The following is a 57671-nucleotide window of genomic DNA, read 5'->3' as shown; positions in this document are numbered from 1 at the left end:
CTCTTACGAGCCATGAAGACTTCCTTGTGTTCTTGTTCTCTTAATTATGTTCGGAGTATATACCAATTCCCCCGTGAAGACCTCAACGCCTACTCGTTCGATTTGACTCAAGTGTTTCAAAATTAAACTAAACTGTTTGGTGGGCAACCAATAGGTAATAACGATGACAACAATCACCCACACATGCGAGTGTGCCTGTGGCTTAGTCCAACTGCGTTGCACGGCAGAGCCCATTCGCACTTCTATCTGTCACTGCTTCGAATGCCAAAAGCGAACTGGCAGCGTATTCGGCGTTCAAGCTCGATTCAACAAAGACCAAGTCATCCTTGATGGTGAGGTCACCAGTTACATTCGGATTGCCGATTCAGGCAATCAAGTTCAATACGAGTTTTGCCCTGCGTGCGGTACGACCATGCGCTTACTCTTGTCGGACGCACCAGATTACGCTGTGATTCCGATGGGCTTGTTTAACAATAAAGAATTTGCAGAACCAACGGTCTCTATTTACGAACAACGAAAACACGGCTGGGTAAGCTTTGATTGCACCATGGAACACATTGGTTAAGCACAAAACAGCCCCAATCAGAACAATGACACAGTACTCGTCTATTTACTTTCGATACGCTTATTAACTCTCGATACGGACAGAACATTCAACAAAAGTTGAGACTTTATTGAGAATGATCAACCGCGTAATAGCAGAAGTACTTTCGTTCCGCGCCACGAGCGCTATAATCTGCTCCTAACATTTGGTGAGGTTTTATTGTGATTTCCAGACTTCCTCGTTGGGTGGAATATGGCGCGTTTTTGCTTGCTCTTCTCGCAGGCTGCGTCAATGCCGTGGGTCTTCTCGGCTTTCAACATCAAGCGATAACGCATCTTTCCGGAACAGTAACTCAGCTAGGGAACAGCTTACTAACAGGTGTGGACTCAACCATCCACCTGCTCTTTATTGTATTCAGTTTTTTAATTGGCTCTGCGTTTAGCGGATTCTTTATTGAAAGTAGCGCCCTCAAACTTGGCCGCCGTTACGGTGTTGCACTTTGTATTGAAGGCAGCTTGCTACTGTTGAGCTTAGGCTTTTTGGTACAAGGCAATGTATATGGTCAGTACCTCGCCTCTGCTGCATGTGGTTTGCAGAACGCGATGATCACGACCTTCAGTGGCGCTGTGGTACGAACGACGCATATGACCGGCATCATTACCGACCTAGGTATTATGATTGGAGAGAGCTTACGTGGCCGTCAATTTGATCGACGTAAAGCCAAGCTGTTCATCTTTATCTTTTTAGGTTTCTTGTTAGGTGGTACTGCTGGTGCGGCTTTGTTTAACGTTTATGAACTGTATGCGTTGGCCTTCCCTGCGCTTCTGGCATTTGTTATCGCCATCGCATATTGGTGCTACTTGTACCTACTCAATCGTAATCAAACAGCCTAAATGTAATATGACGGTTTAAGCATTCGACTTAAGCCGTCACTCTTATACTCTCCCTGCTACCCCTTCTCCTTTAAACGAATCCCTTCGATAGCTCTAATTCAGCTATTTGTTCTTTAATCCCTTAAAAATTGTGCCACTACTGGGAGAAAACACCGCTTTCGCCTTGAGATCCGAATCACATTTGCTAGGCTTTTTATTGCTTTGGTCACACTGTGCCGTTTAACAAGCTGCTCAGAGGGGCTTGCGTGCTACAATTTTCTAACACGAGCAACAAATTCATATACAAGATTCTAGTTTTGATTCAATTGACCGAAAAAACGGCTGAATAACTAGATGTATTTAATGAATAGTATTGCAAAGGATACAGTTTGCGGGTAATCTCCGTACACTGTGATTAAATACGGATGTTTAGTGAATATTTATGTCATGGAATATGGCGAGTATTGACTAGTAGTAACACGAGACAAAAAATGCATAACAACACCAATGCTGCTGAAGCGCCTAAGGGCAACTTTTGGATGTTCTTCATCCCATCCCTAATCGGTCTTCTACTTTTCATGGCTCCAATCTCTTACGATGGCGGCCTGACAATCCCTGTTGCGGTAATGGCAAAAGTCATTCCTGCGGTTCTTGGCGATACCTTAATTGCGATCGTGACCGCTATTGTTGCTTTCATGGCTATAGCTTCTGTTCTGTGCAAAATTTTCAAGCCAGCAGCAATCCTACGTAATGGTTTCTTGAACGGCCTATTTAATCCTTCTCCACTTTGGCTAATGGTTCGCCTAATCGGTGGCGCAGCTGTGCTGATGACTTTTTTCCAAGTGGGTCCAAAAGCGATTTGGGAAGAAAACACTGGTGGTCTTGTGCTTACTGGTCTTCTACCAACGCTGTTTGCGGTATTTATTTTTGCAGGCCTATTACTGCCTCTACTACTTAACTTCGGTCTACTAGAACTGTTCGGTGCACTTCTAAGTAAAGTAATGCGCCCTGTATTCAACCTTCCTGGCCGTAGTGCTATCGACTGTATGGCTTCTTGGTTGGGCGATGGTAGTGTCGGTATTCTGTTAACCAGTAAGCAGTATGAAAACAACTTCTACACCCAGCGTGAAGCAGCGGTTGTAGGTACGACGTTCTCTGCAGTATCTATTACGTTCAGCTTGGTGGTACTTGCTCAGGTTCAATTGGAGCACCTATTCCTGCCTTTCTACGGCGCAATCTGTTTGGCAGGTGTTATCGCAGCGATCATCATTCCTCGCCTTCCACCATTGAGCTTAAAGAAAGACCGCTACATGGACGGCAGCGAGCCGAAGAAAGACGCAGACGCAGTACCTGCAGGTCACACAACTTTCTCTTGGGGTATGGATCTCGCACTGAAACGTGCTGGTCAAGTAACTTCAGTACGCTCAGTATTTAAAGAAGGCGTACACAACGCAATCGACATGGTCTTTGGCGTACTGCCAGTGGTTATGGGTCTTGGTACTGTTGCGCTGATCATTGCTGAATACACATCGGTATTCGAAATCCTAGGTCAGCCATTTATCCCTTACCTAGAATTGCTACAAATCCCTGAAGCAGCGGCAGCATCTCAAACTATCGTAGTCGGCTTTGCGGACATGTTCATCCCAGCGATCCTAGCGGCATCAATCGACAACGAGATGACTCGCTTCGTGATTGCAGCTATGTCAGTTACTCAGCTTATCTACATGTCAGAAGTGGGCGCACTGCTTCTAGGTAGTAAGATTCCAGTAAACATCGTAGAACTGTTCGTTATCTTCATTCTACGTACGCTGATTACGCTACCAGTTATTGCCGGTATAGCTCATTTGATTTTCTAAAATCATGCATCTTACAAAGGCTCCGCTCTGTCGGGGCCTTTTTTGTATTTGTAACATCAGTTTGTTTTCTTAGCTCAGACTTACCATATTCTTTGGTTCTTCCCTCACTTTCTTTACGTCTCATTTTTGATACATAACTTATAAATATCATTTCAAATTCATCTATTTAAATTAGTTAGACACCCAAGATAAGACTTGTTTCTATAAGGCTCAGTGATACCACTCTTATGTTTTTAACAGTTTGATGGCGAGGTTCAACAAATAAGATCAATCTCACAACTTTATAAAACAACTCGCCTTTTGTTCGCATTTTGATAACCAAAGTCGAAATTAACCTTCAGGTTTCTGATTAATCTGTCGATAACAAAAATAACAAACACAATAGTGTGTTCACTTCTGCCGAATGTACCCAACAAATAAGAGGTACAAGCAGAGTAAACCAGCCGGGAGACTCGAGAGGGAAAAGTATGAAATTCAGACATAAGGTTGTCACCGCCTCTTCTATTTTATTGCTTGTGACTGTGGCGTTGCTGTCGACACAACAAGTTATGACCATCCGTTCACAGATCGAAGAAAACATTGATACCAGCGTGAGTGAGATCCTATCCAGTGTGGGGAACACGGTAGAATCGGAAATGAACGCTAAGAAAGAACTCGCTCAATCCATGACTGAGATTATTGAAATTAACCCAAGCGACCACGATTACGTGAAAGATGTGCTAGAGAAACCAATGCCAAAATCAAGCTTCTTGGCCATAGGTTATGCTTACGACAGCAACGGATTCGTGATTGAAAACGACGACGGTTGGGAAGCCGGCCCTGATTACGATCCTCGTGTTCGCCCTTGGTTTGTATCAGCAAAAGCAGAAAACAAGCTTGTTGTCACCGATCCTTACGTGGATGTTTCTTCTAAGAAAGTGATCATCTCTATCGGTACTCCAGTGCGCGAAGCTGGCCAGTTTCTCGCAGCCATGTTTTACGATATGGAGCTAACCACCCTTTCTGACTTGGTTAACCAAGTAAACCTATTTGATGCGGGTTACCTTTTCCTTGTAACGGCAGATGGCACGACGATCGCGCACCCAGAAGCCAAATACAACGGCGAGAAACTATCAAGTTACCTACCACAAGTAGAGCTAGCACCAGGAGCTCAACACATAGAGATGAACGGCGACAAATTCATGGTCAGCCTAACCCACATTCCAAGTGAAAACTGGTATGTAGGTGCAGTTGTTGATGAGAGCATCGCTTACTCAGCGATCGACACACTGCGCAATAGCGCAATCATCTACTCATTGATTGCCGTTATTGCCTCTATTATCGCGCTGACTATCCTTATCCGTACCTTGATGCGCCCTCTTGATGAGCTAAACACCGCAATCCAAGCTGTAGCATCAGGCAAAGGCGATTTGACGCAGCGCTTGGATACCAATACCGATCAAGAATTCTCTGAACTAGCAAAAGGTTTCAACACCTTTATGGAGAACTTGCAGCACCAAATAATCGAATCGAAGAGCATTTCTGATCAGATCCTAAGTGGTACGCAAATTACCGCTGAAGGCGCTCGTGATTCTGCTTCTGCAATTCAAACTCAGCTGCAAGAGCTTGAACAGTTGGCGACAGCAATGCACGAGATGTCAGTGACTGCGACAGAAGTTGCTAACAACGCACAAGGCGCGGCAAGTGCAGCGAAAGAAGCAGATGATGCAACGGTGCAAGGTTCTTCTATCGTGAATGAATCTACAGAGACGATTAACCTGCTTTCAGACAGCATCGATCAAGCAGTTGAGGAAGTACAAGGTCTTGAATCAGCGACGGCAAACATCGAAACGATTCTAAAAGTAATCAACGACATCGCAGACCAAACCAACCTACTGGCACTGAACGCAGCAATCGAAGCAGCACGTGCAGGTGAATCTGGTCGCGGCTTTGCAGTCGTAGCGGACGAAGTTCGTACTCTGGCGCAGCGAACTCAAGAATCCACGACCGAAATCCGCAGTATGATCGAACAGCTTCAATCTGGAGCCTCTTCTGTGGCTAGCGCTATGCACCAAAGTAAAGGCAGCGCAGTAGAAGCGGTAGAGAAAGCAGAACACGCTAATGACGCCCTGCAACGTATTCGCGATGCAATCCAACGTATTTCTGACATGAATTTGCAGATTGCATCAGCAGCTGAAGAACAAAGCTTGGTAGCGGAAGAAATCAACAACAACACGGTTAACATTAAAGATCTGTCGACCCAAGTTGCTGATTCAGCAAACCGCACCAACGATGCAATGCAAGCCCAACATGGAGATGTTCGTAAACAAGACGAGATTCTAAACCGCTTTACGGTCTAACTTCTCCTCTTTAACCCAGAACAAACTTCATCAAACAACAAGCAAAACAGCGAGCCAAAGTGCTCGCTGTTTTTTTGTTTGCTTACAAGACCACATGTATATAGCGATCTTTCGAGCGCTTGTAATAAAAGTCATCCACTTTTAGGTAGGTAAAATTGCCAATCTGAATATAGGTGCTGCGTGGTGGAATGTGTTTGTAATGGTAGTAGTGATGCTTCGGTCGCTTGTGCTTCACCACCACAACCTTTTTGTGTTTATGCTTATGTTTGTGCTTGTGATGATGTCCGTGTTTGTGGTGATGTTTAGGGTGTGCGATCACTTCAGCACTGAACATCCCCAAAGAAAGCATCATTCCAACGACTGTGAAAGAAAATCGCTTAGACACTCGGTTCCCCTTTACTTTATAACTTGTTAGTCATCATAAAGAGAGAGCTCGCAAACCATGTCAGCCTGTAGCGAGACAGTTTCATCTCAAGGTCAAATATCATCACGATTTATCAGGCAACGGTCAGGCCATACACACCGCTGATGCAGCACTAACAATTCCGTACAAAAAAGCCGCTTGCCCAGTTATAGACAAGCAGCTTTCTAGATTCAATTTGTGTGTTCGTAAAGTCGATTTATACCGCTTGAGCGAACAGCAAGAAACAACCGAATAGGAAGATCATGCTCATACCCATCGCACCGCCACCAGCTTCGTACACACTGTTGTCTTCTACAGGAACACGACGTACTTTCATGGTCATCGATAGTGGAACAAACACCGCTAGGAATACAAGGATGATGCCTGCGTAGCTAAGGATCGCTAAGAAGTGCTCTGGAGCAAATACCGCGCCAAGCAACGGCAGAATGAACGTCGTCACGAATACCACTGGCTTACTTGCTTTTAGAAGGTCTGCATTTTGGTCGTAAAGCGCCATTGCCACACCCAAGAAAGACGTCAGCAGTGCCAAACCAGTAAACATAGACAGAATGAACTCAAGACCTGTGTACTGCTGACCAAGAACAGAGATCAACTCAGACACGTTTGAGAACTGGATAAGTTCGTGTGGTGGCAAGTTACCCACTACTGCAAACAACCACAGTAGGTAACACACAAGAGGGAGCGTCGAGCCAACAATGATCATGTTGCGCAGTTGGGTCTTGCTCGCTTCTTTGTTGTAAGTCACCAAAGAAGGAATCACGACCATGAAGCCAAAGCTTGTGAACAGAACTGAGCTTTGTTTGATCAATGCCATTTTGTCTGCGTTCACGACTTCACTTAGACCTTCAAACGATACGCTTGGCGCAAGAGAGAATAGCGTAAGAACAAGCGCGACAATCATACCGATGAATAAGCCACGGTTTAGCTTATCAACCACACCGGTACCCGCCGATACGATTAGACCAACCAAAACAGTAAAGCCAACTTGGCTAGAAATAGTAGAAAGTGGTAGGCCCATTGACGCCGTCACTTTTTGTACCAAGTCACCAGCACCGATGATGTACGCCATCAAAAGACAAACAAGCAGTGCGTACAAAAGACCGTTAGTAACAAACTGACCGCCTTTACCAAGGGTTTCACGAGCAATCGCGTTCATGCTAACGCCACCACCGGCTTTACAGCTTGCTTCCAATAGAAGAAGCGCAGCGTAAGTGGTACCCGCCCAGATGAACAGCATAAGAAGAGTGCCCCAAAGGAGGCCGAATTGAGCAAGCACCATTGGTATAGCAAGCATACCAGCGCCAAGAGCAGTACCTGCAACGATCAGGGAGCTGCCGACAAGTTTTAGGTTCACGGTTAATACCTCTAAATTTAATCCGTTTTGTTTTGACTTATCGTGCTTTTGGTTCGAAGCACGATCTACGGAAACGCCCTACTTTGCAGCCAATGAATTCGATGCTAAACAGCAATTCAGGATGCAAGAAGCCTAGACTCAAGACGGATCTATCCTGTCTGAGTACATTGGGGATGTAGGGAATCATTTCCGGGCAGAGTTCGATTAACGGAATGTCTCACTTTGGGTTCGAAGCAAAATCAGCGCATCCATTTTCGTCAATCCCATTCTCTGCTGAATGGATTTGGTTCGTAAGGATTGTAAGGCATAAATAGGACGATTGAAAAGCAAAAGCTCCATCTTATAGCCATATATTTTAACAACTATCAGTTGATGCAAAAGATATGTTGTAAAACCGCCGATTATTTAGCCTTTTGTTGTTATAGAGCTTAAGAAGTGAGCTTTGGCACTCAATTTTTGAGGTGTACATGAAAATGTACACTTTGTTGAGAGGTGTTAGAAACCCGGAGCATAGCCTAGATTCATCAATATCGTTATTATTCGCTCCGTACCGACACGTTTCGGTTCACATACCTCTAAACACTGATTTACGGTTCGAAAACTTAGGTAAATGAGTGTTCCGAATGCTGGGTGTGGTTCCCCAGCATTTGAATCCTTCCTTTCATTGATTTCTAGCACTTTGATTTAGCGCAATTGGTATTGCGGGATTTCGTTTGTCTGTAATTTAGTTCAACGTTTTTTTCAATAAGGTTTGCTTCAATCAACCCATATTTCAAAGCATCATAGCTCTTTGTCTAGTGCGTCGATGATGTAAGTTAATGCCGCTATGCCCATGTCTGAAACTAAACGCTCCATCGAACTTAGGTTCTCATAGGTTTGATCCAACTCTGCTTGATCAATATAACCTCGATGTAAAAACAGCTCTTTGTACTTCATTAATCGTTTCTGTGATTCACGAGTTAACCAAGTGACGTCCAACCGAATATCACGACTGCGATTACGAATTTCAGCAAGCAGTTGTTCTAAAACGCGTTGCATTTTGCGAATATCTACCTCGCCAGAAATTGATTTATAAATCTGATATTTTTCCATTTTCTGAAACTAACTGAAATTACGTAAATTTTTTGTGGAACGTCATTCTTATCGCTATATCAATTTGGGTAAATACGAGGTGGCTAAACTGGTCCGGTTATTGCGTGGTTAAGGACAAAACTGTCCTCTAAGGAGTGCCAATGCAAGTAGACCCATTAATTGAAGTCCTTATTAAGCGACGCAAGATGAAAGGCGTCTCACGTGAGCAAATGGCTAAAGTCGCAGGGATGAGCGAAAAGACTTATCAAAGAATTGAGAGAGGCGAGTCAGATTTAAAACTTTCGCAATATCGTTCCATATTACGTGCTCTCAACCTGACCGATTTAGATATTGCCCTTGATGCCAGAGGCGTCGGGAATGTCTCCGCAAATGATGTTGCTTCAGCAGCAAGACTGCTATCACCAGAGGCGCAATCCATGCTGACAAAACTCATATTCTTGGTGCTAGAGCAGAAAACCAACGAAGGTAAAAGCCTCAAATAAACATAAAATCGTGACCTAGACTCCCATCTCAAACAACGTTATGGTGAGCTAAACTTACTGATTACCGCTTCGAGACTCCAAACGGCGGAGGAAAGCATTATGAGAAGCATCTGGGTCATAACAACCGCTATTCTCTGGCTGTGTGCGCCTACAGTCGTGTCTGCGCAAGAGCAAATGAAGCCAGCCGTAAAACCGATCACCCAGCCGGGAGACAAACACGATTTACATTCCGTCAATCGCACTTATAGGCCAATCAAGCCGCCCCACTATAATCGGCCACCTTATTACCGTCCGCCCTACTACAGACTACCCTATTACCACCGACCTCCATATGTCGTTAGGCCACCGCGTTATCATTCGTCGTTTATCTATGTGAGACCGGGTTATTGGTACCCACCCTATCGTGGACGATATTACTATTATCATAGCGATCTCGTTGGCATAGCGACCTTCGCCGTTTTCGCTGGCGTCACCTATGCCATCGTTCATGATTCCTATTACCGTCGTGATGGTGTCCGCTATGTGTATGTTCGTTATCCACCAAGCGGTAACTACACCATTTTACGTGATGACCGTGTAGGGACTGCTTCGGCGGTAAATGATGCTTCAGATTCGAAACAAACTATCGCGCCATCAATAAGATCAAACACCGCAAGAGTGCATCAAAAACCACCAGCGCCGAAACCAGAGCCAAGCCCTTACAAACTCGGTGAAATCGTAGACTCCTTGCCTCACACTAAAGAAACTGTGGTCGTCAACGGACAGAGCTATTTCAAATACAAGAATACTTGGTTTGCACCACTTAGGGCCGAACGCAAGTTTGTTGTGGTGGAGTCACCACTGTAGTCCGGTAGTGGGTTATCCTGAACGAACAAAACCCGCAGATTGCGGGTTTATGTTTCTTAGTCGATATTCATTTGGAGCACTAGCTTCTCAATAGAGTGCTTCGAACTCAGGGATCCTCGCCTTACCTCTCAGAAGTAAGAAGTTCAAGAATCGGCTCGTCGACGTAGTGAGTATCTTCTCTTCTTCAACACCATGTTTTTCCAGCAAAGCAATTGCCAAATCTAACTTGGAAATCTCTTCACTGAAATGGGCATCCGACCCTGTACTGAAGTAAACGCCAATCTCTTTGCCCAATTCGACAATGCGATCACAACGAGAATCACTGCCCTTACGGCTTTTGCCCGTCAAAGACGTATTGTTAACTTCAATTGCTACATTGTTCTCTTTGGCACAGCGCAAGACCTGTTCCATATCGAATGAGTAATTTGGGTTACCTAAGTGGCCAAGAACATCCACTCTGCCACTTTTAATGGCATTTATCAGGGCAGCGGTATGCTCAGCTTCCGTTGCTGGCTTGAATACGGGTTCATGGAAACTCGCAATCACCCAGTCAAGATGTTGGTCAGAGGACGCTGGTAAGTCTATCTCCCCTTTCACATTCAGCGTGTTGGCTTCTACGCCACGGAGAATACCTACATCGTGTAAAAAGCGGGGCAAAATTCTTTGATTGTTGAAATACCAGTAGTGAGGGGCTCCTGGCATCTCGGGAGCATGATCGGTGGTACAAAGAAGTTTTAGCCCCTTATTCTTAGCAGACAATGCGTTCTCTAAAATGGTGCTGTAAGCGTGTCCACTGGCAATAGTATGGGTGTGGCTATCAATCACGATATCCATGGTAACCTCCTGAGATTGTGGACGAACTATCGAATTTCGAACGAGCCGTTTTGATTAAGGAACAAAGATAAGTCAGCAGGAACCGAATGATTCAGAACTTTATCAACGTTGACCGCATCAGAACGTAAATAGAACTCCAATGCCGCTTCTGGGTCTGTACCGCCGCGGATTTTACGATTGACCAAACGATCTTGTAGAAACTCCGCTTGGGTATCAATAAACACCGTAAAATCTGCCAAACGATGCAGTTCTTTCCATACTGGTTCATCAAGCAGCAGCCAGTTACCTTCAACAACGACAATATTGCGATTAACTTGAATGGCATCATCAACTGGGTCATGTAAGTTGCGGTCGTAGTAAGGCCACTTACTGTCTTTCACTTTCAGTTGTTTCAGTTTGTCGATAAGCTCCGTGAGATTGAACGTCTCGTAAGAGCCTTTAATGCTGCGCAGTGGAACACGTTCACCATTACGCTCAATGGTGTTGCTGTCGAGGATTTCATTCGGGTAGTGAAAACCATCAAAAGGCAGAACCTGAAGTGGCTCTTGGTTTTCATCTTGTTCTGATAAATATTCCCAAAAGGCTGCTAGCGTAGACTTTCCACTACCCGGAGGGGCGCACAAGAACACAACAATACGCTCCTGCTTCTCGTGATAAAGGCGGGTAAACTTTTCGATAAGAGGTTGATGGATTCGCTTTACGTCGGCTTCAGGAAAGGTAGCTTCGGTCTCAAAACCACTGACGTTTAAATTCACTTTCATGGTGAACCCTTATTGATTTATCTCCCCTTCGATTCTTTCTATCAACATTTCACACGACAGCTTTAATACTGTTTTGATGAGGGCTTCGTATCTCATTTGTGAAAAGGACTCAAACGAAGAGAACTTAAGCTGATTGATCGACTCAAGATAAAAGCTGTCTTGCTGGGAAGAGAGTACTGATTGGTTTTTAATGAAGTCGTAAATCACGTCATCGGCAAACTCGACCTTTTCCGACTGAGTGACCGCGAACTCCAACACCTGATCGTACAACCCAATGTCAGCGTAAGTTTCCAGTGAGATCTTGCCCATTGCAAACATCAACTTAGACACCACATCGGTTGTTGCTAACGGACCATCTTCTTTCAATAAAGGATCCACAGCATACTCCTTCACGAGGTCGTCTTGAACGAACACTTTCGGAAGCAGTGCTTTTAACTTGAGGTTAATTATTTTGTTAGAAACCTGAAGAAACGCAGTGGCATTTTCGCACTCGTCCAGCTTCTCCAGTAATTCATCTTCACGTGACAACGTCTTATGACCTCTCCATTATGTGGCAGCACAGAGGCTACCACACAAATTCGTTGCAACTAAACCGTTAAGCCCACGTCATAAAACTCAAGTAACGCTTTTTCTGCATGAGCATTCCACACATAGTTGTTTGCGTTCAAAATTGCGTCTAATTCGACGAAGAACGGGTCTTGGTCTGCCAACGATAAAAAGTCATCAATCGCGGTCAACGGCAGGTCAATATGCGGGTAAATCAACTTTTTACCACCCGGAATATCCAACTGATTCAAAATCGTATGTGGCGCAGCTTGCAGACCACCAACGTGTGTGATCATGAACGATGGATTGATCTTACCTTGTGAAGACAAGTCGATAGACTCCACCATGTCGCCAGTTGAGCCACCAGACGTGCCCACAATATGCGTTGACTCGTAATGCACATTGTAGAAGTTAAACGGTACTTTAAATTTCTTATCGGTAGGTCCTGCGAAGAAGTTCAAGCAGCCGTCGTTACCCAACAGCTCGTCGGCTTGCTCTAATACTTGCGATACTGCTGCGTATACCATCACGTCATCGTAGCCTTTGCCGTCGTTAAGCGCTTTCAGATAAGTGACAGGATCATCAACTTGGGCTGTATTCACGTAATGCAGTTCAACGCCTTGCTCTTTTGCTTTCTCAACCGGAATTAAGCACTCTGCTCGGTCTAAACGTGCGGCGTCGATGTCCGTCACCACGATCAATTTTGGCTTCACTGGTCCGTTAATCGCGTAATCAATCGCGCCAATCCCCATTGGACCAGCACAAGCTAACAGCGCTAACGCCCCCCCCTCTTTGATGCCCATATCGTGCTCGTACACGTATTGTTTAGTGTGGTAACTAGCATGGTAAGCACCGATGATGCATGACATTGGCTCAGCCAAAGACGCATCTGCAAAGTAGTCACCGTGGTAAGGCAAAACGCAACCTAAGTCGATAGCGATTTTAGGAATGATGGAATACGTTGCGTTGCCACCAAAGGTTTCGTAGCTGTAACCCGCCGAGTAACCACTAGGCAAGCCCATTGCTGGTTGTAGAACAAAGTAATCGCCTGCTTTGTACTGGTCTTTTAGATTCTCACCGACTTCAACAATCACACCTGCGTATTCATGACCCGTCATCACTGGCACTTCATCAATGTTCTCAGGTACGCGTTTGTGTTTGCTACCCAACAATGCTGCTTTGTAAGTGGATAAGCAAATGCTGTTTGAAATGTTTTTAACCAGAAGTTCATCGGCTGAAATGCTTGGCAAATCAAAGGTTCTTAGTTGAACATCTTTCTCGCCACAGATAACCGCTGCCGTTGTTTGTACCATGATTTCTCTCCTAAATGGGGTGGTAGGTGCCACCCCATACTGCATTGTTAGGCTGGTTGCTCAGTCGCGACCGCTTGTTGCTTAATCGTATCCATCAGCTCATTGAGCGCTGGGTCATTGAGGAAGTTCTTAATCGTTACCACTGGCAAGCCTGTTGCTTTGATGGCTCGACTTTCTAAGCTTTCGTGTGTCACGACGATGTCAGCTTCACTTGGGACTTTTTCGATAGCGAAGTTCTTCACTTCAATATCAATCCCGGCTTGAACTAACTTGCGTTTGAAGGTTGAAGCGCCCATCGCACTTGAGCCCATACCCGCATCACAAGCGAACGCGACAAATGAAATTGGTTTGTTGACTTCTTGTGTTGCTGCAGCAACTGGTTTGATTGTGCCTTCTGCTTTCATGTCTTTCATATCAGAGACTGATTGTTCAAAGTCGTCTTCTTTGTCTTCTGCTTTGCTCATCTTCAGAATCGCACTTGCAACAAGGAAGGAGACAATCGTTGCAGTTGTGACGCCTGCGATGGTCGCTAGGAAGCTGCCTTTCGGTGTTAGTGCTAGGTAAGAGAAGATTGAGCCTGGACTTGGACCTGCTACCAAACCTGCATCAAGTAGGTTAAAGGTTGCGATACCTGTTGCAGCACCCGCAATCATCGCCAAGATCATGATTGGCTTCATTAACACGTACGGGAAGTAGAGCTCATGAATACCGCCGAAGAAGTGAATGATGATGGCACTTGGCGCAGAGCGTTTAGACAGACCTTGACCAAACTTCGCGTAAGCCAGCAGCATACCAAGACCTGGACCTGGGTTAGATGCCACCATAAAGAAGATAGATTTGCCTGTTTCAGCTGCCGCTTGCAGACCTAATGGGTAGTAAATACCTTGGTCGATAGCGTTATTTAGGAACAGCACTTTCGCAGGCTCGTTGATGATAGCAAGCAGAGGAAGGAATCCCGTCGCCACCAAGGCTTCGATGCCTGATTTCACAAACAAGTTTGCCGCAGTTACCGCAGGGCCAACAATCTCGTAGGCAAACAGACACAGGATCATGCCCACAATACCTAATGAGAAGTTGTTCACCACCATCTCAAAACCAGAGGGAATACGGTGTTGGATTCGCTTATCCATTTGCACCACAACCCAAGCACTGAGTGGGCCCATGATCATCGCGCCAACAAACATTGGGATGTCCGCACCAACGATAACACCCATGGTACCGATGGCACCGGCTACCGCGCCGCGTTTATCACCAACAATTTGACCGCCGGTATAACCGATCAACAGTGGTAATAAGTAAGTGATCATTGGACCAACGAGTTCTCCAAACGCTTCGTTTGGCATCCAACCTGTTGGGATAAAGAGTGCAGTAATAAAGCCCCAAGCGATGAAGGCTCCGATATTTGGCAGCACCATGGCGGTCAAATGACCCCCGAAGGCTTGCACATTGGCTCGCATGTTTGCTTTCACGTTATGTTCCTTTTAGTATGCTTTTATTATGTCTAGCACTTGTTCCTTAGATGAAGCTTGTGCCAGTTTTGCAATGTTCTCTTCGTCCACAAACATCTCGCTCAGCGCTTGAATCACCTCAATGTGGGTATCAGAGTCTTTTGCAGCTAGGGTAATAAGAATATTGGCAGGACCAAGGTCCGAACCAAAATCAACTGGTGAAGGGAAAATATGAATGCCCAAGCCCGTTTTTAGGACACCGGTTTCTGGGCGAGCATGTGGCATCGCCAGTCCAGGGCACAACACATAGTAAGGACCATTTTCTTCGGTCGATTGGATGATGGCATCCGCGTATTGCTGAGAAACGTAACCTTTGTCTTCTAGATATTGCGTTGTCTTTTTAACTGCGTCTTGCCATTGGTAAGCGCGGTCATTAATAACATCTACTAGTTCGTGGTCGATTAATTCATACAGCATTTTTAAACCCTATCAACAGTTCGGTATCGATGGGTTAATTATCAATAAGAGTCGTGGAACGGCGCAAGCACGCCTCTTTTGTGCAACAAATCACAATTAAATGGCTGTCAATTTGTTTTAATGAACGTAGCTCAAAAATAGACAAAGAAAGTTAGCAACAAATTTTCTTTCAGCAACATGTCAATAGACATAATTTGAACCTCCGCACCCATCCGAACATTTCTAGAAATTCGCAATAATTTATCTCGATCACATTATGACTCTTGACTCGCTATTTATCGTGATTAAATTCAAACTTCATTTTCCACTAATTCGGCGCTAGTGAGTTTCAAACAGGGATAATCATCACACTTGTTTGTTAAAAGAAATCGAAACGTTGCTTAGTTTCAACATATAGCAAGCAGAAGGTCGGAAGAGAAAAGACACAAAAAACCCGCCGAGTGGCGGGTTTAAAATGAAATGCGTAATATCGCGCTTACGACTTATGACGTTTTGCCACCAGCGTAAACTTGTAATCAGTCGATTTGAAGTAGTTGCGGCTGTATTCAAACACCACATCTCCTTGTAAGAAACCACGCGTGCGCTTTTCGATGATCGGCTCGGCTGGATCAATATCTAGCAACTCTGCAATGTCTTGCGGTGGCAATACCGGGATGATTTCTTGCTCACTGCGATCAATCACCATGCCCTTCTCTTTCTCAATAAAGTGGTACTTAGAACCTTGCATCACTTGGTAGGTGAGATCAGGGAACATGTCTGTCGGCAACCAAGTTTCTTCTACTGTGATTGGGTTGTCATCAAGGTAACGAACGCGTTTCACGTAAAAGACTTTGTCATCTTCATTAATGTTCAGCGCATCCGCCATCGTGAGCGATGCTTTAGTGATCTCGAACGCGACCACATCACTGTGCGTGACTGCATTTAGGTGCGCCCACTTCTCTGCAAAGCTGGTCTGTTGGTAAATGTCGTAGTTAACCTTGTTCTCTTTCACATAGGTACCACTACCCTGCACACTCTCCAGTTCACCATTTTCAATCAGCAATTTTAACGCTTGGCGAACCGTGACTCGGCTACAAGAAAATTCTTCGCGTAACTGAGCTTCGGTAGGAAGAGCGGTTCCTACTTTGTATTCGCCATCGCTGATCTTCTCGCGAATCGCATCCGCAATCTGGCGATACATTGGCAGTCTTGCCATGTTTACCTCTATAAAAACAATACAAATGACCATTCAAGTGAACTTGTTTGAGACAACTCAAGAACCGAGCACACTGGAGTGAACTATCATTGCAAGAAAGACTTGGTTTATGAGCTCTATAATACGAATTCAGGTCAACATGACAAGCACTTGTTCGCATATCGACATACAAAAACAAGCCAAAACAATACAACAATAATACATATTTTAATTCAACTGCGATCCTGATCACGGATCATTTGTATTTAAAAGGTATTATTCACATCATTGTTGAATGCACAACAATGTCGAATGTGACAATGGGACAAAAGTTATGAAATTAACCTCTCTTACAAACCCATCGCTGATAAACCTACAAACGACGTTCGAAAGTCGTGACGCAGCGATTCGTGCACTTGCCGACCAGCTAGACCAGCAAGGCAAACTGCATAACAAGGAAGAATACCTACAAGCAGTGTTTGCTCGTGAAGAGCAAGGCCCGACGGCGCTAGGCGAAGGCTTAGCAGTACCGCACGGTAAGACAGATGCAGTAAAAGAGGCGGCGTTTGCCGTAGCCACACTAAAACAAGACTTAAAGTGGCAAGGTCTGGATGAAGACGAAGACGTAAACCTGATCTTCCTAATCGCAATTCCAAATGCGGAAGCAGGTTCAACACACATGCACCTGCTGACCGAACTGACCACAACGTTAGTGGATGACGATGTTCGTGAAGCGGTACTCAATGCTACAAATGTAGAACAAATTTTCGCTTTGCTAGATGGTCAGGCAGAGCAAGAAGAAAAACAAGACCAATTAGATACAAATGCACCAACCATCGTTTGTGTGACGGCTTGCCCTGCGGGTATTGCGCACACATACATGGCAGCAGAATACCTAGAGAAGACGGGTAAGAAGCTGGGTTACAACGTGCATGTTGAAAAGCAAGGCGCAAACGGTATTGAAGATCGTTTGACTGCTGAACAGCTCAACAGTGCAACAGCGGTCGTTTTCGCGGCTGAAGTGGCAATCAAAGAGTTAGAGCGTTTTGACGGTATTCCTCGTGTAGAAGTGCCAGTAGCAGAGCCAATCAAACACTCTGAGCGCATTCTTAACGAAGCGGTTGAAGCAGGTAAAGCAGGCCGAAGTGCAGACGCTGCAGTTGCAACCAACGACAAACCGAAAAAGCTACCACTTAAAACTGAACTGAAACAAGCACTGCTATCAGGTATCTCTTACGCCGTTCCTCTTATCGTTGCTGGCGGTACCGTACTTGCTGTTGCCGTGCTATTGGCACAAATGTTCAACCTACAAGATTTGTATGCAGAAGAAGGCTCTTGGCTGTGGATGTACCGCAAGCTAGGTGGTGGTCTACTAGGTACATTGATGGTGCCTGTACTAGCAGCATACACCGCTTACTCATTGGCAGATAAACCAGCGCTTGGTCCAGGCTTTGCCGCAGGTATTGCAGCGAACCTTATCGGCTCTGGCTTCCTTGGCGGTGTTGTCGGTGGTTTGATTGCTGGTTACGTCATGCGTTGGGTAAAAGAGAACGTACGTTTGAACCCAGCGTTCAACGGCTTCCTAACCTTCTACCTATACCCGGTTATCGGTACTTTGGTTGCTGGCTCACTGATGCTGTTCGTTATCGGTAAACCTGTTGCTTGGCTAAACCAAGGTTTGACGGACTGGCTAAACGGCATGTCTGGCACCAACGCCCTACTTCTAGGCGCAGTAATTGGTTTATTCGTATCGTTCGACCTTGGTGGTCCAGTTAACAAAGCCGCTTACGCATTCTGTTTGGGTGCAATGGCGAACGGTGTTTACGGCCCATACGCTATCTTCGGTTCGGTGAAAATGGTCTCTGCGTTCACAGTAACGGCTTCAACCATGCTTGCACCTCGCCTGTTCAAAGACTTCGAAATCGAGACGGGTAAATCGACTTGGTTACTTGGTCTAGCGGGCATCACTGAAGGTGCAATTCCGATGGCTATCGAAGACCCAATCCGCGTTATTGGCTCGTTCCTACTTGGCTCTGTGGTAACAGGCGCAATGGTGGGTGCTGCTGGCGTAGGTCTATCGACTCCAGGTGCCGGTATCTTCTCAATCTTCCTACTACACGATGCAGGTCTAGGCGCATTCACTGCTGCGGCAATCTGGTTTGGCGCTGCGCTGATTGGTGCAACTATCTCGACCATCACTCTCATCATGTGGCGAGCACACGCAGTAAAAAAGGGCAAATTTGTCACTGAGGCTGCTGCTCAGCATTAATTCGAATCATTCATAGATTCGCTCAACACAAACTTTGGGCGTGGGATTTCTGCGCCCTAAATATTCGTCGGCAAGCAAAAATGCCGTAAAAACGAATAGAAAACAATCAAATTTAAAACAAATTAACGGCAATTATTGCCTAAGACGGTAAAAGTTATGACTACATCTCGCGTTCATATTACTCCTCACATGCACTGGGATCGTGAATGGTACTTCACTACAGAAGAGTCTCGCATTCTGCTAGTGAACAACATGGAAGAAATCATGACTCGTCTGGAAAACGATCCAGACTACAAATACTACGTTCTAGACGGTCAAACCGCAGTTCTGGAAGATTACTTCGCAATCAAGCCAGAAAACAAAGAGCGCGTACGTGAGCTAGTACAAGCAGGCAAACTGATTGTTGGCCCTTGGTACTCTCAAACGGATACAATGCAAGTATCTGGCGAATCAATCGTACGTAACATGCTTTACGGATTACGTGACTGTCTAGCGCTAGGCGAGCCAATGAAGATTGGTTACCTACCAGATTCATTCTCTATGAGCTCTCAGCTGCCAGCTATCTACAACGGTTTTGGCATCAATCGCGCCATGTTCTGGCGTGGTTGTTCAGAGCGTCACGGCACAAATAAAACCGAGTTTTTGTGGCAATCAAACGATGGCAGCGAAGTCTCTGCGCAAGTACTGCCACTGGGCTACGCGATTGGTAAATACCTACCGCAAGACGAAGAAGGTCTGCGCGCGCGTCTAGATAAATACTTCCCAGTGCTGGAAAAACCGTCGGTAACAAAAGACATCTTACTACCAAACGGTCACGACCAAATGCCTATCCAAAAAGACATCTTCGAGGTGATGGATAAGCTACGTGAAATCTACCCAGACAAAGAATTCAAAATGAGCCGCTTTGAAGAAGTGTTCGAGCGTATTGAAGCCGAGCGCGATCAGCTTGATACCATTAAAGGCGAGTTCAACGACGGTAAATACATGCGTGTTCACCGTACTATTTCTTCAACGCGTATGGACATCAAACTGATCCACGCAGAAGTAGAAAACAAGATCGTAAACATCCTTGAGCCATTAGCGTCTATCGCATGGACACTAGGTTTTGAATACCACCACGGTCTAATCGAGAAGATGTGGAAAGAGAGCATGAAGAACCACGCTCACGACTCGATTGGCTGCTGCTGTTCAGACAAAGTACACGCAGAGATCCTGAACCGTTACATCCTTGCTGACGACATGGCGACCAACCTGATCAACTTCTACAAACGTAAGATTGTTGACCACATGCCAGCGCGCGAAGGTTGCGACAAGCTAGCACTATTCAACCTATCGCCATACGCTCGTGAAGAAGTGGTAAACACCACCATCACTATCCGTGCAGAACAGTTCAACCTGTTTGATGAAAACGGCACGCCAGTTGAGTACTTCATCCAAGATCAACGCGTAATCGACCCAGGTAAGATTGACCGTCAAATCGTTCACTACGGTAACTACGACCCGTTCATCGAATACGATATACAAATCAAGCACACTGTGCCAGCAATGGGCTTCACGACCCTACACATTCAAGCGAATGAGAAAGGCACGCAAAAAGTGGCGGAGCAGAAGGGGTTCCTTCTTGAGAACGAATTCTACCGCATCAACGTAAACGCAAACGGCACTCTGAACATCTTCGACAAAGAGACAGAGCACCTTTACGAACAAGCCCTGCGTATTGAAGACGGCTCTGACGATGGTGATGAATACGACTACTCACCTTCTCGTAAAGAGTGGTTACTGTACTCAGACGAATTCGATGCAGAAGTGAATGTGAAGCACGAAGGTTTCCAATCTGTGGCAACCATCAAGCTGCGCATGAACTTACCTGAGAACCTACAACAACGTGAAGAGCGCACAGGTCAAAACGGTTACCTAGACGTGAACTGCCAGGTGGTTCTAAAACAAGGTACACGCCGTATTGAAGTTCGCATGGAGTTGGACAACCAAGCCGACGACCACCGTGTTCGTGTATTAGTACCAACACCGTTTGTGTCTGAAACCGTAGTAGCGGACAACCAGTTCGGTTTGATCACTCGTCCAACGAACGATCCAGAAATGGCGAACTGGGAAGCAGACGGCTGGAAAGAAGCACCAGTGCCGGTTTACCAGCTAATGAACTTTGCTGCGGTTGAAAACGCACAAGGTGGTATGGCGCTAATGAGCAACGGTCTGCGTGAGTTTGAAGTGATTTCAAGCCAAGAGAATGAAGAGCGTGACACATTCGCCCTAACCCTTCTGCGTGGTATCGGCGTATTGGGTAAAGAAGAGCTGTTGCTTCGTCCGGGTCGTCCATCTGGTATCAAGATCCCGACGCCAGATTCACAAGTACGCGGCAAGATCGTTTGTGAGTTCGCACTATTCGGTTTCGCGGGCAACCACATCGAAGCAAACGTAATGGCAGCGGCGCGTGACAACGTGACTCCAATCCAGTGTTACAACAAGATTCCTTACAACGCGATGAAGCTGAACGTAGGCGAGCAAAATTTACCGCTAACGCACAGCTTGCTAAACAAATCGCTAGAAGGCGCAGTACTGAGCGTACTGAAGAAGGCGGAAGACGAGGATGCACTCATCCTGCGCGTCTACAACCCATCAGAGAGCGAAGTGATTAACGACACAGTGACGTTTGCTTCAGAAGTAACGTCATGGAAAGAAACACAGCTAGACGAGAAAGTGCTACCAAATGAGGTAGAGACAGCATCGTTCGGCACGCTGAAACCGTGTCAGGTTAAATCTTTCCAAGTGAAATTCTAATCCGGTTATCAGGATAAGGTCATCAACTAGATAACCCGTCCAAACCGACTCAGGCTTGCTCTAATTGTGGAGCAAGCCTCTCCTCTTCTTTCGTTCCAATCAAGAGAATATCGCCATGCAACATGCTCTATTCAAACTGGACAATGTGATTCAAAACTACGCTTGGGGTAGCCACACGTCGATTCATGATTTATTCGGCATCGACAATCCAGCGAACGAGCCACAAGCAGAAATCTGGATGGGTGCTCATCCAAACGGTTGTTCAAAGCTTGCTGACACCAAACAACTGCTGTCAGAAGTCATCAACCAAAACAAAACGCAATCGCTGGGTGATTACACCGCAGCACGTTTTGGTGAACTGCCGTTCCTATTCAAAGTACTGGCAGCTGAAACACCGCTGTCTATCCAAGTACACCCAAGTAAGCACAAAGCGGAAATTGGCTTTGCTCGTGAAAACGAACAAGGCATTCCACTTAATGCTGCAAACCGTAACTACAAAGATCCAAACCACAAACCGGAGTTGGTTTATGCGCTGACATTTTACAAAGCGATGAACGGATTCCGCCCAATTGAGCAGATCTTATCTCTGTTTGAACAAGCGAACATCACTGCTCTAGAGACTGAAATCAACGCACTGAAAGCGACACCAAACAGTGAAGGTCTTAAAGTGTTCTTCTCTGCAATTATGTCGTTAGAAGGCGAGCGCAAACAACAGGCTTTGAATGAGCTATACGCAAGCTTAGAGCGCCCTGCGAAAACTGCCATGGCACGAGAAGCTTACGGTTATATTCAGGACTTCCGTCAGCATTACGCGGACGATATTGGTCTATTTTCGCCATTGATGTTGAACACGATTGAACTCGCTCCGGGCGAAGCGATGTTCCTTCATGCTGAAACGCCACACGCATACGTCCAAGGAACAGGTTTGGAGATCATGGCGAACTCAGACAACGTGCTGCGTGCTGGCTTAACACCTAAGTACATCGACGTTCCTGAGCTTATCGACAACACCATCTTCAACGCGATTGACCCAGAACAAATCAAGCTCGCGCCAGTACATAAGCAAGGCAAGCTTAGTTACCCAATTCCGGTGGATGATTTCGGTTTTGAAGTGATGGCCGTTGAAGGTACAGCAACGACTCAATTCGTGCGCAGCGCAGAGATTTTGTTTTGTATCGAAGGGGAAATCTCGGTTTCTAGCCAAGACGATCACATCACTTTGAAAGCGGGTGAATCGGTATTCGTCTGCAGCAACTCAGTAAAGTACGTTTGCCAAGGTCAAGGCACCTTAGCTCGCGCCTTTAACTGATTGGCAAAATGAACTGACAGCTTGTTGGATAGCGGCTTTCTGTTATCCAGTAAGCACGCTCCTAACCTAGGTTTGCGCTGATTCTGTCAGTGGTCAGCAATAACCACCTTGTCACGCTCCACTTCGATGACGCTTTTCGAGGGCGAGCAGACATTTACCGTTGATATTCGTGGTCAACTCCATCATTTTGACCATCCCCACCAATGTCTAGCGAAGAGCATTGGTGGGATTTTTTGTTTACAGCGCTTTTAATACTTCCATCGCAAGCGCTTCATCGTCTTGCTCTGCCAACCCACTGATACCAATTGCACCGACAACTTTCCCCTCTTGTTCTACAGGTACACCGCCCATAAAGCCGGTGATCTTTGGGTCAGTCCAATAACTCAACTGCTTACCCGTCTCACGAGCCCAAGCGCCCAGACTGCCACTAGGCTGACGGTCTCTAGCCGAGGTGTAGGCTTTGTTTTGTGCCAACAAACCTGCTTGCACGCTCACATCATCCATTCGGGCAAAACCGAGCAATTCGCCATGCGTATCAACCACGGCAACCGCAATGTTTTGCTTGCGATCAGCAGCAATTTCCAATGCCGTTTGAATCAGAGTTTGAACTTGTACGTATTTCATTTTTCTCTCCTAAGGGATCTCATGACCAAGGGTTTTCTCGAACAATCCATACCAATGGCTGCGTGATAGCGTGACGTTCTCTACTTGAGCACAAGCGCGAATACGCTGTGGGTTTGCAGTACCAATAACAGGCTGAATTTGGTTTGGATGACGCGTTAGGAAGGCTAAAACAATCGCCTCGGACGACACGCCATATTCAGCTGCTAGCGCCATCACCATCTCCGCCGCCTGTCTAATATTGTGATCATCAGAATGTAAGCCACGCTCTGAGAATCTGCCCTGCGCCATACTGCCCCACGCTTGCAGTTGGATATTGTGCCTACGGGCATGTTCCAGTGTTCCCGCAACGTAGTCAGATGCAGACGAAGGAAGCCCCATGCCCTGCTTGATGAAGTCAGACTTAGCCAGACTCATTTCCAACTGGTTCGCCACAACAACTTCGCCCGTTGCTTGTTGAAGAAGATCAATTTGAGCACTGTTCATGTTAGAAACACCGAAGTGGTTAACTTTGCCTGCTTGTTTCAGGGCTTGTAGCGCTGTGCCTAGTTCTTCAAATTCAACCAAAGGATCCGGGCGATGCAGCATCAAAACATCAAGGTTTTCCACGCCAAGGCGCTCAAGAATGCCCTCAACAGAAGCCGTCACCCATTTGGCAGAGAAGTCATACTGCTTAACACCTTGCTCATCTCCTAGACGGATGCCGCACTTGGATTGCAGATAAATTCGCTCTCGTAACGTTGAGTCACTGGCTAAGATGCGCCCAAACACTGCTTCTGCCTTACCGAATTTGTAGATATCCGCATGATCAAAGAGATTGATGCCTACCTCTAATGCTGCCTCTACAGCGGCATAAGCTTGGTTTTCATCTTGGGCGGTTAATGGGTTGCGATTCCACTCCCCTCCAAGTCCCATGCAGCCGAAGACCAAGCGGCTAACGTTAGGTAAGGTTTTAGCGAGCGGTAGTGTTGGATTGTTCATCGTTGTTCTCACTTTTCCGATTTCTGCATTTTCAATTTCTGAAATTAACTCGAACCATCTTACCGTTCGTAATAATTAGTTTAATACCGTAAAATCGAATTCATTATCCTCGTTACCGAACAATTAAAGCGAACAATAAAGACGAGCAATCAAAATGGCAGATTACAAAAGAATCGAAAAACTGATGCTGTTTGCCGAAGTGGCTCAAACTCTCAATTTTTCTAGAGCAGCGGAGCAACTTGGCATTTCTAAAAGTTACCTGTCGGAACAAATCAAGCGATTGGAATCGGAACTCGCTACTCCTTTGATTGTTCGAACTACACGCAGCGTGAGATTGACGGCAGAAGGTGAGTCGATCTTTGCGCAAGCGGAAGATCTCAAACGCCGCGTAATGGAAATGGAAAAGAGTTTAAGTCAGCAATCTGAACAAATAGACGGTCTGATTCGGCTTACCGCTCCCAAGATGTTTGCTGAAGCGGTGCTGCATGATTTATGCGTAGCGTTTCGCGCTCTACATCCAAACGTAGAGTTCGAGATCCTTTCTAGCTATCAAGCGTTTAATCTGACGGAAACCAGCGTCGACTTTGCGTTTCGAGCGACAAGAACCCCGCCCGAGAATATGATTGCGCATCACCTTTTGGACTACTACCACTGGCTGGTTACTTCTCCTGAGTATCTGCGAGAAAAAGGCACGCCGGAGACGTTAGCGGATTTAAAACAGCATCAATGCTTAACCACATTGCATCAAAAAGAGTGGCCGTTAAAAACGGGAACGGTTCAAACCCAAGGTTGGCTTTCAAGCAATGAAAACCGCCTACTCAAAGAATCAGCCCTGTCTGGCAATGGCATTGCACGATTAGCAAGTTACTTTGTCGAGCAAGACGTTGATAATGGCCGACTAGTGCAGGTTCTATCGGAAGAAACCGACCACCAGCACAATGCAGTGTACCTAGTGTATCCGCAACTTATCTATCAATCGGCGAAAACCAAAGCCTTCATTGAATTCGTGAAGCAGCACTTTGCTAGATAACTAAAGCAGTTAATCCGCTGACCACACTGATCGAATATCCGGCCAACCCCAGTTAGTGAGAGCGACGTCTTCTAAAACACCCTGGAAACGCAGTGTCTGAGTATGGTGGAACATTGGTGCGATCCAGTATTCACTGACCAGTGTTGAGGCAATAGGCTCAAGCGCTTTGAGATAGCCTTCTAACGAAGTATAAGCGCGCACTTTTTCTAGTTGCTCATCTAACCAAGTCGCATTCTCCTCACCCAAAGTGTGGTGCAGTACGGCATTGCTGTAAAAATTGGTAAATGCCGATGCATGGCGGTTGTCATCCAAGTTAATGTTCGTCACCACCAAGGTTTCATCTAGCGTGCCGTTTTTTGCCTTTTCGCTTAGCTCTCGGTAGGAATACATCGCAATGCCAACTTTGCTTCCCGTCCCCTCTAATAGTTTGGCAATCGCGCGAGCACATCGACGTAATGCTGTGTAGTTGTAACCAGCGATGGTGATATGTTTGGGCAATTTGCTCTCTTCGCCAAACGGTCTTAATACTGGCTTCCACGTTGGTAACATGTTGTATGCGGGCACACTGCCAAACACGATCTTCTCTTTGCGCATAACATCAGCAAGTCGCTCTGGTTGAATCAATTCCGCAATATAACGACGCTGCGCTTGAGACAGAGGATACTTGGCATATTGATTGAACAAGGCGAACAAACAGCCGTCCTCGGTGCGACTGTGCTGACTAGCCGGAGCCGCCTCAGCATCTTGTGTCGACATGTAATGCCCGCACATGCTGTCGGCAAGCTCGTCGTCCGCTTTCTCTACCTGTTTGGGTGGAGTGTTTGCGGCTAGGGATGGGTTCTCCATTTTCTCATCATTGACGATCCAGATCGTCACCATGTCGGTTAACACTCGACAGGCGTAATAGCCGTCAAAAGCTTGCAGTTTTAATCGATGAGCACTGTGTTCAATCACAGAGAAAGGACCACTACCAATCACCAAGTTGTTGTTAGCCACGTTAACTTGGCTAACGGGTTGAATACCATATTTCACCCCAGAGATAAGCCCTGCAAAACTCAAATCTGGCTTGATCAGGGTAAACACCACTTTAAGAGGGTTTGGTGCGGTGATGTCGGTAACGTGAGCCAGCTCTTTCTGGTAATACTCCAATGAACTCAGTTTGGCAAACAGGCTCACCACAGTATCAGCATCAATCGGCGCTCCATTATGAAACGTTAGACCAGGGCGAAGATAAAATGTCCACTCAAAGTTCTTCTCATCGTAACGCCAATGATGAGCTAGTTCTGGCTTTACCACACCGTTGTAGTCACTCGATACCAAGCAACAATAGATTTGACGCAGAAAGAAGCGCTCACTGCTGCGGTGAAGTTGGTGAGGGACGATACGTTCAAACGTACGCTTATAAGTCAGCTGGATATTGAGTCGACCTTCTTGAACCGATGCACCTGAAGTGGTTTTGAGCAAACGTCCAAATGCAGTTTCGTCTTCATCGAGAATCGCTAGCGCTTTTTCGTACTTACCCAGCTTAATGCGCTCCAAAGCTAAGCTCTCTTTTAGCGCGCTTAACTCTATGTTTAGGAGCAATGTCGAACGCTGATTGCGGCCCGCTTTTGGCTGCCAACTTAACCACATGAGCGCCTGCATTTGCGACAACAAGCTGCGCGCATGACGAGGAGAAGTGAACAGCAAATCCGCCACTTCCTGCAACGTGGTTTTGACTTCACTACCAACACCTAATGGTGTCAGTCGTTGGTAGTAGCGGAACAAGTTGAGATCAGACACTGCGTATCCTCAAAAAGTGGAGATAGGTTTATTTTACTCAACTTATCCAAGAGAAAATAAGAAAACTTCCGTTCACTTTGTTCCCCTTTTTGCCTACGCAAAGCCAAAAATCGAAGAGTTAGCTCCCCTTTCGAGCTTATTAGGAATAAACCACAGAAATCTACTCTCTTTTTCAGCTCCCCTTTTCTTCGCATACTGACCCTGTCAGCAACAAAGGAGGAAACACTATGCGATTCCAAATTCGATCAGCAAAAGACATGCCTACGATGGCAACCTATTTCCGAGAGCGCGTCGCGCATTCAGACAACAAGCTTGAAGTTATGGCTCTGGTAACAATGAACGATTTCTTCAACTGGTAAACGAACCTTAAGCAGAACTTAGCTCCTGATACTACACCCCCACCTCGTTGTATCTTTAAGTTCTGCTTTCCTCTTCTAACTGTTTCTTTTTCTTGCCATTCATTATCTAGGTTACCAAAAGTTAACTAGTTGAAATGCCGTAAAACTGGGTCTACATTGAAGTCTCACCCCCTACACAATCGCTTTTATTGAGAAGGGGCATCCATGGATATCTACCACCAATTCGGGAGTCATTATGGCAACTTCAGTGAAACTTAAAGCGGGCGACAGCTTCCCTTCTCTTCAAGCAACCTTGCTAGATGGTTCAAGCGTGACGTTAGGTCAGCCGCAAGGTGATGCGACTTGGCAAGCCGTATTCGTTTATCGTGGTAAACACTGTCCTCTTTGTACCAAATACCTCAATGAGTTAGAGGGCTACAAGCAAGCTTTCGCAGAAGCAGGCGTTGATATTCTTGCGGTTTCAGGCGATTCAAAAGAGCAGCTTGAGGGACATCTAGAGAAACTCGAAATCAGCTTCCCGATTGCTTACGGCCTAACCGAAGAACAAATGAAAACATTGGGTCTGTACATTTCACTGCCTCGTTCAGAGCAAGAGACTGACCATAACTTCGCAGAACCAGGTCTGTTTGTAGTAAATGAACACGGCAACTTGCACGTGGTGGATATTTCAAACAACCCGTTTGTTCGCCCTGAGCTTGGCGCGCTATCACGTGGTTTGGCTTGGATTCGTAATCCAGACAACAACTACCCTATCCGTGGTACGTTGGACTACTAAACGGATTACGCCTAATCAGTTCCAGACAACAATCAAACATAAAAAATGCCAGCGATATGCTGGCATTTTTATTGGCTTAAACCGTTAAGCGATGATGAGATACAACAGGCCGCGTTATTTACGCAACTCAATCTGGTGAGTCTCAGACCAAATTCTCAAATCATCAAGAATTTTAAGTGCGGTACGGCCGAACTCTGTTAGCTCATAGCTTACTGCAATTGGACGGTCGCTAATCACTTTGCGCACTACCATGCCTTCCGCTTCAAGCTCTTTCAGACGCTGGTCGATCATCTTTTTGCTTGCGCCGCCTAGCATGCGTGCTAAATCGTTGAAGCGAACAGGGCCGTCTTTCAAGTGATAAATCAGCGAACCTTTCCATTTACCACCAATTAGACGCATCCCTTTCTCGATAGCACAGGGCTCAGCACATACGTTCGCCACTGACTTACGACCTTTGCTATCTACACTGATTCTGCTTTCCACAATACACCTCAAGATACGTACCTAATCTAGGTAACGAAAAGTAAGCTAGATACATTTAGTGTTTTAGAGTAATAAAAACGTCACCTCGCTGCAAACAAATAAAAATGGACCGCATACAGCAGTCCATCTCAATTCATCATTCAGTTCGCACTATCTTCCTTAAAGTATTAGAAGTTTTCGTTAATGTGCGCTTCGAAACGTGCAAAATCATTTTCGATATCCGCATTCTTCATCACATCATAGCTAGCGAATGTCGGCAGTGCTGACATACCAAAGAAACGGAAGTTAGCGTGCATGTGGAACATCAAATCATCGACACCTTTACCTTGGAACAGGTATTCGTTCTCATCATCAAACGATTCTTCTGGTGCGTTGAATGTCAGTGAAAGCATGTACTTAGTGTTGGTTCGCGTACCACCTGTACCATAGTTTTTCTTTGGTTCTTCTGCGCTACGGCCGTCGAAAGCACACAGAGCGCCGCCCATACCCGCAGTGAAAACATCGTCCATGTATTTTTTGAATGACCAAGGCACAGACATCCAGTTGATTGGGCTTTGGATAATCACGCGATCAGCCCATTCAAAGTGTGCGAGTTGCTCATCTACGTTGATCTCATCTTGCATTGTCACAATGCGAACGTCATGGTCTTTTGCTTGTAGAAGCGTCTGTGCTTTATCAACAAGAGAAGCATTTAGACGACCTTCTGAATATGGTGATGGTTCGTGTGCATTGATGATCAGTACGTTGCTCATAGGATTACCCTTAAATAAGTTCACAAGATGACGCGATAACCGTTGTGCGTCGGATGTGGTTTATTATGGTAACCTAGAAATACAATGCAATTAGTTAACTTTTAGTAACCTACCAGACTTTTAATTATACCACTGTTTTTAAAAGAGATATTTTTTCAACTTTTTCTTCATCGTTATTTCCCGATTAGTTTTTTCATCGAATTGTTGCATCTTCCACAGAGCAGGCGTACACTTTATCGCAATTCGACGATTAACTATTAAGGCCAGCGAATGAGTGATAAATGCAACGACAAGTGCGAAGTTGCTTTTCAGACAACGCAACAACAGCTCGAGAAAGAACAAACTCTGGCTGCACAAGCGAAAGCTTTATCCCATCCAGCACGTTTGCGCATTCTGCATATCCTGCACACTCTCGATACCATGGGCGGTTGTTTGAACAGTGATTTGGTTTCTGAGCTGGGTCTTGCGCAATCTACTGTTTCCGAGCACTTGCGTATTCTAAAGCAAGCAGGCTTTATTAGCGCCGAGCCAAACCCACCTAAGGTGTGTTACCGCATTCAGCGCGACGCGTTTGATCAGTTCAATCTAGGATTTTCCAAGTTATTTGATTAATTCCCTTTGCACGCTGGTCAGGCGTGCAGAGATAAACTATACCTTTAACTATCGCCTTTCGACGATAAACGAATAAGAGAACACTATGACTACTCAAGTTTTAAATAGTGCCAGCGACAAAATGAGCTTCTTGGACCGTTACCTAACGGTGTGGATTTTTGTTGCAATGGCAATCGGTGTAGGTATTGGCGCAGCATTCCCTCAAGTAGCTGAGTGGAACGAGTCAATGTCAGTTGGTAGCACAAACGTACCGCTCGCGATTGGTTTGATTTTGATGATGTACCCGCCACTCGCAAAGGTGAACTACAACCTGCTAGGTACAGTGACGAAAGACAAAAAAGCAATCACGCTGTCTTTGGTCATGAACTGGATTGTCGGCCCTATTTTGATGTTCATCCTTGCATTGGCTTTCCTAGGTGATCATCCGGGTTACATGGTTGGTATCATTCTGATCGGTCTTGCTCGTTGTATTGCGATGGTGCTTGTATGGAACGATATCGGTGGCGGTAACAAAGAATACGGCGCAGCCCTAGTTGCACTAAACAGCGCTTTCCAAATCGTGACTTACAGTGTGATGGCATGGTTGTTCATCACTGTGTTGCCACCAGTCTTTGGTTACGAAGGTTTCGTGGTTGATATCTCGATGATGGACATCGCGGAAAGTGTTCTGATTTACCTTGGTATCCCATTCCTAGCGGGCTTCCTAAGCCGCAAATGGCTGGTCGCTGCGAAAGGTGAACAATGGTACAACGACGTGTTCATCCCACGCATTTCACCAATTACGCTTATCGCCCTGCTTGCGACCATCGTACTGATGTTCAGCTTGAAAGGTGAAATGATTCTTGAACTGCCAATGGATGTATTCCGTGTAGCAATTCCACTGGCTATCTACTTCGTATTGATGTTCTTTGTCAGCTTCTTCGTTGGCAAGAAAATTGGCATCGACTACGACAAAAATGCGTCGATTGCTTTCACGGCAACAGGCAACAACTTTGAACTGGCAATTGCGGTTTCTATCGCGGTGTTTGGCCTAAACTCAGACCAAGCTTTTGCTGGTGTCATTGGCCCACTAATCGAAGTACCTGTATTGATTGCTTTAGTGAACGTAGCACTCAAAATGAAGCAGAGATACTACCGGTGATCGGTAACCCTAAATTGCTTTACAGGGCCTTACTCTAATGTAAAAGGTCCTTGGTAATAGGCATTAGAACCTCTGCCAAAAAACAACATGCTAATTCATTTTTTAGGTTATGGTTTAAGTTATACTACCATAAGGAGTTTAAGTATGAATTTGCAACGTAAACGATTGAAATGGCATGCTGTTTTAAAGCTTTCTCAAGAGACCATTCAGTTTCTTGAACAAGACAACAGTAAGGGTTGGAATGACCTTGACAAAGTAAAAACCAATCACCATGCTTCAGAGCTACTGAAAGAGCTGGCTATCGAGTTATTACGCGCCGAACCACAAAGCACACCGGCACTAAAGATAGTAAAACGAGCGTAATACGTTCGTTTGCTTTCAGCTAACTTTAACCGTTCTTATATAATCACTCGGAGTCAATCCGAATTTGCCTTTAAAGCGTTGACTAAAACGCCCCTCGGATTGATAGCCGCAAGACTGAGCCAACATCGCGACGTTGTAGTGGCCATTCTGCATCAAATACAAGGCATGATTTAAGCGCACTTCCGCCAGCACTTCCCGATACTTAATGCCCTCTTGCTTGAGCTTGCGAATCATGGTCGCACGGCTCATGGCAAAACGTTCAGCCACCAGCGCTAATGGGTGTTCCTCTCCCGGAGAATGCGACAAATAACGGCTCAGCTTGTGGCTGAATGTTGTGTTCGCACTCGCAAACAAATGATGCAACACACCACGCTCAGCAAGTTGTTGATACAACCCCATTACCCAGAAAGTTTGGGTCTCTTTGCTCATGGTTTGTTGGTCAAACGAGAACAAAGCATTGAGCGTGTCTTCCAAAGCTTTATCAGCTTCTAATGTCGGCTTTTCTTCACCCTTATCAATGCTCGCACTCAGTTCAAGCATTGCGTCTGTCGGTAAGCAATGGAAACTAAACATTCTGGAGAGAAACTTCCCTTTCTGTGGCAAGTTCTCAAAGCTCAGTGATGCAGAAGCTTCGCAAAGTAGTAATTCAGAATGGGAAATATCCAGCGCCGATTCCTTCCAGAAAAGGCGCTTACTACCCGTAATGATCTGAATAATGCTTGGGGAATGAATCCTCACATTACGAAGCTTCTGTAACTGCTCTGCACGAAATATCGTAATTTGATATTGATGACTCATTGTTTCCCCTTGCTTTCGCCTTTGTATTACCTTAGCGCGTGTAAGTTGCCGTCAGTTTTGCTTTGTCTAGCGCCATGCTATTCAGTGTAAAGCCAACCACCGCCGCAGGTGTATTCTCATCAAGATTTAGTTTGGCCGTTGGCAACGCCCATACTGTGAACTGGTAACGGTGCATACCGTCCGCTTTTGGAGGACAAACACCACCAAAGCCTACGGTGCCGTAATCAATACGAGACTCTTTACCACCCAATTTCTCAATGTTCACACCGCGTGGAAGTTCATTCACCTTAGCAGGAATATTAAACGCAACCCAGTGCCAGAAACCACTGCCAGTAGGTGCGTCCGGATCGTACGCAGTAATGGCAAAGCTCTTAGTTCCTGCTGGCGCATCCTTCCACATCAATTGTGGAGATTGGTTGCCGCCATTACAGCCCCAGCTGTTGTATTCGAAGGTCTTCGCCATAGGATGACCTTCTTGGATGTCTTTACTGGTTAACTCAAATGCTTGTGCTGAACCCACTGCCAATAAGCTTAATGCCAAAACCGATGTAGTGATTGCTTTCATGATGATGCTCCTATTTCTTAAGTTCGGAATAAGTGTATGTCCCAAAAGAAACAGCAACCCATCATTAAGTATCAACAGCATTCATTTTAAGCCAATCAGTGATACTTTTCGTAATATTTTTAAATTCGTGCTTATCGACGACTTATTTGGTTTATGCTGATTAGCCCAAAAGCAAACAAGGAAGCGTAAATGGAACTGGATATCTACGTGGTGGACGCCTTCACCGATACGCAATTCAAAGGCAACTCTGCAGCAGTGGTACCGTTAGAGGAATGGCTTGCTCCAGAGTTGATGCAAAACATCGCGGCAGAAAACAACTTGTCGGAAACGGCTTTTCTAAAATCCATTGGCGCAAACCGATATGAGATTCGTTGGTTCTCTCCTATAACTGAAATCGACTTTTGTGGACACGCCACACTGGCCTCGTCGTTAGTTCTGTTTGATGAGCTTGGCATGAGTGGCACGATTGAGTTCCATACTCAAGAAGTAGGAACGCTCACCGTAGAAAAGAATGCGCAAGGTAAGATTGAAATGACGTTCCCTGCTCGTCCTCCAAAAGCCGTTTCTGATATTCCCTCGGCATTAATTGAAGGCTTGAGTTGCGATGTGGAACGCGTACTGCTTAGCCCCCAAGCGTACTTCGTGGTAGTCGACAGCCAACAAGAGGTAATTGAGGTTCAGTACCGTTCTGAGCACCTCAAGACACTCGCTCCTTACGATGTGGTCGTAACTGCGAAAGGCGATCAACAAGACTTTGTATCGCGTTACTTTTGGCCTGCAAATGGTGGCGATGAAGACCCGGTAACCGGCTCGATTCACGCTGGATTAGCACCATTCTGGGCAGAAGAATTAGGCAAAACATCACTGGTTGCTTATCAAGCTTCTCAGCGCGGAGGCATTTTGCACTGTGAGGTAAACGGCGAACAAGTAAGAGTATCTGGCGACGGCGTGCTCTACATGAAAGGCAAGATTTTTGTGTAGACCTTTAGTTTGTCTTTAGCATTAACCCAATAGAACAAAGCCCAGCATTATTGAACAACATAACGCTGGGTTGAGGATAACACTGGGCTTGATGGTTTAAGTAGAGTGATGTCGAACTACTGGAACTTCTCACCCGCAGCAGCAACGAACGCCATTTCTACCAACAGTTCTGGGTTCGCCAATTCAACTTTGACGCAAGCACGGCTCGGTGCGCATCCCTCAGGGAACCACGCATCCCATACTTCGTTGAGGGCATCGAAGTTAGCAAAATCTGTTACGTAAATCGTCACAGATAGAATGCGAGACTTATCGCTATCAACACTGGCTAGCATTTGCTCGGCTTGGTCGAAGATCTGCTGCACTTGCCCTTTCATATCCGCAGTTGTATCTGCTTCTGCAACCTCAACAAAGTTGGCAATACCGTTGAACACCGTTACATCAGACCAACGTTTGCATGGATTAATACGATGAATTGTCATGTTATTTCTCTTAATTACGGCTTCTCAACCAAACACACAGGCGCACCGATGTCGCATGAGTATCCGGTTGGAGTGATAACGCCAGTTTCCGGATTCCTATGAAAACTAGCGACATTATGTGAATGTTGATTAGCAACGAGCATCCACTGCCCGTCACGGGATAAAACAAAATCTCTTGGGAACGCGCCAGCACAATCGGACGCGGCAATTTGAACCGGAGTATTACTCGTTACATCAAATGTACTGATCAGATTTTGCGCACGGCATGAGACATAGACAAAACGCTCATCCGCAGAGAGACGAATCGCGGCAGCTGCTTCTTTATTCTCTTCATCGGCTAGCAACTTAACTTGCTGAGTCAGATTCCACTGCCCGCTTTGCTTGCGAAGTACCACCAGCGTTTCGGATAGTTCGCAAACAACGTACGCGACAGACTCATCACGATTGAAGACCAAATGACGAGGCCCTGAGCCAGCAGGCATAGTGACGCTGTGAGAAAGTGAAAACTTAACTGTCTCACCATCATTGCCGTAGTCATAGAAGTGAACACTGTCTGTGCCTAAATCGACCACGGCCAATTGAGCGGAGTGTTTTAGCCAAGTGACTTGATGGGCATGAGGTGAGGTTTGACGGTCAATATTCGGCCCATTGCCTTCTACATACAATTCTGCAATGGATTTCAACGGCTTACCTTGCTCATCAAGTTGGTAAACCCTCACATTGCCGGAACCGTAGTTTGCAACAGCGAGTAACGGTTCTTGAATGTCGATATGGCAAGGGTAATCACCTTCAATTGGTAATGCATAGCTGTCTGTTTTTTCAGCAAACATCAGCTCTGCACCTTCCAAGCGTTCGACTTCATTAAAGGTATATAACCCCTCTCCTCTGAGCGCAAGATAAGAAGGGTTACGAACCGTTTTCACCGCTTCAGGAACAAGTTCATTGGTGAGCGTTAATGCTCCAGTATCAGTATCGAGAGAAACACACGCAATGCCCTGACTTTGACTTGGTGAATCGGTATAGGTGCCTACATAAAAATGTAAGTGACCATTTACTATCATGGGAAACCTTTAGGAGATAAAAGAGTGCTTAACCGATAAGATGCCGCCTGCATTACCAGACGGCAATCCCTTTTAGTTATCAATCGGTTAAAGTGTGAAGCAACAACTCAGTTGGTGACACTATGGCGACAATGGTTTCATCAAAAATTATCGCATTTTCATTGATGACGCGTTGATACACTTCAGCATCAGATTGGCTAATATCACTGCCCTGCTTAGCAAGCTCAATCAAGGTTAAACCTAAATCGGCAACTTTGATAGCAGACTCTGCAACTGGCACCGTTTCTACCGACGCCACGTTGGCCGCGAAAATAGGTTTGGCTTGCTGTGCCGCTAACTTAAAGCTCTGATAGAGGTAATCCAGCTCTCGGTTCGCAATCGCGGCTTCTAATTTGTTGAGCGAAGAGGTAGAGAAGTAGCTTTTGACGGCTGCGCTGTCACGCCAATAAAGAAAACTGCGTTCGCCTTCTTGGTCGGTCTGCACCATGTACAAACCCGGAAGTTGAGCCGGGAAGATCTCGACAAGATCAGTCGCAATGCCTTCTTGTTGCCAGTTTTCCAGAAGTTCTTGAGAAAGTACGTCCTCCCCAAGACCAGTCGCATAAGACACTTGGATAGGTTGCTGAGCCGTCAGTCGAGAGACGTAAAGTACGGTATTGAGCGTGTCGCCACCAAAGCCTTTGCGAATTGGGTCACCGCTCAGTTCAATCATGCATTCGCCAAAGAAAGCCATTTTAGTCTGGGATGAATCGGTCATCGTTCACCTACTTTGGATAAATTTGGAATGATGGCTCGGGGGAGCCACCAGTTTGTCAGGAGCTTATGAGCAAGTTTCTGTTCGAGCCGGAAGCTCTTTACTATTAAGCGTTTTGATTTGCTGTTGTGCAGTTTTTTAATGAATCATCTTCTTCTAGAACACCATCGTCAGACAGTTCCATTTCCATCAGAGCACGCTCACCATCAAGGATTGCTCGCGCCATTTCTGGTGAAACTTGGTTAGCTGGAGTCACTAGGCTTACTACCACGCCTGCTGTTAGGGCAAACAAACAAGATGGAATTACTGGGTTGCCCCAGAAAGCGGTCAGGTCTGGGCTCAGCATTACTGCAAATGACGCGATAAACGCACCTGCCAATGTTGCCAACGCACCTTGCCAGTTGTAACGCTTCCAGAAGCGACCCAACATACCGCACACGAACATGCCAGACATAACTGTCGAGATCATCTTAGTGATGTAACCGATGATGTCGTTCGAAGTTAGAGCGAACAGCAATGCACAACCGATCACTACAACCAAAGCCAAGCGAGAGTAATTCAACATGGATTCTTTGTTTGGCACGCGACCGGTGAACATGACGTACACATCACGCAGTAGGATAGACACGCCCGCAATCGCATCGGAACTCGCACTCGACATGGTTGCTGATAGACCTGCAATCAGAACGATAAGACCAACACCTACTGGCAATACCGTTGCCGCGATGTATGGGAAAGCAAAGTTTGCGTTGTTCAGTTCTGGGTCAATCGCATGCGCCGCCATACCAATGACTGCTGGGATGATGGAGAAGAACAAGTACAGTACACCAGAAGCCACGAACGAACGGCGGATGGTTGATACGTCTTTGCCTGAGTAGATGCGTTGGCGGAATGAAGGCGTTGCAAGTACACCCACACCAATCACGACGGCAAAAGAAACCGCTGGAATTAAACCAAGCTTATCAATCGCAAGGAAACTCACCGCTTCTGGGTCCATAGCAGAGTAAAGGTTGTCTAAGCCGTCAATGTGCTGCACCGACAGTACCGCCATTAAAATGAAGCCGACAAACAAGATGATAGCTTGAATGGTATCCGTCCAAACCACCGCGGTGTAGCCGCCAATAACCACGTAAATGGTAAACGCTGCTGCAATGATCATCTTCGCAGTGCTCAGTTCAATATCGGCAATCCACGCTAGGTACATACCACCACCAAGGATGTGTGCGCCCAACCAGCCAATAGAAGCGATAAAGATAAGCAGACCAACCACGTTCTTCACGATGCGGTTTGCACCTACGTAGTATGCGAGTTCTTCACTCATGGTCATAAAGTTGAGTTTACGAACTGGCGCGAACCACAGCGCCAATAACAAGATACCAATTGCACCGCCAATGCCATAAAGCGCACCAGCCCAACCATTTGAGTAACCAAAGCCAACCGCGCCCATACTAGAGCCCGTGCCAACCATGGTTGCTACCGTGGTACCTAATACGAGGAACAGAGGTAAGCCTCGGCCACCGAGTAGAAAGTCTTCACCTGATTTTTGATTGCGAGAGACAAACCATCCCAACCAAATTAAAAATAAGACATACACACCGAAGCCGGTAAGAAAAAGTGTACTGTTCATTGAACACCTCTCATATCAAAATCCATCTTTCAGATTGATATAATTCCAGCAGTAAGTATTAGATTTTATTTTTATAGCATTTGCTAAATATATTAGGCACTACTGCTTTATGAAGTTATATTTATGTAGGGAGTGAGAATGCCAAAAAGATAATTACAGGAAAGTAATTATTTCCGGCACTCAATACCCAAATGACTTCAAGATGCTAGATTCAGAGCGTCGTCACTGATTCAAGTTCAAGGATAACAACGAATCGGAATAGCAAGCTATTTTCAAGTTGTTTGATGATGAAGTTGCTTCGGTGACACGCTCCCGAAGGGCGAGTTGCCTTGGTTCGCATGCTTCGTTAACAATTTTCGATTTAGAACCACTAGATCTTCAAATTGTTGCCTCGCTTTCAAACCAAGCCCTTCTCGCTGAACCAAGCATCTCGAGGTTACTTGGGTATCATTTAATTAGGTAAAGTGTGATTTCTATCTGCGATCTTCGCGGTAGCAAGTCACATCGACTTCGACTTTCACGTCCACCACGAGATCACATACCATGCAAATACGTGCTGGTGGGTGGTCACCAAAGAACTCTCTGAACACTTTATTGAACGATTGGAAGTAACGAGAATCCGTTAGCACCACCTTTACGTGTACCACGTCAGCTAGCGTGTAGCCTGCTTCTTCCATAATATCGACACAGTTTTGAATCGCTAGGCGAGACTGGTCAACGATACCGCCTTCTACCACTTCGCCGTCAGTCATTGGTGTTTGACCCGATACGTATAAGAAGCCGCCCGCTTCTGTTGCTCGTGCAAATGGTAAATGTTGACCGCCAGGACCTACGCCGCCTTCTACACCATAACGTTTAATTGACATAATATTCTCCAGTGATAATGCTTAATCTATCAAATTAATTTATTTAATAAGTTATTGATGGGTATTATTTCTATAAATAAATACGCCATTTCTATTTTTGGTGACTTTATCTTTTAAATAAGATAGTTCGCCATTTACAAATACAGATTCAATACCTTGCGCGACGGAAATTGGATTTTCGAACGTTGCAGTATCTTTAATTGTATTTGGGTTAAATAAAACCAAGTCTGCGTAAGCGCCTGTTTTTATTTCCCCACGATCTTTCAATTGGTAGCGTGTTGCTGACATCCCCGTCATCTTGTGAATCGCTTCTGCCAATGGGAAAAGCTGTTCTTCACGGCAGTAATGCCCCAAAACTTTCGGGAATGTGCCCCACAAACGTGGATGTGGATGCGGGTCATTTGGTAATCCATCCGAGCCCACCATGGTCAACTTATACTTAAGGACACGTTTGACGTCGTTTTCATCCATGCAGTGATAAACCGCACCCGCAGGTTGCAACGCTTTTGCTGCTTCCATAAGAGGCCGTTGCATCTCGTCAGCAATGTCTTTCAGCATCTTGCCAGCGTGTTCAGGTTTACTTTCAGACCAAGTGATGAAGATGTCGATTTCATCCGTCACCTGTTTTAAATCCAGCGTTGAAGAACTGGCAGAATATGGGTAGCAATCGCAAGACACGTCTTGATGCTCAGAAACCTTATCCATCAAATCCAGTACTTCCACCGTACGTCCCCAGTTACCTGCACCTGCACATTTCAGATGGGAAATCACCACTGGCACTTTGGCGTACTGCCCAGTTTCAAAGGCTTCTTCCATTGCGCTGATGATTTCTTCAAACTCGGTGCGCATGTGTGTGGTGTAGATACCACCGTGATGACCGAGAATTTCCGCTAGGCGCATCACTTCATCCGCGTTTGCTTGCTTGGCACTCGCATAAGCAAGACCCGAGCTCAAACCCAATGCGCCCTCTTCCATCGCTTGTGCCAGTGTTTGGCGCATTTGCTCGATTTCTTCATCGGTTGCCGTGCGCAGTAAGTCGTCCATCACGTTGTTACGTAAAGTTGTGTGACCGACTAACGCCGCAACGTTGACCGCAGGGTTCGCCGCTTGTACCGCCCTCGCATACTCCGCAAAAGTTGGGTATTTAAAGTCTTCCTGCTTACCCAATAGGTTCATTGGGTCTGGCGGAGTATCACTGAGTACCGCAGGGCTCGCGCTAATTCCGCAATTGCCTACGATTACCGTCGTCACGCCTTGGCTGATCTTTGACAAGCAGTCAGGGTAACGAATCACATTGGTGTCGTCGTGCGTGTGCACATCAATAAATCCCGGAGCCAACGCAAGACCCTGACCGTTGATAACCTTCTTTGAAGAAAGCTCGTCTAGCTGCCCTACTTGCTCAATACGATCTTGACGAATCGCAACATCAGCAATGAATGGTGTTGCACCCGTACCGTCAAATACCTCTACACTTTTGATAATGGTATCGAACAACATACTTCACTCTCTTCGTCCGTCGTTAACATGATTCCATCTTAATAATCTACGAAAATTAATCAGTGCGGTAACACACAAAAACAACAATCATGTTTGATACTTTCTAACATGATTGTTATCGTAGTAAGTGAGAAGTATTTAATATCAATTACTTAGATAACGTTAGAAGTAGGTGCACTATGAAAGACCATCGTCCTATGTATGATAAAATCTATCAGAATGAATACATTACAACGCCGGGGTACGGAGAAAAGTCTCGACCTGTTGCATGTAATTCACAAGGCTTACACAGTTTGATCGATGAAGAGATCACACTGCCCGTTGCTGTTATCAAGTCATCGGCATTAAATAACAACATTGATTGGATGCAACGATTTGCGCTGCAACACAATGTAAAGCTAGCCCCACATGGAAAAACCACCATGACACCCGCTTTCTTCCATCAACAATTGGAAAACGGAGCATGGGGTATTACCGTCGCAACGCCGGCTCAAGCAGAAATTGCCGCACTCAGCGGAGCGAAAAATATCATCATGGCGAACCAATTAGTGGGGCGTGCTAACATAACGATAATCGCCAATTTAATTGAAAGCCAAAGCATTAACTTTTACTGCTGCGTCGATTCAAATCGCAATGTTATAGCTTTAGAGCGCATATTTTCCGAAAGAGACTTGTCACTAAATGTGCTCATCGAGTTTGGAGTAGATGGTGGACGCTGCGGTTGCCGAAATAAGCAAGAGATTACTGAGCTGGCAGAGCTCATTCACAAGCAACCACATCTAGTATTAAAAGGCCTTGAGCTCTATGAAGGGGTTATTCATGGTGATAACGCTGAGCAAGATATTCGCAACGTACTCAATACAATGCTGGATCTAACGGCACAACTACAAAGAGATAAGCTGATAGAGTCAATACCTATTGTGACAGGAGCTGGTTCTGCTTGGTATGACGTTGTATCCGAATGCTTTGCTAATCTTGACGATTTCGAAGCCATCATACGACCTGGTTGTTATGCGATTCACGATACGGGGATTTACCTTGATGCACAAAGTAAAGTAATGCAACGAGCTCAACACACAAAAGGCGCAGCCTGCGATTTAGGCGGAGATTTGGAATCAGCGTTGGAACTCTGGGCTTACGTAATTTCGAGACCTGAACCAACTAAGTTGGTCGTTGGATTTGGTAAGCGAGACGTCGCCTTTGATGCTGGTTTACCCACCCCACAACGCGCATACCGCGAAGGACAGCCAATATCTCTTAGTAATGCCTTCACCGCTAAGATCATGGATCAGCATGCATTTATAGAAACGAGTGCTTACAGTACATTGGATGTCGGTGACATCATCGTGTTCTCAACCTCTCACCCATGTTTAACGTTTGATAAGTGGCGTGCCGTGGCGGTTTGTGATGATGAGTATCAAGTCACTCATTGGGTGAAAACCCGTTTCTGATGATGAGCTTAGTGAGGCTTTTCGTTATACTTCATGCCAAACCAGTGGAGGCGGCACAATCGTCTCCATGCAATAGATAGGAACACAGCTTGAGTTTAGAAGTCGATATTATCTCTCAAATCACTGAACGTTTCAGTGCGCTGCGCGATGCCGAAAAGAAGGTCGCGAAGTTGATCATGGACGACATTCAAACTGCCGCCAACGCCAGCATTAGTGAGCTGGCAGAAAGCGCAGAAGTGAGTGAAGCCACCATCACCCGTTTTGCTAAAGCTGTTGGCTGCAAAAACGTGCGTGATATGAAGATCAAATTGGCACAAACCTTAACGGTTGGACAACGATTCATCCTTGAGCCGCCTGACCAAAGTGGCTACCAAGGCATTTATGAGTCGATCAAGCAATCCCTTGATGTAAACCGCAGTTTGATTGTTGAAGAAGATATCGACACTGCCGTGAACTGGCTGCATAACGCAAGACAAATCGTCACCGTTGGTATGGGTGGTGGTTCGACTATTGCCGCACAGGAGATGCAGCACCGTCTGTTTCGCCTGGGTTACGCAATTGCCGCCTACAACGATGGCTTGTTATCGCGCATGATTGCGGCGACAGCCGACGCAAACGATGTGTTTGTCATGATGTCTACGACGGGCTATACCCCTGCCATAATAGAAACCGCGCAATTAGCCAAGCAATACGGCGTGAAAGTCATTGTGATTACTCCGAAAGACACCCCTTTGACTGAGCAAGCCGATTTGGTTCTGCCTATTGAACACCAAGAGACGGACTTCATCTACAAGCCATCGGCTTCTCGTTATGCGATGTTGGCTTTGGTTGACGTACTTTCGATGGCATTAGCCGTTAATCATAAGCGACGCTCGCGCGATAAACTTCGCCGACTCAAAGTTGCTCTCGACTCTTATCGTGGCGGCTTGGAAAGACAGCCTCTTGGTGATTAAACCAACGTGATTTAGATGCCTTAAGTCTTGGCTATAAAACTCAATCAATGAAGCCCTATGTTCAGCATCGGGCTTTTATTTTACCGAGATATACCTAAGTGACTTCAAGATGCTAGATTCAGAGCGATGTCTTATTTTAATATTTAGGAAAACTTGCTAACACATAAATAACGAAATTCATCAATAAGAAAATTCTGATTGAACGTAAGGTTATCAAGATTAATACCAATTCGTACTCGAAATAATTTATAAGTTAATTAATTACCAACCCCATCAATATTGATTAACTATTAACTTATTTTCAAACGAAATATGAATATTAAGTTTCCATTTTATTTTAGTTTCCGATAAAACTATTTGAGACTTTCATCACACTAAATTTCAAATCTCAGGAATAGACTCCGAGCCTTTCATGCCCCCCAATTTGCAGTGAGTCTATGAAACTTTCTAACTTAAGTATTAAAAGTAAAATCAGTGCATTGATACTTGTTATCTCCGCTGCTGTCATTGCGTTATCTTTCTTCTTTACCTCTCAAATAAAACTTATTGATGGCAAGATGACAGAATTTTCTGACACCACAGTGCCAAGTATTTTATTGGTAAAAAATATTGAAATCGAAATTGGCACCTTAAGAAAAGACGAATTCTCTTTGCTGACCAATGTAAACCATGCTGAATTTAACACTTGGCTTAAAGGTTTGGATGAATCAGAAAATAAAATCGACAACTATATTGAACAATACGGTAAATCACTTTGGGATCAGCGCGACCGTGATGCTTATAATAAAGTATCGAGTGCATGGTCAAAATACCGTAGCTTCAACGAAAAATACTCAGAGCTATTAACCACGAAACGTATTGACGAAGCCAACGCTATGCTGCTGGATGGTTTTTCAACCTTCCAAGCACTTTCTAGCTCGATTAAAGATCTGGTTGAGTTAAACCAAACCTTCATCAAAGAAGACATCAGCAGCACTCACGATGTGGTTGCAGACGCCATCACTTACAGCGTTATCGCAATTGTTGCTTTATTGGCATTGAGCTTTGTACTTGGCTTATTCCTTACAAAACAAATCTGTTCTCCACTGCAATACGTGGTTGAAATGGCCTCTAAGATTGCTTCCGGCGACCTTACCTACAAACTTCCGCGCAATAAAATTGGTAACGACGAGCTTGGTTTATTGGCAGACGCTTGTGAAGATATGCAAGCCAAGCTATTGAGTCTGGTCGACAGCATCTCTTCTACTACCGCTCAGGTGAGCACCGCCACCGAGGAAGTGAGCGCAATTTCAGAACAAACCTCTTCGGGCATGGATGAACAGCAACAGCAACTTAACCTTATTGCGACTGCCATGAACGAAATGCAAGCAACGGTGCATGATGTAGCCAGCAACACAGAAGCCGCTTCAGAAACTGCAAACAGTGCCTCTCAAGAAGCCAAAGAAGGCTTAGAGGTGGTTCAAGAGTGTATTGAACAGATCAACGAAGCCTCGATCGCGATTCAATCTGTAGGCACCATGGTAAGCGAGCTAGAGCAAGACGCATCGAACATCAGCGTGGTGGTTGACGTGATTCAAGACATCGCAGAGCAAACTAACCTACTTGCTCTCAATGCTGCAATTGAAGCTGCCCGAGCGGGTGAACAAGGCCGTGGATTTGCGGTTGTTGCTGATGAAGTTCGTACGCTAGCGAGTCGTACACAAACATCCACAGAAGAGATCATTGCCATCATCAGTAAGCTTCAGAACTGCTCGAAAACTGCTGTATCGGCTACAAACAACAGTAGCGATTTGATTCAAGTGTGTGTTGAACAAGCTCAGCGAGCGGGAACGACGATTGGTCACATCGAACAAAGCGCTGACAACATCGCTGAAAAGAGCATCCAAATCGCGAGTGCGTGCAGTGAGCAAAGCTCTGTGACTGAAGAGCTGCATCGCAATGTTGAACACATCAACCAATTCTCTAGTGAAGTCGCGACAGGCTCTCGTCAAACCGCGATAGCTTGCCGAGACTTAAGTGAACTGGCGGTTGGTCTACAAGAAATCGTCAGTCAGTTTAAAACGGCTTAAAAAGCCATTAAAGGTTGCGTTAACTTTGTCCTAGCTCGCTCTGTGAAGCCCGATTCTCAACCATCGGGCTTTGCTTTATCTAGCCGTTTCTTTACGCGTGCACGGTAAACCTGATCCTTGTCTCGATTCTTCAATTTATCTTTCCTAATCCCACCAACATCACGGTAACCCACTATATTTGAATGAGAATATTCTTAGAGACGCATTCAAAGGTGAGGCCAGTTTCAATAATTAATCAATTGATGAATATTGAAGGAATTAACTTCCTAGCCGGACAAAACCGACTCACGTTACACTGAATGCAGTCCCACACTCTTCTATAGCTTGATACGAATTCGAGCTCACCTTCTTAGAGGAAGCGTCGCATGATGAAGCGAATCATTCTTGGCACCCTAGCCCTGACTCTTTTAACTGCCTGTTCCAAAGATGACGGACAGCAAGCCCTTGGCACATTGGAACGTGACCGCGTAACCTTTACTGCAACCTCTAGCGAGATAATTCGTGCCCTACCCATCAAGGAAGGCAGCCAAGTCACCGAAGGAGAAGTGCTGGTTCAGCTCGATACAAAGAACCAAGAAGCCGTTTTAGCTCACGCCGTAGCCGAACAAGCCAAGGCTGACGCTTATCTTTTGAAATTGACCAATGGTGAGCGACCAGAAGACATTGCCGCAGCGCAAGCACGCGTTGCTAGAGCGGAAGCTCAATTGGTTGAAGCGCAAAAGAACTACCAACGTAAAGCGGAGTTAGTTCGTAAAAAACTCATCAGCCAATCAGAAAAAGACACCGCTTTAGCAGCCAGAGATTCTGCCCGTGCAGAGCTAGACTCCTCACAAGAAGAATTCAGCAAACTGACCGCTGGCTCTCGCCCTGAAGATATTGAACAAGCGAAAGCCGCACTCATGGCAGCAAAAGCCGATGTGGCACTACAAGAACAGAAACTGGCAGAACTCACCATCACGGCCACGCGAGATGGCTTGTTAGATAACCTACCGTTTAACCTTGGCGAACGCGTCCCTGTGAATGGCGTGGTTGCTGTTATACAAGCCAGCCGCGTCCCATACGCTCGCGTTTATGTTCCTGCTAACTATCGAGTCGACTTTGTGCCGGGTAAAACGGTTAACGTGCATGTAGATGGCGTTGAGCAACCATATAGCGGCACCGTTCGTTGGGTTGCGACTGAGCCTTCATTTACACCTTATTTCGCGCTTACCGAGGAAGAACGCTCACGTTTGATGTACCTAGCAGAAGTCGACCTTCAAGACTCAGCACAATCCTTGCCTTCGGGCATTCCAGCGCAAGTGGATTTGGTGGAGTAAGCCAATGACCGAATACGCGATTCAAGCTGAAAACGTAGTGAAAAAGTTTGGTGACTTCACCGCCATCAACAACATCACGCTTAATGTGCCCAAAGGCAGTATTTATGGTTTTCTTGGTCCCAACGGCTGCGGTAAATCGACAACCATTCGTGTGTTGACGGGCTTGCTTAGCCCAAGTGAGGGCAATGTCGATGTACTCGGGCTAGAGATCCCAAAACAATCTGAGCTTCTGCGCCTCAAGATTGGCTACATGACACAAAAGTTCTCCCTCTATGATGATCTGACGGTTCAAGAGAACCTTGAGTTTATTGGACAAATCTTTGGAATGGAAACCAAGGCCCTAAAAGCTCGCATCGAAGAACAACTATCCACCTACGGTCTAGACCAACTGCGTAAACAGCGCGTCGGCGGAATGAGTGGCGGCCAAAAACAACGCTTATCTCTCGCCGCTGCGACCATGCACAAACCAGAACTGTTGTTTCTCGATGAACCCACATCTGCGGTTGACCCAGAGAACCGACGCGATTTCTGGGAGCAATTGTTTGATCTCTCTGACCAAGGTACGACGATTTTGGTCACTACGCACTATATGGACGAAGCCGAACGCTGTCATCGTCTGGCGATTATGGAAGCGGGCGAAATCCGCGCCGATGGTGAGCCAGAAGAACTCATGGCACAAATGGGCGTTAACATCGTCGAAGTCAAAGCGGATAACTTACGCGCGCTCAAAGAGAAAGTCATTCAGCGCGAAGAGATACGCTCGGCCGCACAGCTAGGCATTCGCTTACGCATTTTAATCCACCAGCACATCGAACAACCAATCAAATGGTTAACCCAAACCTTTCCAGAGCTTGAGGGCTGTGAGATGAACATTGCTCGTCCTAGCTTGGAAGATGTATTTGTCAGTGTTACGGGGGAAGGTCGCCAATGATGAAATCTATTGCCCGCATGAAAGCGGTGATGATCAAAGAGATCCGACAGCTTTCACGTGACCGAATTACCTTTGGCATGGTCGTGATGATCCCGCTGATTCAGCTTTTGCTGTTCGGCTTTGCCATTAATACGGATATTCGCAATATTCCCGTTGGTGTCGTCGATCAAAGTGGCAGTACCGCCGGGCGCGTGATCACCGAATCCGTCAAAGTCACGCAAGTGGTCGATGTGGTAGAAACCTTCGCTACCGCAGATCAAGCAGAACAAGCCATTCAGGATGGTATTGTTCGTGCGGCTTTGATTCTGCCTAGCGATTTAACCCAACGTATGGTGCAAGGTAGAGAGCTTGGGCAGTGGATTGTCGATGGTTCAGACACCATGATCAGCTCTGCGATTCTTTCTCTGCAAACCATGCCGTTGACGGATTTTGATTTTGAGATACGCCCCGCCCCAACCAAAACCTTTGAAGTGGCGCTGTATTACAACCCGAGCCGGCGCTCGGCGGTGAACATTGTCCCCGGTTTATTGGGCGTGATTCTTACCATGACGATGATTTTGTTCACCAGTGCTGCCATTGTTCGAGAACGAGAGCGTGGCAATCTAGAGTTGCTGATTACCACACCAATCCACTCTATCGAGCTGATGGTGGCAAAGATCATTCCTTACATCTTCGTAGGTTTGATTCAAGTCTTCATCATTCTCGGTTTGGGTTACTGGATATTTGATGTACCGATAAACGGTGCCATTAGTCAGATATTGTTTGGCACGCTGTTATTTATCGCCGCGAGTTTAACCTTAGGTTTGGTGATATCCACTATTGCGACGACGCAGCTACAGGCGATGCAGATGACAGTGTTTATTCTTCTGCCATCAATCTTATTATCAGGGTTTATGTTCCCTTATGAAGGGATGCCCGTTGCGGCACAATGGATATCAGAAGCCCTGCCTGCTACCCACTTTATGCGTATTATTCGTGGTGTGGTGTTACGTGGTGCAGATTTGATGGAGCTTTGGCGAGATACACTTTGGCTGCTTGGGTTTACCGTTATCGGTCTCTTTGTTGCTTCACTTCGTTTCAAGAAGTCACTCGATTAAACTGCCAGGTTCCAGAACTAAAAACGCCTCCAGTATTAGAGGCGTTTTTATTGAATCATTCAATCATCATAGCGAAATCAGTAATACTCACCCAGAGAACAATCGTGCAAATCTGAAATGCTATAGCTTCTTAGCGAATTGATTTTGAAGTTGAACACCACTTGTTTACAGACATTTCGGCTGCGGTCGCTGTAGGTAATATACCCTTCGCTGTATGCACGTTTGCCGCTGGTTGAGGTGATGTCTGCGTTCAACTCCAGATGCGCCTTGTGCGCATCTACACGTTCCATCATCTCATGTACGTCAAGCCACTCTTCACGATTGGCCATTTGGATCAGCATCGATTCCGCCTGCGTTTCTAGCTTTTGCGGATAAACGTAAAAACGGTTATAGGCAAAATAGGCGCTCATTAAGATTAGTATTAACACTGCTGAGGTAGTTCTTGTCATGCAAGTTGCCTCTTATCGTTATGAATTTTTCTCTTTGCTTCCTGTTCAGTATAGAAAGCGGATGAAGTTTAGGTTAAAGAATTCACACAAATAACAAGCGACGGTCAGAGTCCGTCAATTCCATGACAAGCCGTCGCTTGGTTTAACCTAATTCTAAATAACTAGACACTTTGCAGTTCTTAAGTACTGGATTTTGGTGCTATTTATCGATAGGGAACAACTTGCTTTCAAAGACGGTCGCATAAATCGGCACATCTTTCAGCTTGTTGATATCGATTTTGTAAGGGTCTTCTTCCAGCACCGTGAAGTTGGCTACTTTACCTACCTCAATACTACCGAGCGTATCTTCCATCCCCCACGAATATGCCGCTTCAATGGTAATGCCTTTTAGTGCGGCCTCACGAGAGAGCGCGAGATCTTTACGCAGCACATTTCCATTGTTGGTTTGGCGAGTAGCAGCACTCCACGCCAGCAACAGCGGATCAGCCGGAGCCATTGGCATATCCGAATGCAAAGAAACAGGAATCTGCTCTTTTTCAATCGTGGCTAGTCGAACCATCGCGTGCGCACGCTCTTCACCTAACCCGACTTCACCAAAGCGATCACCAAAGCCCGTTACGTAATATGGATTAACACTAATAATCGCACCTAGCTCCTTCAGTTCCTTGACTTGTTCGTCGGTCGAATTGGCAAAATGAACAATCGTAAAACGGTGGTTCTCACGTGGGTATTCAGCTTGACGGCGTTTCAAAATTTCAATCAGCTTTTCAACGCCTTCATCACCGTTTACATGAACGAGGATTTGGTAATCCTTCTCCCAGAAGAGCTTGGTGATGTCTTCGACTTCTTGAGGGGTTTGAATCCACTCGCCATGGTGACCATCCAGATAGCCGTCTTTCATCATCATTAACTGAGAGATGATTGCGCCATCGAACAGTAACTTAACTTGGTTTTTAAAGAAGCGAACTTTGCCTTCATCAGGGAAGGTTTTGGTGATCTCTTCAACCGCTTGAACCACACCCTCTTTGCCTTTCAGGAAGTACGGTGACTTACTCTCTGGTGTAAAGAAGGAATACATTGGCGTTTCATCAGCGCCCAAGATCTCTTTATACAGACCCACCATATCCTCTGGTATAAACGCGCCAGGTTCGTTGTAAGCCGTCACCCCTTTCTCGTGCAGCATTTCCACCATTTGCTCTAGTCCGGCACGGAATCTTGCTTCACTGCCAAGATCTTTGTAGATACGTGGTAACAGGTAAATCAACGCACCACCTTCCCAGAAATGACCATTTTCCAGATCTGACTGAGCAGCTACCTCTTTACCTTGTTTGTCGATGTCTGCTTGGTTAAGACCAAACTTCTCAACAAATGCCGTGTTTACATAAAACTCATGTGCTGAACGATGCCATACACCGATTGGACGTGTTTTCGAGATCTTATCAAGATCAGCACGCGTCAGTTCACCATGGAAGAAGTTGTTGTAGCCCCACGTCCACAATACTTCATTTGGCTCCTGCATCTCTTTTTCAACGGCAGTCAGCGCAGCCAGGTACTCTTCATGTCCATTCACTGCAGGCCAAGTACGGCTTGGTAACTGCCACTCTTCAGGAGCAATGACCGGCATGCTCAGCGTAAGTGCTCCGAGGAACGGATGCAGGTGCTGCTCAATAAAGCCAGGCATGATCACCTTGTCTTCTAAATCGACTTTATCCGCATTTGGGAACTGCTTCAGCGCCTGCGCTTCTTGTCCAACAAAGACAATCTTGCCGTCATCATCCGCTACAACCGCCTCTACACGAGGTTGGTCTTCATCCATTGTGATGATGGTGTCAGCCAAATAGATCGTTTCACCGCTTTCCGCAGTCCCAGTCGCTTGAGCTTGCTCTTTTACCTGAGCCTCAGGTTTTGGTTCTTGTTGTTTCGCTTCTTCTGCTGGGCTGCATCCTGTCACAGCGCCAATTAACCCTAGGATGGCACCTGCCACTAACGTTCGTTTGAATGGTTTCATTTTTAACCCTTATATCACCAGTTTATTTACTGCTCTAGTTATGGAATCCCGTTCCAAAAAAGAAAGGGGAGCATGGTGTATAAAGTAAAGACCGCTTTTGTCAGGGGTGACTCGATTTCGCTCACAATCTTGAGAATGAAACAGGAATTAATTCAGAACGTTACATATCACCGTGGTGACCAAGCGGTGATCAGAGCCATTAGGTTGATCTGTCGATGTTCTTGAGCAGATTCTCCGATTTGAGCTTTCTGACTTAAGCCAGAGGTGATCAATCCCTATCATGGCGAAAGCAGGAACCAGCAAGCCCTTTGCTGATGTTGGCCAACTGGCAACAGGTTGAGTTTGGAAACGAGAAAACAGCCCATTAAACCTCGGGCTTGCAGCAGAAAGATTGAAATCCCCTATCACAATCATTTCCGGTGTTGGGTACAAATCAGTAAGGGTTTCTATGGTGCGAATCAGGGCATTGCGGCGTTGCCATAACGGCTCTGTTCTTGGCGAGGGAGGATGCGCCGTCATTAAAGTAATAGGGTTGTCCACTTGCCATGTTGCTCGAATCACCTCTTGGCCATCTGGGGTGTGATAAATCGAAACAGGCTCCAAAGGATAGCGGCTCAAAATCATCTGATTTGACGGGTAACCAACGCCGCGCTGGCCGCCATAATAGAAAGGATAAATATCGTCGAGAAGATGGAGTTTCTCCCCCACTTGAGGCGAGAGCTCTTGCATCACCACCAAATCTGCAGGGTGTTTAAGCAAGTAATTGATGAACTGATTGATGTCCGGGTTTTCGTAGAACAGGTTGAATTGGACTATCGTCAGCGGATTTTCGCAGGTTTGGTTGTTCGTGATCTGAGTGGGTAAGAGATACGCAATAGAAGCGAAACCAATCAAAGTGGCAGCAATGGCTTTCGTCCAGTGACGACAAACCAAAAGTACCAGAGCAAAACCTAGGTAGACGAATAAAAGAAGAGCGGGAATCGAAGTTAGATTCTCCGCCCACCAAATATCATGATATTGCCTTGCCACCAGCCAAATTGAAGCAGGTAAAAACAACACAATCCATTTAATGACTCTCAGCACACGCACGGCTCATTTAGCGATTACATATCATAAGCTTATATGTAATCGCCCAACTCGCCAGTGCGCTGCTGAACTGTATCTAAACAGATTGGCTTAAATGGAATGAACCGCTTCCGTTGCAGGCTCCGTAAATAGCGCCTTTTCGCTCACTTCCACTTTAACCGCAGCGACCTTGAACTCAGGGATCTTTGCATGCGGGTCAGTCGCGGTTGTCGTTAAACGGTTGACTGGCGATTCAACAAAGTGGAAAGGAATGAATACCACACCTTTTTGAATACGCTTAGTCACAAAGGCATCAATCTCGATGCTGCCGCGACGTGTAGACACCGTCAGACGCTGACCATTACTGATGCCTAGCGCTTCTGCGTCTTCCACGCTCACCATCGCTCGTGGGCCAGCAAGGTTATCCAACCCTTTGGTCTTACGCGTCATGGTGCCGGTGTGGAACTGCTCAAGCACACGACCTGTAGTAAGCACCAGTGGATACTCTTCATCTGGCAGCTCAGCCGCATAACGGAACGGTACACCCACCATTTGCCCTTTACCACGAGTAAACTGGGTTTGGTGCATGATGCGAGTACCTGCCGGGTTGTTCTTGTTGCTCGGCCATTGCACACCGTTTGGCGTAATGGCATCCCAACGAAGTCCCGCGTATTGAGGCGTCACTCGTGCAATTTCATTGGTGATATCAGACACGCAGTGGTAATCCCAATCACTGCCCATTGCATTGGCGATTTCTTGAATAATCCACCAATCTTCTTTCGCTTCACCCGGTGCCGTTACAACCGGATTCACACGCTGAACACGACGCTCCGTATTGGTGAAATGACCCGCTTTCTCTGCAAATGAGCAAGAAGGCAGAACCACATCCGCGTATTGCGCGGTTTCCGTTAGGAAGATGTCTTGAACCACCAAGAAATCGAGCGCTTCTAAGCCTTCAATCACGTGCGCTTGGTTCGGGTCGCTCAATACTGGGTTCTCACCCATGATGTACATACCACGAACGTCACGATGGCAAGCCGCGTCAATGATTTCTGTCAGGGTTAGACCTTGCTCAGAAGGCAGATTTGGTGCGTTCCATTCAATCGCAAACTTCTGACGCACAATTGGGTTGTATACCTTTTGGTAGCCTGGGAAGCTGTTTGGCAAAGCGCCCATATCACACGCGCCTTGCACGTTTGATTGACCACGCAATGGGTTGATACCACCACCTTCAATACCGATGTTGCCACACAGCAATTGCAGGTTAGCGATAGAACGCACGTTGTCATGACCTGTCGTATGCTGAGTGATACCCATCGAGTAGTAAACAGCCGTACGATCTGCCGTACCGATCATGCGAGCCATTGCTTGAATGTCTTCAGCTTTAACGCCCGTAACCAACTCCACTTTATCGAGGTTGTAAGCTGGCGACATCACTTCTTGCAGTAAGGTATCAAAGCCGTCGACACGTTCTTCGATGTACTCTTGATCGTACCAGCCGTTCTTGATGATCTGCTGCATGACACCGTTTAGGAGCATCACATCCGTACCCGGACGGTGCGCCATATACAACTCAGCATGCTCTGCCATATCGACACGTTTCGGGTCAGCCACAATCAAACGTGCGCCATGGTGACGAATTGCTTGTTTGATATGTGAAGCGATGATCGGGTGTGCCGATGTAGTATCCGAACCGATAATAAAGATCACATCCGAGTGCTTAATACTTGGAATGTCGTTGGTCATTGCACCACTACCCAGTGACGCCTCAAGACCCGTTACACTCGATGCGTGACACAAGCGCGCACAGTGATCGACGTTATTGGTGCCCAGTTCACGGCGGACAAATTTTTGAAATGCGTAGTTGTCTTCGTTAGTGGTTTTCGCTGAAGAGAAACCCGCTAATGCGTTGCTGCCAAAATCTTGCTTGATGCCAGAGAACTTGCTCGCAACCAGTTGAATCGCCTCTTCCCAGCTTGCAGGCTGCAACCAACCATCTTTGCGGATCAATGGCGTGGTAAGACGCTCTTCACTGCCAATGAAATCAAAACCAAAGCGTCCTTTAACACACAGCATACCTTGGTTTACTGGCGAGTCACCGCCTTTCACGTAACGAATCGTATTGGTTGCTTCGTCCACGAACATAGTCAACTTACAACCCACACCACAGTACGTACAAATGGTGTCGACCGCTTTCAGATCTTCAGTACGACCTTGCGAACGGTCACGACTATCGACCATCGCCCCCGTTGGACACACTTGAACACACGCGCCACATTGCACGCAGTTCGAATCGCCCATCAGAGTTAAACCATTCTTGTTACTTCCAAAGTGTGGACGATCATCAGGGCGTAATGCTGGACGACCTTGTTTATCGCACACAAAGTTCAGTACACCGTGCACGGCTTTGTCGCGACACGCTTGGATGCACTGACCGCAGCTAATACAGCGGTTAGCATCAAACTCAATAAACTCAGAGCTGCGGTCAACTTCATACTTATGACGCAAGTCTTTCGCACGGAGATCCAACCAATCTTGATGCGATTTAATCTGCAATGAGAAGTCAAAGCTCTGCTCGGCTTCATATTCGGTGGAGTAGTCACGCAGCGCACAATCGGTATTGGCCTGACAACCACATTCTAGACAGCGCGCCGCTTCCTTCATTGCTTCTTCGTTATCAAAGCCCAACTCCACTTCAGCGAAGCTTTGCTCGCGTTGTGCCGGGGTCAGCTCAGGCATGATAGATCGAGCGACTTTTTGGATGTTCTCGAAGTGAAGCGGATCGACTTGAGAAAGTTTCTTCTCTTTGCGCGAGTTGAACGCCGCCTTTGGCATGTCTGCCATATCGCCATTCAAAAACAGATCAATGGCTTTTGCCGCAACGCGACCATCACCCACAGCTTCAACTGCCGTTGCTGGACCACGGCGGAAATCACCAATACTGAAGATGTTGCCCGTGCCTGTGTGCATGGTCTTTTCATCTGCATCAGCGGTGTTCCAACGCGTAAGTGGAATCGACAAATCTTCGCCCTCTAAAAAGCTCAGATCTGGCTTTTGCGAGACTGCCGCAATCACGGTGTCGAACTCTTCGGTAAAGAACTCGCCAGTTGGTTTAGGGCTTCGACGACCAGATGCATCCGGCTCACCCAACGCCATGCGCTCTAGACGAATCGCATTCACGCGTCCGGTTTCATCGGCAAGATTTTCTGCTGGGTTAGTCAAGAAGTGGAATTTCACCCCTTCGTGTTCAGCTTCGACAATCTCGTAGTCTTCTGCTGGCATTTCGTCACGAGTACGACGGTAAATCAACGTGGTGTCTGCACCAGCGCGACGCGCAGTACGAGCACAGTCAATTGCTGTGTTACCACCACCGATCACCGCGACTTTCTGACCCGTAACGTAATTTTGCTCAGTCACGTAATCTTTTAGGTAATCAACGCCTAAGTAGCAACCTTCAAGGTTGCTGCCTGTGTAATGCATTTCAACCGCTTGAGACGCACCGACAGCCAAACACACTGCGTCATATTCTTCACTCAATTGAGAAAGCGTGAAATCCACACCCAGCTTTTGATTGGTGTGAAGTTGCATGCCATTACGGCACATTAATTCGATTTCTTTATCGAGAATGTCTTTTGGCAAACGGTATTCTGGGATTCCATAACGCAACCAACCGCCCGCTTTTGGCATGGATTCAAATACAGTAACGTCGTAGCCTTCATTCGATAAGTAGTAACCAGCCGTTAGACCACCAGGACCACTGCCGACGACGGCAATGTTCAAACCTTTGCTTGGTTTCTTTTCTGGTACGTAGGCTTCATGCGCAGACAAATCCGCATCCGCGGCATGACGTTTTAGCTGACGAATTGCGATTGGTTCATCGACTAACGAGCGGCGACATTCGCTCTCACAGAATGCAGGGCACACTCGGCCAATCGATAACGGCATAGGAAGCGTACGCTTAATCACTTCAATCGCTTTTTGATGATCGTTTTGTGCGATGTGATAAAGGTACGATTGGATATCCACACCCGCTGGACAAGCGGTTTTACATGGTGCTTCACAGTCGGCGTAATGGTCCGTCATGATTCGGTTTAAGGCTTTTTTGCGATGCTCGCTTAGTTGTTCTGATTGTGTGACAACATTAAGGCCACGGTTAACTTCGAGCTCACATGCGCGCTTAGTACCACCGCTTTCGACTTCAACCACACACAAGTCACACGGTACTTTTTCATTACTTTTGTTCATTCCGCACAGCGATGGAATCTCAACTCCACACACTTTTGCTGCTTCTAGAAGGGTCAACCCCTCTTCTACAATTCTATATTTTCCATCGATGACAATTTCTATCATACAACCTCCGCAGCAAAGCAAATCCACATCTGCACAAGTAAAACCATGCATTCTATAAGGATAAACATTTGCAAGACAAGGCGGTGTGATACAAAACTTATAAACCACATTTTTTTCGTGTCATAAAAAGAAAGCACTTCTGTCACGAAGTATCACAAGTAAGAACTCAACAAACGTTTTACTCCCTCGATTGTGCAGAAACTGGTGAACGCTACTATTTTGATAATAAGGGCAATAAAATATTGACCTTCCCCTAAGGTTAACCTTTACAATCGAAGGGTTTTCATCATTTTCATCAAACACATGGGAAAGGGTATGCACTTAAAATCGCTGCATACAATCTGGTTAACTCTCTTTACAACACTGGTACTTTTGGTATCGAGTGTGGCGAACAGTGAGCCGCTGATGAACATCCAAATGATGTCAAAAGGCATGGCACATCATTCGTCTATGATGAGTGAAAGTGAACACTGCGGTATGCCTGGCATGATGGACGTCTCCATGACAGACGTTTCTATGTCCGAAGCGTCCGTAGCAGAAAATAGCGATGCAAGAGAAACCAGCATGAACTGTGGTGGAGGCTCCGGCATGGTCCATACCTGCTGTACTGCCGCGTGTACGATAGTTTTCGTCCCCCTACCGAATCCTATCAATAACCCAATGCCCGTCGTCTATCGCGCAACCATTACTCCTGAAGTTGCTTCCCCAGTCGTACACGTCAGCCGCGACCTATACCGACCTCCTATAGCCTAAATCCGTCCTAGCATTCGACCCTGCGCGTGTATCGCAGGTTGTTTTAATGCGCCCGAACGATGAGGTAACAAGGCTTTACTGTTCCCGCAATAAAATCCGCACCTCCATCGATCCGGCGAACACTGGATTTAGATTATGGATATCAAACCATACCGCTTAGCTGCACCTATTTTTATGGTGGCTCTGGTCGCTGCGCCAACCTTGGTTAACGCCGCAGGTAAAGAGACGCACGCAGCGCAAAATTCCGCATCAAGTGAGCGAGCTTCAACGACCAAGCTTGCCCAACTGATCAACGTCGCTTTGAGTAATGATGGCAATCGTAAGCAATACTCAGCGCAATCTGCTGCCATGCGTGAAACGGGCGTCGCGAGCGCGACCTTGATGGACCCAAAACTGAAAGTGGGTTTCGGTGGCTTGCCTGTCGACAGCTTCAAATTCGATGAAGACCCAATGACCAATATCTCCGTTGGTTTAATGCAACAATTTGAGCGTGGCTCGACGCTTGATTTACAGCAGAAGAAAGCCAATCAACAAGCTGACGGCCTTGGGCTTCAAGTCCATGCTCGTGAGCTTGAGGTAGCCAACAGCATGACTCAACTTTGGTTAGAACTTGGTTACCAGCAACGCGCTGAACAAATCATGCTTGAGAATCGCAAGTTGATGAAGGAGATGGAAAGCTTTATTCAAACCAACTATTCGATTGGTAAGAGTGAAGCGCAAGATCTGCTCAACGCCCAACTTCAAGTCAGCAAGTTGGATGAGAAACTGCAAGCCAACGCACAAATGCAACGTCGTCTTATCTCTCAACTCTCCGAATGGTTGGGGTCAGATTGGTTGGCAAACGAACAGGCTCTGCACGCGAGCAATCAATTGAACTGGGACACACTGAACAGCAAACTTGCTGCCAGTCAGAATTCTACCAAGCATTATCAGCAACTCAGCCAACACCCGATGGTTAAGATGGCC

Annotated in this window: 52 protein-coding genes (2 of these 52 running past the window's edge); 24 read left to right on the top strand and 28 right to left on the bottom strand. The window is 46.1% G+C overall.

Features of this window, described 5'->3' with window-relative positions; all coding sequences use genetic code 11:
• On the bottom strand, positions 1-14 hold the beginning of the coding sequence (locus QTO06_RS02435) for a hypothetical protein (protein ID WP_331406768.1). Its footprint begins 616 nt before the window's first position; only the first 14 of its 630 coding nucleotides appear in the window; the start codon lies at positions 12-14; its stop codon lies off the left edge, out of view.
• Between the two features lie 149 nt (positions 15-163).
• Here QTO06_RS02435 and QTO06_RS02430 point away from each other — a divergent pair, with 149 nt between their 5' ends.
• From QTO06_RS02430 to QTO06_RS02415, 4 genes are all read left to right on the top strand, one after another.
• On the top strand, positions 164-565 hold the full coding sequence (locus QTO06_RS02430; protein WP_331406767.1) for a GFA family protein: 402 nt from the start codon (positions 164-166) through the stop codon (positions 563-565).
• 200 nt (positions 566-765) lie between these two features.
• Complete coding sequence (locus tag QTO06_RS02425) at positions 766-1437, top strand: YoaK family protein (RefSeq protein ID WP_005435539.1); 672 nt, start codon at positions 766-768, stop codon at positions 1435-1437.
• A gap of 470 nt (positions 1438-1907) precedes the next feature.
• Positions 1908-3272, top strand: coding sequence for a YjiH family protein (locus QTO06_RS02420; protein WP_005435537.1), 1365 nt, complete (start codon positions 1908-1910; stop codon positions 3270-3272).
• Between the two features lie 467 nt (positions 3273-3739).
• Positions 3740-5611 carry a methyl-accepting chemotaxis protein gene (locus QTO06_RS02415; protein ID WP_331406766.1) on the top strand — a complete coding sequence of 624 codons (1872 nt, stop codon included), beginning with the start codon at positions 3740-3742 and terminating at the stop codon, positions 5609-5611.
• Between the two features lie 82 nt (positions 5612-5693).
• Here the strand turns inward: QTO06_RS02415 and QTO06_RS02410 are convergent, their stop codons facing one another.
• The 3 genes from QTO06_RS02410 to QTO06_RS02400 all read right to left on the bottom strand — a co-directional run bounded on the left by QTO06_RS02410 (position 5694) and on the right by QTO06_RS02400 (position 8481).
• The gene (locus QTO06_RS02410; protein ID WP_331406765.1) at positions 5694-5996 is read right to left on the bottom strand and encodes a hypothetical protein; all 303 of its coding nucleotides are present in this window, start codon (positions 5994-5996) and stop codon (positions 5694-5696) included.
• Positions 5997-6231: 235 nt separating this feature from the next.
• Positions 6232-7389 carry an amino acid permease gene (locus QTO06_RS02405; RefSeq protein ID WP_331406764.1) on the bottom strand — a complete coding sequence of 386 codons (1158 nt, stop codon included), beginning with the start codon at positions 7387-7389 and terminating at the stop codon, positions 6232-6234.
• A gap of 780 nt (positions 7390-8169) precedes the next feature.
• Positions 8170-8481 (bottom strand): hypothetical protein, encoded by a 312-nt coding sequence (locus QTO06_RS02400; RefSeq protein ID WP_045372548.1) that lies wholly within the window; start codon positions 8479-8481, stop codon positions 8170-8172.
• A 140-nt stretch (positions 8482-8621) separates the two neighbouring features.
• Here QTO06_RS02400 and QTO06_RS02395 point away from each other — a divergent pair, with 140 nt between their 5' ends.
• Complete coding sequence (locus tag QTO06_RS02395; protein WP_331406763.1) at positions 8622-8963, top strand: helix-turn-helix domain-containing protein; 342 nt, start codon at positions 8622-8624, stop codon at positions 8961-8963.
• A gap of 99 nt (positions 8964-9062) precedes the next feature.
• Positions 9063-9809, top strand: coding sequence for a hypothetical protein (locus QTO06_RS02390; protein ID WP_331406762.1), 747 nt, complete (start codon positions 9063-9065; stop codon positions 9807-9809).
• 87 nt (positions 9810-9896) lie between these two features.
• On the opposite strand, the gene QTO06_RS02385 is transcribed toward QTO06_RS02390, so the two are convergent.
• The 7 genes from QTO06_RS02385 to QTO06_RS02355 form a co-directional block, all read right to left on the bottom strand.
• Positions 9897-10643, bottom strand: coding sequence for a phosphatase (locus QTO06_RS02385; protein WP_331406761.1), 747 nt, complete (start codon positions 10641-10643; stop codon positions 9897-9899).
• A 26-nt stretch (positions 10644-10669) separates the two neighbouring features.
• Positions 10670-11404: a nucleoside/nucleotide kinase family protein gene (locus QTO06_RS02380; protein WP_005452446.1), complete on the bottom strand. Its 735-nt coding sequence runs from the start codon at positions 11402-11404 to the stop codon at positions 10670-10672.
• 9 nt (positions 11405-11413) lie between these two features.
• Positions 11414-11932 carry an MltR family transcriptional regulator gene (locus tag QTO06_RS02375; RefSeq protein WP_029788584.1) on the bottom strand — a complete coding sequence of 173 codons (519 nt, stop codon included), beginning with the start codon at positions 11930-11932 and terminating at the stop codon, positions 11414-11416.
• Between the two features lie 59 nt (positions 11933-11991).
• Complete coding sequence (locus QTO06_RS02370; protein WP_331406759.1) at positions 11992-13263, bottom strand: zinc-binding dehydrogenase; 1272 nt, start codon at positions 13261-13263, stop codon at positions 11992-11994.
• Positions 13264-13310: 47 nt separating this feature from the next.
• The gene (locus QTO06_RS02365; protein WP_331406758.1) at positions 13311-14732 is read right to left on the bottom strand and encodes a PTS mannitol transporter subunit IICB; all 1422 of its coding nucleotides are present in this window, start codon (positions 14730-14732) and stop codon (positions 13311-13313) included.
• Positions 14733-14744: 12 nt separating this feature from the next.
• Complete coding sequence (locus tag QTO06_RS02360) at positions 14745-15188, bottom strand: PTS sugar transporter subunit IIA (protein ID WP_005425097.1); 444 nt, start codon at positions 15186-15188, stop codon at positions 14745-14747.
• Positions 15189-15663: 475 nt separating this feature from the next.
• The gene (locus QTO06_RS02355) at positions 15664-16383 is read right to left on the bottom strand and encodes a GntR family transcriptional regulator (RefSeq protein ID WP_020194774.1); all 720 of its coding nucleotides are present in this window, start codon (positions 16381-16383) and stop codon (positions 15664-15666) included.
• Positions 16384-16696: 313 nt separating this feature from the next.
• On the opposite strand from QTO06_RS02355, the gene mngA reads away from it, so the two are divergent.
• The 3 genes from mngA (at position 16697) to manA (ending at position 22736) form a co-directional block, all read left to right on the top strand.
• Complete coding sequence (gene mngA / locus QTO06_RS02350; protein WP_331406757.1) at positions 16697-18631, top strand: PTS 2-O-a-mannosyl-D-glycerate transporter subunit IIABC; 1935 nt, start codon at positions 16697-16699, stop codon at positions 18629-18631.
• Between the two features lie 156 nt (positions 18632-18787).
• Entirely contained in the window at positions 18788-21427 is a 2640-nt protein-coding gene (mngB, locus tag QTO06_RS02345; protein WP_331406756.1) for a mannosylglycerate hydrolase, read from the top strand.
• 115 nt (positions 21428-21542) lie between these two features.
• A complete protein-coding gene (gene manA / locus QTO06_RS02340; RefSeq protein ID WP_331406755.1) occupies positions 21543-22736 on the top strand; it encodes a mannose-6-phosphate isomerase, class I in 1194 nt (397 codons plus the stop codon).
• 237 nt (positions 22737-22973) lie between these two features.
• On the opposite strand, the gene QTO06_RS02335 is transcribed toward manA, so the two are convergent.
• Positions 22974-23360: a GlcG/HbpS family heme-binding protein gene (locus QTO06_RS02335; RefSeq protein WP_331406754.1), complete on the bottom strand. Its 387-nt coding sequence runs from the start codon at positions 23358-23360 to the stop codon at positions 22974-22976.
• Positions 23361-23369: 9 nt separating this feature from the next.
• Complete coding sequence (locus tag QTO06_RS02330) at positions 23370-24338, bottom strand: aldo/keto reductase (RefSeq protein WP_331406753.1); 969 nt, start codon at positions 24336-24338, stop codon at positions 23370-23372.
• Between the two features lie 154 nt (positions 24339-24492).
• On the opposite strand from QTO06_RS02330, the gene QTO06_RS02325 reads away from it, so the two are divergent.
• A complete protein-coding gene (locus QTO06_RS02325) occupies positions 24493-25368 on the top strand; it encodes a LysR family transcriptional regulator (RefSeq protein ID WP_331406752.1) in 876 nt (291 codons plus the stop codon).
• Between the two features lie 9 nt (positions 25369-25377).
• Here the strand turns inward: QTO06_RS02325 and QTO06_RS02320 are convergent, their stop codons facing one another.
• Complete coding sequence (locus QTO06_RS02320) at positions 25378-27150, bottom strand: SgrR family transcriptional regulator (RefSeq protein WP_331406751.1); 1773 nt, start codon at positions 27148-27150, stop codon at positions 25378-25380.
• Positions 27151-27377: 227 nt separating this feature from the next.
• Here QTO06_RS02320 and QTO06_RS02315 point away from each other — a divergent pair, with 227 nt between their 5' ends.
• A complete protein-coding gene (locus QTO06_RS02315) occupies positions 27378-27509 on the top strand; it encodes a hypothetical protein (RefSeq protein ID WP_009706196.1) in 132 nt (43 codons plus the stop codon).
• Positions 27510-27744: 235 nt separating this feature from the next.
• The gene (locus tag QTO06_RS02310; RefSeq protein WP_005435499.1) at positions 27745-28284 is read left to right on the top strand and encodes a peroxiredoxin family protein; all 540 of its coding nucleotides are present in this window, start codon (positions 27745-27747) and stop codon (positions 28282-28284) included.
• Between the two features lie 114 nt (positions 28285-28398).
• Here QTO06_RS02310 and QTO06_RS02305 read toward each other — a convergent pair whose 3' ends face one another.
• Together QTO06_RS02305 and QTO06_RS02300 are read right to left on the bottom strand one after the other, a co-directional pair.
• Positions 28399-28767 (bottom strand): winged helix-turn-helix transcriptional regulator, encoded by a 369-nt coding sequence (locus QTO06_RS02305; protein WP_010451131.1) that lies wholly within the window; start codon positions 28765-28767, stop codon positions 28399-28401.
• 167 nt (positions 28768-28934) lie between these two features.
• Positions 28935-29519 (bottom strand): NAD(P)H-dependent oxidoreductase, encoded by a 585-nt coding sequence (locus QTO06_RS02300; RefSeq protein ID WP_010451130.1) that lies wholly within the window; start codon positions 29517-29519, stop codon positions 28935-28937.
• A 270-nt stretch (positions 29520-29789) separates the two neighbouring features.
• On the opposite strand from QTO06_RS02300, the gene QTO06_RS02295 reads away from it, so the two are divergent.
• The 3 genes from QTO06_RS02295 to QTO06_RS02285 all read left to right on the top strand — a co-directional run bounded on the left by QTO06_RS02295 (position 29790) and on the right by QTO06_RS02285 (position 31635).
• A complete protein-coding gene (locus QTO06_RS02295; RefSeq protein ID WP_005425131.1) occupies positions 29790-30131 on the top strand; it encodes an ArsR/SmtB family transcription factor in 342 nt (113 codons plus the stop codon).
• Positions 30132-30216: 85 nt separating this feature from the next.
• Positions 30217-31272, top strand: a complete 1056-nt coding sequence (arsB, locus tag QTO06_RS02290; RefSeq protein WP_331406750.1) for an ACR3 family arsenite efflux transporter — start codon at positions 30217-30219, stop codon at positions 31270-31272.
• A gap of 144 nt (positions 31273-31416) precedes the next feature.
• Positions 31417-31635 (top strand): hypothetical protein, encoded by a 219-nt coding sequence (locus tag QTO06_RS02285; RefSeq protein ID WP_331406749.1) that lies wholly within the window; start codon positions 31417-31419, stop codon positions 31633-31635.
• A 15-nt stretch (positions 31636-31650) separates the two neighbouring features.
• Here QTO06_RS02285 and QTO06_RS02280 read toward each other — a convergent pair whose 3' ends face one another.
• Both QTO06_RS02280 and QTO06_RS02275 read right to left on the bottom strand, forming a co-directional pair.
• Entirely contained in the window at positions 31651-32433 is a 783-nt protein-coding gene (locus QTO06_RS02280) for a helix-turn-helix transcriptional regulator (protein ID WP_331406748.1), read from the bottom strand.
• 31 nt (positions 32434-32464) lie between these two features.
• Complete coding sequence (locus tag QTO06_RS02275) at positions 32465-32998, bottom strand: YbhB/YbcL family Raf kinase inhibitor-like protein (protein WP_331406747.1); 534 nt, start codon at positions 32996-32998, stop codon at positions 32465-32467.
• Between the two features lie 189 nt (positions 32999-33187).
• Between QTO06_RS02275 and QTO06_RS02270 the strand changes: the two genes are divergently transcribed.
• A complete protein-coding gene (locus tag QTO06_RS02270; protein ID WP_258489597.1) occupies positions 33188-33979 on the top strand; it encodes a PhzF family phenazine biosynthesis protein in 792 nt (263 codons plus the stop codon).
• Between the two features lie 116 nt (positions 33980-34095).
• Here QTO06_RS02270 and QTO06_RS02265 read toward each other — a convergent pair whose 3' ends face one another.
• The 6 genes from QTO06_RS02265 to QTO06_RS02235 all read right to left on the bottom strand — a co-directional run bounded on the left by QTO06_RS02265 (position 34096) and on the right by QTO06_RS02235 (position 40263).
• Positions 34096-34458 (bottom strand): RidA family protein, encoded by a 363-nt coding sequence (locus QTO06_RS02265; RefSeq protein ID WP_005534602.1) that lies wholly within the window; start codon positions 34456-34458, stop codon positions 34096-34098.
• Between the two features lie 14 nt (positions 34459-34472).
• Entirely contained in the window at positions 34473-35519 is a 1047-nt protein-coding gene (locus QTO06_RS02260; protein ID WP_331406746.1) for a lactonase family protein, read from the bottom strand.
• A 79-nt stretch (positions 35520-35598) separates the two neighbouring features.
• Positions 35599-36252, bottom strand: a complete 654-nt coding sequence (locus QTO06_RS25520; RefSeq protein ID WP_443088826.1) for a PfkB family carbohydrate kinase — start codon at positions 36250-36252, stop codon at positions 35599-35601.
• 127 nt (positions 36253-36379) lie between these two features.
• The gene (locus QTO06_RS02245) at positions 36380-37900 is read right to left on the bottom strand and encodes a sodium:solute symporter family protein (RefSeq protein ID WP_331406745.1); all 1521 of its coding nucleotides are present in this window, start codon (positions 37898-37900) and stop codon (positions 36380-36382) included.
• Positions 37901-38373: 473 nt separating this feature from the next.
• Positions 38374-38766, bottom strand: a complete 393-nt coding sequence (locus QTO06_RS02240) for a RidA family protein (protein WP_331406744.1) — start codon at positions 38764-38766, stop codon at positions 38374-38376.
• Between the two features lie 51 nt (positions 38767-38817).
• The gene (locus tag QTO06_RS02235) at positions 38818-40263 is read right to left on the bottom strand and encodes an N-acyl-D-amino-acid deacylase family protein (RefSeq protein ID WP_331406743.1); all 1446 of its coding nucleotides are present in this window, start codon (positions 40261-40263) and stop codon (positions 38818-38820) included.
• Between the two features lie 179 nt (positions 40264-40442).
• Between QTO06_RS02235 and QTO06_RS02230 the strand changes: the two genes are divergently transcribed.
• The 6 genes from QTO06_RS02230 (at position 40443) to QTO06_RS02205 (ending at position 48080) form a co-directional block, all read left to right on the top strand.
• Positions 40443-41714, top strand: a complete 1272-nt coding sequence (locus QTO06_RS02230; protein WP_331406742.1) for an amino acid deaminase — start codon at positions 40443-40445, stop codon at positions 41712-41714.
• 89 nt (positions 41715-41803) lie between these two features.
• A complete protein-coding gene (locus QTO06_RS02225) occupies positions 41804-42667 on the top strand; it encodes a MurR/RpiR family transcriptional regulator (protein WP_331406741.1) in 864 nt (287 codons plus the stop codon).
• A 437-nt stretch (positions 42668-43104) separates the two neighbouring features.
• The gene (locus tag QTO06_RS02220) at positions 43105-44736 is read left to right on the top strand and encodes a methyl-accepting chemotaxis protein (protein ID WP_331406740.1); all 1632 of its coding nucleotides are present in this window, start codon (positions 43105-43107) and stop codon (positions 44734-44736) included.
• Positions 44737-45101: 365 nt separating this feature from the next.
• Positions 45102-46052, top strand: a complete 951-nt coding sequence (locus tag QTO06_RS02215) for an HlyD family secretion protein (RefSeq protein WP_005385136.1) — start codon at positions 45102-45104, stop codon at positions 46050-46052.
• Positions 46053-46056: 4 nt separating this feature from the next.
• Positions 46057-46983: an ABC transporter ATP-binding protein gene (locus QTO06_RS02210; RefSeq protein ID WP_331406739.1), complete on the top strand. Its 927-nt coding sequence runs from the start codon at positions 46057-46059 to the stop codon at positions 46981-46983.
• Positions 46983-48080, top strand: a complete 1098-nt coding sequence (locus QTO06_RS02205) for an ABC transporter permease (RefSeq protein WP_331406799.1) — start codon at positions 46983-46985, stop codon at positions 48078-48080. Before QTO06_RS02210 ends, QTO06_RS02205 begins: the two co-directional genes overlap by 1 nt.
• Positions 48081-48157: 77 nt before the next feature.
• Here the strand turns inward: QTO06_RS02205 and QTO06_RS02200 are convergent, their stop codons facing one another.
• The 4 genes from QTO06_RS02200 to fdhF form a co-directional block, all read right to left on the bottom strand.
• The gene (locus QTO06_RS02200; RefSeq protein ID WP_208445242.1) at positions 48158-48529 is read right to left on the bottom strand and encodes a hypothetical protein; all 372 of its coding nucleotides are present in this window, start codon (positions 48527-48529) and stop codon (positions 48158-48160) included.
• 199 nt (positions 48530-48728) lie between these two features.
• Complete coding sequence (locus QTO06_RS02195; protein ID WP_331406738.1) at positions 48729-50537, bottom strand: amidohydrolase; 1809 nt, start codon at positions 50535-50537, stop codon at positions 48729-48731.
• Between the two features lie 147 nt (positions 50538-50684).
• On the bottom strand, positions 50685-51620 hold the full coding sequence (locus tag QTO06_RS02190; protein ID WP_331406737.1) for an endonuclease/exonuclease/phosphatase family protein: 936 nt from the start codon (positions 51618-51620) through the stop codon (positions 50685-50687).
• 93 nt (positions 51621-51713) lie between these two features.
• The gene (gene fdhF / locus QTO06_RS02185) at positions 51714-55952 is read right to left on the bottom strand and encodes a formate dehydrogenase subunit alpha (RefSeq protein WP_331406736.1); all 4239 of its coding nucleotides are present in this window, start codon (positions 55950-55952) and stop codon (positions 51714-51716) included.
• A 315-nt stretch (positions 55953-56267) separates the two neighbouring features.
• Here fdhF and QTO06_RS02180 point away from each other — a divergent pair, with 315 nt between their 5' ends.
• Positions 56268-56705, top strand: coding sequence for a hypothetical protein (locus QTO06_RS02180; protein WP_331406735.1), 438 nt, complete (start codon positions 56268-56270; stop codon positions 56703-56705).
• Between the two features lie 135 nt (positions 56706-56840).
• A protein-coding gene (locus tag QTO06_RS02175; RefSeq protein ID WP_331406734.1) for a TolC family protein crosses the window boundary here: on the top strand, positions 56841-57671 show its 5' portion. Its footprint extends 558 nt past the window's final position; only the first 831 of its 1389 coding nucleotides appear in the window; the start codon lies at positions 56841-56843; its stop codon lies off the right edge, out of view.

The sequence above is a fragment of the Vibrio sp. M260121 genome (genome assembly GCF_036533715.1).
Classification (GTDB): Bacteria; Pseudomonadota; Gammaproteobacteria; order Enterobacterales; family Vibrionaceae; genus Vibrio.
The sequence above is the reverse complement of the archived record's forward strand: the minus strand, read 5'-3'. Positions and strand labels throughout refer to the sequence as shown.

Excerpts from the sequence above, each read along its gene's own strand:
- QTO06_RS02245 (WP_331406745.1), bottom strand. The coding sequence starts at position 37,900 with ATGAACAGTACACTTTTTCTTACCGGCTTCGGTGTGTATGTCTTATTT.
- QTO06_RS02210 (WP_331406739.1), top strand. The coding sequence starts at position 46,057 with ATGACCGAATACGCGATTCAAGCTGAAAACGTAGTGAAAAAGTTTGGT.
- QTO06_RS02380 (WP_005452446.1), bottom strand. The coding sequence starts at position 11,404 with ATGAAAGTGAATTTAAACGTCAGTGGTTTTGAGACCGAAGCTACCTTT.
- QTO06_RS02390 (WP_331406762.1), top strand. The coding sequence starts at position 9,063 with ATGAGAAGCATCTGGGTCATAACAACCGCTATTCTCTGGCTGTGTGCG.
- QTO06_RS02205 (WP_331406799.1), top strand. The coding sequence starts at position 46,983 with ATGAAATCTATTGCCCGCATGAAAGCGGTGATGATCAAAGAGATCCGA.
- QTO06_RS02325 (WP_331406752.1), top strand. The coding sequence starts at position 24,493 with ATGGCAGATTACAAAAGAATCGAAAAACTGATGCTGTTTGCCGAAGTG.
- QTO06_RS02265 (WP_005534602.1), bottom strand. The coding sequence starts at position 34,458 with ATGACAATTCATCGTATTAATCCATGCAAACGTTGGTCTGATGTAACG.
- mngA (WP_331406757.1), top strand. The coding sequence starts at position 16,697 with ATGAAATTAACCTCTCTTACAAACCCATCGCTGATAAACCTACAAACG.
- QTO06_RS02195 (WP_331406738.1), bottom strand. The coding sequence starts at position 50,537 with ATGAAACCATTCAAACGAACGTTAGTGGCAGGTGCCATCCTAGGGTTA.
- QTO06_RS02285 (WP_331406749.1), top strand. The coding sequence starts at position 31,417 with ATGAATTTGCAACGTAAACGATTGAAATGGCATGCTGTTTTAAAGCTT.
- fdhF (WP_331406736.1), bottom strand. The coding sequence starts at position 55,952 with ATGATAGAAATTGTCATCGATGGAAAATATAGAATTGTAGAAGAGGGG.
- QTO06_RS02370 (WP_331406759.1), bottom strand. The coding sequence starts at position 13,263 with ATGGTACAAACAACGGCAGCGGTTATCTGTGGCGAGAAAGATGTTCAA.
- QTO06_RS02330 (WP_331406753.1), bottom strand. The coding sequence starts at position 24,338 with ATGAACAATCCAACACTACCGCTCGCTAAAACCTTACCTAACGTTAGC.
- QTO06_RS02360 (WP_005425097.1), bottom strand. The coding sequence starts at position 15,188 with ATGCTGTATGAATTAATCGACCACGAACTAGTAGATGTTATTAATGAC.
- QTO06_RS02275 (WP_331406747.1), bottom strand. The coding sequence starts at position 32,998 with ATGAAAGCAATCACTACATCGGTTTTGGCATTAAGCTTATTGGCAGTG.
- QTO06_RS02400 (WP_045372548.1), bottom strand. The coding sequence starts at position 8,481 with ATGGAAAAATATCAGATTTATAAATCAATTTCTGGCGAGGTAGATATT.
- QTO06_RS02385 (WP_331406761.1), bottom strand. The coding sequence starts at position 10,643 with ATGGATATCGTGATTGATAGCCACACCCATACTATTGCCAGTGGACAC.
- QTO06_RS02415 (WP_331406766.1), top strand. The coding sequence starts at position 3,740 with ATGAAATTCAGACATAAGGTTGTCACCGCCTCTTCTATTTTATTGCTT.
- QTO06_RS02295 (WP_005425131.1), top strand. The coding sequence starts at position 29,790 with ATGAGTGATAAATGCAACGACAAGTGCGAAGTTGCTTTTCAGACAACG.
- QTO06_RS02215 (WP_005385136.1), top strand. The coding sequence starts at position 45,102 with ATGATGAAGCGAATCATTCTTGGCACCCTAGCCCTGACTCTTTTAACT.
- QTO06_RS02300 (WP_010451130.1), bottom strand. The coding sequence starts at position 29,519 with ATGAGCAACGTACTGATCATCAATGCACACGAACCATCACCATATTCA.
- QTO06_RS02280 (WP_331406748.1), bottom strand. The coding sequence starts at position 32,433 with ATGAGTCATCAATATCAAATTACGATATTTCGTGCAGAGCAGTTACAG.
- QTO06_RS02315 (WP_009706196.1), top strand. The coding sequence starts at position 27,378 with ATGCGATTCCAAATTCGATCAGCAAAAGACATGCCTACGATGGCAACC.
- QTO06_RS02310 (WP_005435499.1), top strand. The coding sequence starts at position 27,745 with ATGGCAACTTCAGTGAAACTTAAAGCGGGCGACAGCTTCCCTTCTCTT.
- QTO06_RS25520 (WP_443088826.1), bottom strand. The coding sequence starts at position 36,252 with ATGGCTTTCTTTGGCGAATGCATGATTGAACTGAGCGGTGACCCAATT.
- QTO06_RS02335 (WP_331406754.1), bottom strand. The coding sequence starts at position 23,360 with ATGAAATACGTACAAGTTCAAACTCTGATTCAAACGGCATTGGAAATT.
- QTO06_RS02420 (WP_005435537.1), top strand. The coding sequence starts at position 1,908 with ATGCATAACAACACCAATGCTGCTGAAGCGCCTAAGGGCAACTTTTGG.
- QTO06_RS02355 (WP_020194774.1), bottom strand. The coding sequence starts at position 16,383 with ATGGCAAGACTGCCAATGTATCGCCAGATTGCGGATGCGATTCGCGAG.
- QTO06_RS02230 (WP_331406742.1), top strand. The coding sequence starts at position 40,443 with ATGAAAGACCATCGTCCTATGTATGATAAAATCTATCAGAATGAATAC.
- manA (WP_331406755.1), top strand. The coding sequence starts at position 21,543 with ATGCAACATGCTCTATTCAAACTGGACAATGTGATTCAAAACTACGCT.
- arsB (WP_331406750.1), top strand. The coding sequence starts at position 30,217 with ATGACTACTCAAGTTTTAAATAGTGCCAGCGACAAAATGAGCTTCTTG.
- QTO06_RS02395 (WP_331406763.1), top strand. The coding sequence starts at position 8,622 with ATGCAAGTAGACCCATTAATTGAAGTCCTTATTAAGCGACGCAAGATG.
- mngB (WP_331406756.1), top strand. The coding sequence starts at position 18,788 with ATGACTACATCTCGCGTTCATATTACTCCTCACATGCACTGGGATCGT.
- QTO06_RS02200 (WP_208445242.1), bottom strand. The coding sequence starts at position 48,529 with ATGACAAGAACTACCTCAGCAGTGTTAATACTAATCTTAATGAGCGCC.
- QTO06_RS02260 (WP_331406746.1), bottom strand. The coding sequence starts at position 35,519 with ATGATAGTAAATGGTCACTTACATTTTTATGTAGGCACCTATACCGAT.
- QTO06_RS02270 (WP_258489597.1), top strand. The coding sequence starts at position 33,188 with ATGGAACTGGATATCTACGTGGTGGACGCCTTCACCGATACGCAATTC.
- QTO06_RS02220 (WP_331406740.1), top strand. The coding sequence starts at position 43,105 with ATGAAACTTTCTAACTTAAGTATTAAAAGTAAAATCAGTGCATTGATA.
- QTO06_RS02240 (WP_331406744.1), bottom strand. The coding sequence starts at position 38,766 with ATGTCAATTAAACGTTATGGTGTAGAAGGCGGCGTAGGTCCTGGCGGT.
- QTO06_RS02235 (WP_331406743.1), bottom strand. The coding sequence starts at position 40,263 with ATGTTGTTCGATACCATTATCAAAAGTGTAGAGGTATTTGACGGTACG.
- QTO06_RS02180 (WP_331406735.1), top strand. The coding sequence starts at position 56,268 with ATGCACTTAAAATCGCTGCATACAATCTGGTTAACTCTCTTTACAACA.
- QTO06_RS02430 (WP_331406767.1), top strand. The coding sequence starts at position 164 with ATGACAACAATCACCCACACATGCGAGTGTGCCTGTGGCTTAGTCCAA.